This window comes from Stenotrophomonas sp. 1337 (assembly GCF_031455455.1).
Lineage (GTDB): Bacteria > Pseudomonadota > Gammaproteobacteria > Xanthomonadales > Xanthomonadaceae > Stenotrophomonas > Stenotrophomonas indicatrix.
This window is the reverse complement of record NZ_JAVDSR010000007.1, coordinates 172,298-220,443: the sequence shown is the minus strand read 5'-3', so window position 1 is coordinate 220,443 and position 48,146 is coordinate 172,298. Positions and strand designations below refer to the sequence as shown.

At 67.0% G+C, this 48,146-nt stretch carries 41 protein-coding genes and 1 riboswitch (1 of these 42 cut by a window edge); of the genes, 17 read left to right on the top strand and 24 right to left on the bottom strand.

The window, feature by feature from the left end:
• Window positions 1–196: 196 nt before the first annotated feature.
• The 3 genes from J2X70_RS12285 to J2X70_RS12275 all read right to left on the bottom strand — a co-directional run bounded on the left by J2X70_RS12285 (window position 197) and on the right by J2X70_RS12275 (window position 2,791).
• Window positions 197–1,357, bottom strand: coding sequence for an MFS transporter (locus J2X70_RS12285; RefSeq protein WP_223483374.1), 1,161 nt, complete (start codon window positions 1,355–1,357; stop codon window positions 197–199).
• A gap of 255 nt (window positions 1,358–1,612) precedes the next feature.
• Complete coding sequence (locus J2X70_RS12280) at window positions 1,613–2,362, bottom strand: TerC family protein (RefSeq protein ID WP_025877899.1); 750 nt, start codon at window positions 2,360–2,362, stop codon at window positions 1,613–1,615.
• Window positions 2,363–2,395: 33 nt separating this feature from the next.
• A complete protein-coding gene (locus J2X70_RS12275; protein WP_025877898.1) occupies window positions 2,396–2,791 on the bottom strand; it encodes a diacylglycerol kinase in 396 nt (131 codons plus the stop codon).
• A gap of 234 nt (window positions 2,792–3,025) precedes the next feature.
• Here J2X70_RS12275 and J2X70_RS12270 point away from each other — a divergent pair, with 234 nt between their 5' ends.
• Window positions 3,026–3,724, top strand: coding sequence for an SGNH/GDSL hydrolase family protein (locus J2X70_RS12270; RefSeq protein ID WP_223483375.1), 699 nt, complete (start codon window positions 3,026–3,028; stop codon window positions 3,722–3,724).
• Between the two features lie 151 nt (window positions 3,725–3,875).
• Here J2X70_RS12270 and J2X70_RS12265 read toward each other — a convergent pair whose 3' ends face one another.
• From J2X70_RS12265 to J2X70_RS12255, 3 genes are all read right to left on the bottom strand, one after another.
• A complete protein-coding gene (locus tag J2X70_RS12265) occupies window positions 3,876–5,147 on the bottom strand; it encodes a HAMP domain-containing sensor histidine kinase (protein WP_032974932.1) in 1,272 nt (423 codons plus the stop codon).
• 150 nt (window positions 5,148–5,297) lie between these two features.
• Complete coding sequence (locus J2X70_RS12260) at window positions 5,298–6,011, bottom strand: response regulator transcription factor (protein WP_002811889.1); 714 nt, start codon at window positions 6,009–6,011, stop codon at window positions 5,298–5,300.
• A 90-nt stretch (window positions 6,012–6,101) separates the two neighbouring features.
• Window positions 6,102–6,749 carry an arylesterase gene (locus J2X70_RS12255; RefSeq protein WP_025877872.1) on the bottom strand — a complete coding sequence of 216 codons (648 nt, stop codon included), beginning with the start codon at window positions 6,747–6,749 and terminating at the stop codon, window positions 6,102–6,104.
• 75 nt (window positions 6,750–6,824) lie between these two features.
• On the opposite strand from J2X70_RS12255, the gene J2X70_RS12250 reads away from it, so the two are divergent.
• Window positions 6,825–7,472, top strand: coding sequence for an ATP-binding cassette domain-containing protein (locus tag J2X70_RS12250; protein WP_059066070.1), 648 nt, complete (start codon window positions 6,825–6,827; stop codon window positions 7,470–7,472).
• Window positions 7,469–9,982 carry an FtsX-like permease family protein gene (locus J2X70_RS12245; protein ID WP_140227969.1) on the top strand — a complete coding sequence of 838 codons (2,514 nt, stop codon included), beginning with the start codon at window positions 7,469–7,471 and terminating at the stop codon, window positions 9,980–9,982. The genes J2X70_RS12250 and J2X70_RS12245 overlap by 4 nt, the downstream gene beginning before the upstream one ends.
• Window positions 9,983–10,437: 455 nt before the next feature.
• On the opposite strand, the gene J2X70_RS12240 is transcribed toward J2X70_RS12245, so the two are convergent.
• The 5 genes from J2X70_RS12240 to J2X70_RS12220 form a co-directional block, all read right to left on the bottom strand.
• A complete protein-coding gene (locus J2X70_RS12240; protein WP_309910542.1) occupies window positions 10,438–11,373 on the bottom strand; it encodes a DUF6607 family protein in 936 nt (311 codons plus the stop codon).
• Window positions 11,374–11,445: 72 nt separating this feature from the next.
• Entirely contained in the window at window positions 11,446–12,048 is a 603-nt protein-coding gene (locus J2X70_RS12235; protein ID WP_025877867.1) for a hypothetical protein, read from the bottom strand.
• 4 nt (window positions 12,049–12,052) lie between these two features.
• Window positions 12,053–14,239, bottom strand: a complete 2,187-nt coding sequence (locus J2X70_RS12230; protein WP_025877865.1) for a TonB-dependent hemoglobin/transferrin/lactoferrin family receptor — start codon at window positions 14,237–14,239, stop codon at window positions 12,053–12,055.
• 152 nt (window positions 14,240–14,391) lie between these two features.
• Window positions 14,392–14,586: a hemin uptake protein HemP gene (locus J2X70_RS12225; protein WP_005412278.1), complete on the bottom strand. Its 195-nt coding sequence runs from the start codon at window positions 14,584–14,586 to the stop codon at window positions 14,392–14,394.
• Window positions 14,587–14,783: 197 nt separating this feature from the next.
• Window positions 14,784–15,755 carry an aldo/keto reductase gene (locus J2X70_RS12220; protein ID WP_025877856.1) on the bottom strand — a complete coding sequence of 324 codons (972 nt, stop codon included), beginning with the start codon at window positions 15,753–15,755 and terminating at the stop codon, window positions 14,784–14,786.
• A 193-nt stretch (window positions 15,756–15,948) separates the two neighbouring features.
• On the opposite strand from J2X70_RS12220, the gene J2X70_RS12215 reads away from it, so the two are divergent.
• From J2X70_RS12215 to J2X70_RS12200, 4 genes are all read left to right on the top strand, one after another.
• Entirely contained in the window at window positions 15,949–17,247 is a 1,299-nt protein-coding gene (locus J2X70_RS12215) for a nucleoside transporter C-terminal domain-containing protein (protein WP_025877855.1), read from the top strand.
• Window positions 17,248–17,273: 26 nt separating this feature from the next.
• On the top strand, window positions 17,274–18,239 hold the full coding sequence (locus J2X70_RS12210; RefSeq protein WP_025877854.1) for a ribokinase: 966 nt from the start codon (window positions 17,274–17,276) through the stop codon (window positions 18,237–18,239).
• A 620-nt stretch (window positions 18,240–18,859) separates the two neighbouring features.
• On the top strand, window positions 18,860–19,855 hold the full coding sequence (gene dusB, locus J2X70_RS12205) for a tRNA dihydrouridine synthase DusB (protein WP_025877853.1): 996 nt from the start codon (window positions 18,860–18,862) through the stop codon (window positions 19,853–19,855).
• A 10-nt stretch (window positions 19,856–19,865) separates the two neighbouring features.
• On the top strand, window positions 19,866–20,693 hold the full coding sequence (locus tag J2X70_RS12200; RefSeq protein ID WP_032974924.1) for a class I SAM-dependent methyltransferase: 828 nt from the start codon (window positions 19,866–19,868) through the stop codon (window positions 20,691–20,693).
• A gap of 198 nt (window positions 20,694–20,891) precedes the next feature.
• Here the strand turns inward: J2X70_RS12200 and J2X70_RS12195 are convergent, their stop codons facing one another.
• From J2X70_RS12195 to J2X70_RS12185, 3 genes are all read right to left on the bottom strand, one after another.
• Window positions 20,892–21,950 (bottom strand): metal-dependent hydrolase, encoded by a 1,059-nt coding sequence (locus tag J2X70_RS12195; RefSeq protein ID WP_309910537.1) that lies wholly within the window; start codon window positions 21,948–21,950, stop codon window positions 20,892–20,894.
• A 117-nt stretch (window positions 21,951–22,067) separates the two neighbouring features.
• Window positions 22,068–22,868: a UDP-2,3-diacylglucosamine diphosphatase gene (locus tag J2X70_RS12190; protein WP_025877846.1), complete on the bottom strand. Its 801-nt coding sequence runs from the start codon at window positions 22,866–22,868 to the stop codon at window positions 22,068–22,070.
• The gene (locus J2X70_RS12185; RefSeq protein WP_309910535.1) at window positions 22,865–24,574 is read right to left on the bottom strand and encodes a GNAT family N-acyltransferase; all 1,710 of its coding nucleotides are present in this window, start codon (window positions 24,572–24,574) and stop codon (window positions 22,865–22,867) included. The genes J2X70_RS12190 and J2X70_RS12185 overlap by 4 nt, the downstream gene beginning before the upstream one ends.
• A 313-nt stretch (window positions 24,575–24,887) precedes the next feature.
• Between J2X70_RS12185 and metK the strand changes: the two genes are divergently transcribed.
• Together metK and J2X70_RS12175 are read left to right on the top strand one after the other, a co-directional pair.
• The gene (metK, locus tag J2X70_RS12180; RefSeq protein WP_025876533.1) at window positions 24,888–26,099 is read left to right on the top strand and encodes a methionine adenosyltransferase; all 1,212 of its coding nucleotides are present in this window, start codon (window positions 24,888–24,890) and stop codon (window positions 26,097–26,099) included.
• A gap of 191 nt (window positions 26,100–26,290) precedes the next feature.
• Window positions 26,291–26,797, top strand: a complete 507-nt coding sequence (locus tag J2X70_RS12175; protein WP_025876535.1) for an acyl-CoA thioesterase — start codon at window positions 26,291–26,293, stop codon at window positions 26,795–26,797.
• Window positions 26,798–26,943: 146 nt separating this feature from the next.
• Here the strand turns inward: J2X70_RS12175 and ppc are convergent, their stop codons facing one another.
• Both ppc and J2X70_RS12165 read right to left on the bottom strand, forming a co-directional pair.
• Window positions 26,944–29,655 (bottom strand): phosphoenolpyruvate carboxylase, encoded by a 2,712-nt coding sequence (gene ppc, locus J2X70_RS12170; protein WP_309910533.1) that lies wholly within the window; start codon window positions 29,653–29,655, stop codon window positions 26,944–26,946.
• Between the two features lie 172 nt (window positions 29,656–29,827).
• Entirely contained in the window at window positions 29,828–32,344 is a 2,517-nt protein-coding gene (locus tag J2X70_RS12165; protein WP_309910531.1) for a prolyl oligopeptidase family serine peptidase, read from the bottom strand.
• A gap of 123 nt (window positions 32,345–32,467) precedes the next feature.
• Window positions 32,468–32,549, top strand: a riboswitch (S-adenosyl-L-homocysteine riboswitch).
• A gap of 36 nt (window positions 32,550–32,585) precedes the next feature.
• Between J2X70_RS12165 and ahcY the strand changes: the two genes are divergently transcribed.
• The 3 genes from ahcY to J2X70_RS12150 all read left to right on the top strand — a co-directional run bounded on the left by ahcY (window position 32,586) and on the right by J2X70_RS12150 (window position 36,525).
• Window positions 32,586–34,031, top strand: a complete 1,446-nt coding sequence (gene ahcY, locus J2X70_RS12160; RefSeq protein ID WP_025876541.1) for an adenosylhomocysteinase — start codon at window positions 32,586–32,588, stop codon at window positions 34,029–34,031.
• A 302-nt stretch (window positions 34,032–34,333) separates the two neighbouring features.
• Window positions 34,334–35,119 carry a lysozyme inhibitor LprI family protein gene (locus J2X70_RS12155; RefSeq protein ID WP_154879391.1) on the top strand — a complete coding sequence of 262 codons (786 nt, stop codon included), beginning with the start codon at window positions 34,334–34,336 and terminating at the stop codon, window positions 35,117–35,119.
• A gap of 50 nt (window positions 35,120–35,169) precedes the next feature.
• Window positions 35,170–36,525 carry a peptidoglycan-binding domain-containing protein gene (locus J2X70_RS12150; RefSeq protein ID WP_241655223.1) on the top strand — a complete coding sequence of 452 codons (1,356 nt, stop codon included), beginning with the start codon at window positions 35,170–35,172 and terminating at the stop codon, window positions 36,523–36,525.
• Between the two features lie 71 nt (window positions 36,526–36,596).
• Here the strand turns inward: J2X70_RS12150 and J2X70_RS12145 are convergent, their stop codons facing one another.
• A complete protein-coding gene (locus tag J2X70_RS12145) occupies window positions 36,597–37,451 on the bottom strand; it encodes a hypothetical protein (RefSeq protein ID WP_309910526.1) in 855 nt (284 codons plus the stop codon).
• 92 nt (window positions 37,452–37,543) lie between these two features.
• Here J2X70_RS12145 and ybaK point away from each other — a divergent pair, with 92 nt between their 5' ends.
• Both ybaK and J2X70_RS12135 read left to right on the top strand, forming a co-directional pair.
• Entirely contained in the window at window positions 37,544–38,017 is a 474-nt protein-coding gene (ybaK, locus tag J2X70_RS12140; RefSeq protein WP_059066028.1) for a Cys-tRNA(Pro) deacylase, read from the top strand.
• Window positions 38,017–38,511, top strand: coding sequence for a hypothetical protein (locus J2X70_RS12135; protein WP_088101102.1), 495 nt, complete (start codon window positions 38,017–38,019; stop codon window positions 38,509–38,511). Before ybaK ends, J2X70_RS12135 begins: the two co-directional genes overlap by 1 nt.
• A 92-nt stretch (window positions 38,512–38,603) precedes the next feature.
• Here the strand turns inward: J2X70_RS12135 and J2X70_RS12130 are convergent, their stop codons facing one another.
• Together J2X70_RS12130 and J2X70_RS12125 are read right to left on the bottom strand one after the other, a co-directional pair.
• Complete coding sequence (locus tag J2X70_RS12130) at window positions 38,604–39,233, bottom strand: TonB family protein (protein WP_309910522.1); 630 nt, start codon at window positions 39,231–39,233, stop codon at window positions 38,604–38,606.
• A gap of 98 nt (window positions 39,234–39,331) precedes the next feature.
• A complete protein-coding gene (locus J2X70_RS12125) occupies window positions 39,332–39,889 on the bottom strand; it encodes a DUF3228 family protein (protein WP_025876554.1) in 558 nt (185 codons plus the stop codon).
• Between the two features lie 136 nt (window positions 39,890–40,025).
• Here J2X70_RS12125 and J2X70_RS12120 point away from each other — a divergent pair, with 136 nt between their 5' ends.
• A complete protein-coding gene (locus tag J2X70_RS12120) occupies window positions 40,026–41,549 on the top strand; it encodes an amidohydrolase family protein (RefSeq protein WP_309910520.1) in 1,524 nt (507 codons plus the stop codon).
• A gap of 9 nt (window positions 41,550–41,558) precedes the next feature.
• Here the strand turns inward: J2X70_RS12120 and J2X70_RS12115 are convergent, their stop codons facing one another.
• From J2X70_RS12115 to J2X70_RS12105, 3 genes are read right to left on the bottom strand one after another with little or no spacing between them, the layout of a single operon-like run.
• Complete coding sequence (locus J2X70_RS12115; protein ID WP_033830364.1) at window positions 41,559–42,290, bottom strand: LytTR family DNA-binding domain-containing protein; 732 nt, start codon at window positions 42,288–42,290, stop codon at window positions 41,559–41,561.
• Window positions 42,287–43,336, bottom strand: a complete 1,050-nt coding sequence (locus tag J2X70_RS12110; RefSeq protein WP_080150003.1) for a histidine kinase — start codon at window positions 43,334–43,336, stop codon at window positions 42,287–42,289. Before J2X70_RS12110 ends, J2X70_RS12115 begins: the two co-directional genes overlap by 4 nt.
• Before the next feature lie 37 nt (window positions 43,337–43,373).
• Entirely contained in the window at window positions 43,374–44,309 is a 936-nt protein-coding gene (locus J2X70_RS12105; protein WP_309910518.1) for an alpha/beta hydrolase, read from the bottom strand.
• A gap of 204 nt (window positions 44,310–44,513) precedes the next feature.
• Here J2X70_RS12105 and metF point away from each other — a divergent pair, with 204 nt between their 5' ends.
• Together metF and J2X70_RS12095 are read left to right on the top strand one after the other, a co-directional pair.
• Window positions 44,514–45,341, top strand: a complete 828-nt coding sequence (gene metF / locus J2X70_RS12100) for a methylenetetrahydrofolate reductase [NAD(P)H] (RefSeq protein ID WP_025876563.1) — start codon at window positions 44,514–44,516, stop codon at window positions 45,339–45,341.
• A 41-nt stretch (window positions 45,342–45,382) separates the two neighbouring features.
• On the top strand, window positions 45,383–45,961 hold the full coding sequence (locus tag J2X70_RS12095; protein WP_025876564.1) for a DUF4124 domain-containing protein: 579 nt from the start codon (window positions 45,383–45,385) through the stop codon (window positions 45,959–45,961).
• Window positions 45,962–46,113: 152 nt separating this feature from the next.
• Here J2X70_RS12095 and J2X70_RS12090 read toward each other — a convergent pair whose 3' ends face one another.
• Window positions 46,114–47,067, bottom strand: a complete 954-nt coding sequence (locus J2X70_RS12090) for a Nudix family hydrolase (protein ID WP_059066020.1) — start codon at window positions 47,065–47,067, stop codon at window positions 46,114–46,116.
• 96 nt (window positions 47,068–47,163) lie between these two features.
• Window positions 47,164–48,146: the 3' end of a preprotein translocase subunit SecA gene (gene secA, locus J2X70_RS12085; protein ID WP_025876568.1), read on the bottom strand. Its footprint extends 1,750 nt past the window's final position; only the last 983 of its 2,733 coding nucleotides appear in the window; its start codon lies beyond the right edge, outside the window; it ends in the stop codon at window positions 47,164–47,166.

Below are 48,146 nucleotides of genomic sequence, written 5' to 3'. Positions count from 1 at the left end.
GGTGGGTCAGCTTGCGGGGGCGTGAGCGCCATGGATGGCGCGACCGAGCTTACAGGGACGTACTTGCAGCGTCCCCCGCAAGCTGACCCACCCCGCCATCCCACGGAATGCCCGCCGTTGCTGTTGAGGTTGCCGGCCAGCGGCCGGCACTACCGCCTCTGCGGGTGCAGGGCGCAGCCCTGCCGGAACACATCCCTCAGCAAGCCTCAGCCACCGGCGCGCGTGCCCGCCCCAGCCACGCCAGCAGCAGCGCCGACGCTGCCAGCAGGCCACCGGCCACCGGAATCGCCGCGTACCCCAGCCCCAGGCTGATCACCGCACCACCCAGCGCCGCGCCCAGTGCATTGCCGAGGTTGAATGCACCGACGTTGATCGACGACGCCAGGCCCGGCGCCTCGCTGGCCGCCTGCATCACCCGGATCTGCAACGGCGGCACGATGGCGAAGGTCGCCGCACCGAACAGCAGTACACCCAGCGCCGCAGTCGCTTGGCTCATGAAAGCCAGCGGCAGCACGAACATCAGCACCGCAAGTACCGCCAGCAGGATCCGGGTGGCGCCGTCCAGCGACCAGTCGGCCAGGCGCCCGCCAATACCGTTGCCGAAGGTAAAGCCGATGCCGATCAATGCCAGCGACAGCGCGATGAAGGCATTCGACGCACCGGTCAGTTCAGTCAGCACCGGCGCCACGTAGGTGTAGAGGGTGAACATCGCACCTGCACCCAGCACCGTAGTGGCCATCGCCAGCAGCACCTGCGGCTGCATGATCGATTTCAGTTCACGCCGCACATCCGGGCGCGCGCCCGCGGCCGACGGCGGCAGTGCCATGGCCAACGCGGTGATCGCAACCACACCGAGTACGGCGGTGCCGGCAAAGGCCAGGCGCCAGCCCAGCTGCTGGCCGACCCAGGTCGCCAGCGGCACGCCACCGATGTTGGCGATGGTCAGGCCCATGAACATCGTCGCCACCGCCGCGGCCTGCTTCTCCTTCGGCACCAGGCTGGCGGCGACCACCGCGCCGATGCCGAAGAACGCACCGTGATTGAGGCTGGTCACCAGCCGTGACAGCAGCAGCAGGCCGTAGTTCGGGGCCAGCGCCGACAGCAGGTTGCCGATGACGAAGATCGACATCAGCAGCATGAGTGCGGTGCGCTTGCCGAAGCGTCCCATCAGCAGGGTCATCACCGGTGCGCCCAGCATCACGCCCACCGCATAGGCGGTGATCAGCATGCCGGCGGTGGGGATGCTGACCCCCACTCCGTTGGCGATGACCGGCAGCAGGCCCATCGGCGTGAACTCGGTGGTGCCAATGGCGAAGGCGCCGACGGCGAGGGCCAGCAATGCGGCTCTGGAATTCATGGGGGTTGCCTGCGTGGGGGCAGGCCCTGTGGAAAATGAGCGCGTAGCCTGCGCGCTTTGCCGGCCGGGAGTAAGCCACTACGCGGGAAAACAGTGTTGATCCCGATTCACAAGTGGAAGGTGCAAGCCGGCATTGCGGGAAGAAGCCACGCCGGGCATGGCCCACGCTTCGGTAGCGCCGGGCCATGCCCGGCGAGCGCAGCGGCGCCTGAAACGCAGAACCCCCGGCCGGGCCGGGGGTTCTGTCTCGCTTGCTTACCAGTCGCCGGCGCCCGGCACGTGGTGTTCGCGTGCGCGGCGGCGCATCAGCAGGTTCAGCCACTCCACCAGCACCGAGAAGCCCATCGCGGCGTAGATGTAGGGCTTGGGCACGTGCACGTCCAGGCCGTCCAGGATCAGCACCGCGCCGATCAGCAGGATGAAGGCCAGGGCCAGCATCTTCACGGTCGGGTTGGCATCGATGAAGCGGCCCAGCGGGTTGGCCGCCAGCAGCATCACCGCCACCGACAACAGGATCGCCGCCACCATCACCGGCACATGGTCGGCGATGCCGACGGCGGTGATCACCGAATCCAGCGAGAACACGATGTCGATGACCGCGATCTGCGCGATCACGTAGCCGAACACGGCCGAGGTCTTGGTGGTGGTCGGGTCCTCGTCCTCGCCACCGGTGATCATCTCCTTGATCTCCATCCAGCCCTTGATGATCAGGAACAGGCCACCGACGATCAGCACCAGGTCGCGGATGGAGATGCCCATGCCGGCCACGGTGAACAGGTTCGCCTGCATGTGCGCCAGGTACGCCAGCGAGACCAGCAGGCCGATACGGGTGATGCAGGCCACGGCGATGCCGAGGCGGCGCGCGAACGGGCGGCGCTCTTCGGGCAGCTTGCTGACGGCGATGGAGATGAACACCAGATTGTCGATGCCGAGCACGATTTCCAGCGCGCTCAAGGTGAACAGGGTCAACCAGACGTTCGGATCGGCGAGAAGCTCAAGGGACATGGGAAGTCTTCAACAAGGGGGGAGGAAGAAGGATCAGCCGACGCTGGCCGGGAACAACCGCGGCACCAGCACCAGGGCCCAGCACAGCAGCACGTTCATCATCAGCACGAACACCGCCGCCGAGCCCATGTCCTTGGCGCGGCCGGCCAGTTCGTGGATTTCCGCGCCATAGCGCTCGATCACCGCCTCGATGGCCGAATTGGCCAGCTCCATCGCCAGCACCAGCAGCATCGAGCCGATCATCAGCGCGCGCTCCACCGGGGTCTGGCCCAGCCAGATCGCCAGCGGGGTCAGCAGCACCAGCAGGTAGACCTCCAGCCGGAACGAGGACTCGTGCAGCCAGGCAGCACGCAGGCCCTGCCAGGACCAGCGGGCGGCCTGGAAGATGCGGCGCGGGCCGCGGGGCATGTGGCCGAACTGATCAGCCACGGGTGATGGATCCAGCAACAGGGGCGCGGCGCAGCGACCGCTCAGACGCACGGCAGGAAATCATGGGTGCACAGGGATAGGCAGACAGCCCCCATTTTGCCACAAGGGCGGCAATGGCACCCCGCACGCCCCGCCGCGAGGCCCTGCGAACGACCCCGCAAACGGCCCAGCGCGGCCAAGCGCGGGGCCAGCCCAGCTTCTATGATGGATACCCCTGCCCTGCCGGAGTGCCTGATGACCCGTCCCCGCACCTGCCTGATCCTGCTCGGCCTGCTGGCCGCGCCGCTGGCCCAGGCCCTGAGCCCGCCGGCGCCGCCACAGATCCCTGCGCAGGTCTCCAACGTGGCCTGGGAGGCCGACATCGCCGCCTTCGCCGCCGCCGACCGGACCAATCCGCCGCCGCGTGGTGGCATTGAGTTCATCGGCAGCTCGTCCTTCCGCATGTGGGACAGCCTGGCCCGGGATTTCCCGGGGCAACCGGTGTTCAACCGCGGCTTCGGAGGTTCGGAAGTACGCGACAGCACCTGGTACGCCGGCCAGGCCATCGTGCCGTACGCGCCGTGCAAGGTGTTCTTCTACGCCGGCGACAACGACCTCAACAGCGGCCGCAGCGCAACCCAGGTACGCGATGACGTGGTGGCCTTCGTGCAGCGCGTGCATCGCGACCTGCCGCAGACGAAGGTGGAATACGTCTCCATCAAGCCCAGCCCCTCGCGGGCGCACCTGCTGCCGGCGATCAACGACGCCAACGCGAAGATCAAGGCTGCGTTGGCGAAGCTGCCCAACACCGGCTACACCGACATCTACACACCGATGCTCGGGGCCGACGGCCAACCCGATGCGTCGTTGTTCCGCGAGGACATGCTGCACATGACCCCGGCCGGCTATGCGATCTGGACCAAGGCGCTGGCGCCGAAGGTCAACTGCAACTGATTGATCCCGAGATTGCCGGCCAGCGGTCGGCACTACCGCGACAACGCGCGGGCTCCGGTAGTTGCCAACCTTGGTTGGCATGAATGCGTCCACCTGCATCCCAGTGAAAGCGCCGACCAAGGTCGGCAACTACCGAGGTGGCAAGCGGCCCTCAGCGGAAAATCACCGTCGCCTCGGTGCCCTTGCCCAGCTCGCTGGCCAGGCTGACCTTCCAGCCGAAGCGGTCACACAGGCGGCGCACGATCGACAGCCCCAGGCCGGTGCCCTGCGGTCGGCTGGGATCGGCACGATAGAACGGCTCGAACGCACGCGACAGCGCGTCAGCGGACATGCCGATGCCGGTATCGCTCACCACCACCCGGTCGTTGTGCACATGCACGTCGATGCGGCCTTCATCGGTATAGCTGCAGGCGTTGCGCACCAGGTTGCTGACCACCACCTGCAGCACCCGCGGCGGTGCGTGCAGCTGCACGGCCGCGTCGCTGTGCAGGTGCACCGCCAGCGGCCGTCCCACCAGCAGCTCGTTGGCGTTGTCCACTTCGTAACGGACGATGTCGTTGACGTCGAACAGTTCCACCTGCGGCTCGACGTCGGCCTCACGGGCCAGGATCAGGAAGGCATCGATCACCGCTTCCATGTCCCGCCCGGCACGCTGGATGCGCTGCAGGCTCCGACGCAGGCGCGGCTCCAGGCTTTCATCGCCCAGCGCCATGTCGCTGGCCACGCGGATGACGGTCAGCGGCGTGCGCAGTTCATGGCTGGCATCACGGGTGAAGTTGCGCTCGCGCGCCACGTGCGCGGTGACCCGGTTGGCCAGCGAATGCAGCGCCGCCGCAAGTTGCCGGGTCTCGCCCTGCATGTCCGCCGGCAGCTTGTTCGGCTCCAGATCGGCCGCTTCCGGATGGCCCGGATCCCAGCGCGAGACACGGCGCGCCAGCCAGTTCACCGGCGATACCAGGCGTTTGGAGGCACGGTAGGTGATCCAGGAGGCGCCATATACCGCCAGCAGGGTCAGCAGCACCGGCACGATGCCGAACCAGAACGCCAGCATCTCCGCGCGCGAGCGCAGGAACACCAGGTACAGGCGCCCCTCTTCGCGGGCGTCGACCAGCACCAGCTGATCGTCGTCGGGCAGTTCGTGGAAACCCGGTTCCAACGTGCGCAGGTTGGCCGGCAGTGACAGGCTGGACTGCCCGCGTTCCAGCAGGTAGCCACGGATGTTCTGGGTATTGGGTGGCGGCTGCACGGGCGAGGCCTCGTGCAGTGTCCAGTAGTACGCCGCTTCTTCGCGCAGGGCAGCGCCCACCAGGCTGTGCTTGATCACCAGCGAAACCAGCCAGGCACCCAGCAGGATACCCAGGCTGGCCAGCACGGCTTGCAGGATGAAAGCGATACGGATCTTGCGCGGCAGGCCGTGCGGCATTGCGGTGTCCCGGTCAGAGCGCTGCGATTATAGGCAGCGCGCTGTGCCGTGATCGTGCATGGACGATGACGACCCGGTATCCGGAACGTGCACCCCTTCCCTGCCGACCACGGCCGTGCCGGTTCTGCTGCAACACCGGCACGACGTCGATCAGGCCATCGGCTGGGCGATATCGGCGATGCGATAGCCCGCGCTCTGCACGGTGTGCAGCAGCGGCCGATCGAACGGCTTGTCGATGATCTTGCGCAGGTTGTACAGATGGCTGCGCAACGTGTCCGAATCAGGCAGGCCGTTGCCCCAGATCTCGCGCTCGATTTCCTGGCGGGTGACCACACGCGGCGATTCACGCATCAGGATGGTCAGCAGGCGCAGGCCGATCGGCGACAGCTGCAGCTCGGTGCCAGCACGGGTGGCACGCATGCTGACCGGATCGAGCACCAGGTCGGCGACCTTGAGCACTTCCGAACCCACCTGGCGACGTTCGCGGCGGATCAGCGCGCGCAGGCGGGCTTCCAGTTCCTGGATCGCGAACGGCTTGGTCAGGTAATCGTCGGCACCAAAGCCAAGCCCGGTGAGCTTGTCATCCAGCGTGTCGCGCGCGGTCAGCATCAGCACCGGGGTCGACTTGCGCGCATCGTTGCGCAGCCGGCGGCACACTTCGATGCCATCCAGCCGCGGCAGCATGAGGTCCAGCACGACGACGTCGTAGCTGTTCTCGGCAGCCAGACGGTAGCCGTCCAGGCCATCCTGCGCATAGTCGACCTCGAAGCCACGGCCTTCCAGGTATTCACCGATCATCTCGGAGATATTGCGGTTGTCTTCGACCACCAGCACCAAGCCGGAAGTCTCCTTCGTCTGACGCATGAGAATCCCTCTTTCTTCAGCTTTGTGAAACATGCCCGATCGACGGTGCACGCGATGTGAAGTTGCGTCAATGAAAAGAAGATGGCGTGCTCACAGCAGCGGCTTCAGCAGCGGCCAGACGTTGTCCAGCACCTTCGGCTGCGCTTGGGCGGTGGGATGCAGGCCGTCGGCCTGCATCAAGCCGGGCTGCAGGGCCACGCCTTCCAGCAGGAACGGCAGCAACGGCACCTTGTACTGCGTGGCCAGTGCCCGGTACGCCGCAGCCAGGCGCTGGCGGTAGCCCGCCCCATAGTTGGGCGGCACGTCGATGCCCAGCAGCAGCACCTTGGCACCGGCCTTCTGGCTGGCCTGCACCATCTTCTCCAGGTTGCCCTGCACCTGCGCCGGGGTCAGCCCGCGCAGCGCATCGTTGCCACCGAGGGCGATCACCACCACCGTGGGCTTCTCCCGGCCAAGCAGGCCCGGCAGGCGGGTCAGCGCGCCAGCAGTGGTTTCCCCGCTCATGCTGGCGTTGACGATGCGCGGCGGGGTTTTCGACTGCTGCCTGACCCGCTGCTGCAGCAGGCTGACCCAGCCGGCATCGGCCGGGATATTGTGGGCGGCACTGAGGCTGTCACCGAGCACCAGCACGGTACCGCCGCCCGGACCTTTGGCACACGCCAGTACCGGCAACAGCAGCAACCCTAGCAGCAGCATCATCATTGCGCCGGCTTGCCGGCTCCATTCCGTCTTGTGCATTGGAGTCTCCTCATCGACAGCCTGTCCCCCCGCAGCGCGCCCGTCGCCATCGCCGTCGACCAGGTCGGCAAATCCGTGCATGGCCCGGAGGGTGAAGTCCACATACTGGACAACATCACCCTGACCGTCCATGAAGGCACCAGCGTGGCCATCGTCGGCGCCTCTGGTTCCGGCAAGACCACCCTGCTCGGCCTGCTGGCCGGGCTGGACCTGCCCAGCCGTGGCCGCATCGCGCTGGCGGGCCAGGATCTGACGGCACTGGACGAAGAAGCGCGTGCACAGCTGCGCGCGCGCGACGTCGGCTTCGTCTTCCAGAGCTTCCATCTGCTGCCGGCGCTGACGGCGGCCGAGAACATCGCGCTGCCGCTGGAACTGGCCGGGCGCGAGGACCGCACGCGGGTGGACGAGGTGCTGGCTGCGGTCGGACTCTCGCATCGTGCCCGCCACTACCCGCGGCAGTTGTCCGGCGGCGAGCAGCAGCGTGTCGCCCTTGCCCGGGCATTCGTCAGCCGCCCGCGCATCCTGTTCGCCGACGAACCCACCGGTTCACTGGACCAGGCCACCGGCCAGCACATCAGCGATCTGCTGTTCGAACTCAACGCCGGCAGCGGTACCACGCTGGTGCTGGTCACCCACGACCTGCGCCTGGCGCAGCGCTGCCAGTACATCCATCGCATCGACAACGGCCGCCTGCAGCCGGTGGAACATGGAGTGGACGCATGAACCTGCTGCGGCATGCGTGGCGCGCGCTGCGCCGCGAGGCCCTGGCAGGTGACCTGCTGACCGTGTTCGCCGCCCTGGTACTGGGCGTGGCGGTGATGACGGCGGTGGGCACGCTGGTGAACCGGGTCAACCTGGCATTGACCGGCAGCGCGGCGGAAATGCTCGGCGGCGACCTCGGCGTGGCCGGCCGCGATGACCCGCCCGCCGCGTTCGCTGAGGAGGCGCAGCGACGCGGCCTGGCGCATACGCGGCTGGCCAGCTTCGGCAGCGTGCTGTTCCAGGGCGATGCCAGCCAGATGGCCAGCATCAAGGCCGTGGAAGCGGGCTACCCCCTGCGCGGCGCGCTGCGCGTGCGTGCCACGCCCGGCGGCGCGCTGATCGCCGATGCCGGAATGCCGGCCAAGGGCCAGGCCTATGCCGACCCACGCCTGCTGCAGGCACTGGGCCTGAAGGCCGGCGACGATCTGGAATTCGGTGCGGGCACGCTGCGCATCGCTGGCATCATCGAATCGGAACCGGATGCCGGTGGCGACCTGCTGACGCTGTCGCCGACCCTGCTGGTCAACCGCGCCGATGTGGAAGGCACCGGCCTGCTCGGCCCCGGCAGCCGCATCAATTACCGGGTGATGTTCGCCGGCCCTGCCGCCGACATCGCGTCATTCCGGCAATGGCTGCTGCCGCAGGTAAAAGGCATGCGCCTGCTCAGCGTGAACGATACCCAGCGCGGTGTGCGCCAGGCCTTCGACCTGGCCGGTCGTTTCCTCGGCCTGAGCGCGCTGCTGGCGGTGCTGCTGGCCGGCGTTGCCACCGCACTGGCGGCCAACCGGTTCGCGCTGCGTCGCATCGACCAGGTGGCGATCCTGCGCTGCCTGGGTGCACGCCAGCGCGACATCCTGGCCGGCTTGGCCCTGCAGCTGCTGATGCTGGCGGTGCCGGCGTGTGCGATCGGCATCGGCCTGGGCATGGCGGCACAGGAAGGACTGGTGCAGGTACTGGGTAGCCTGGTGCCGCAACGCCTGCCGCTGCCCGAAGCCATGCCTGCGCTGACCGGCGCGGGAATCGGCCTGTTGCTGCTGTTCGGCTTCGGACTGCCACCGCTGCTGCGCCTGCGTGGCGTGCCGCCGATGCGCGTGCTCAACCGTTCGTTCGCAGCCTTGCCGCCGGCCTCGCTGCTGGCCTATGTGGCTGCGCTGGCGGCCAGCCTGGTACTGGCGGTGCAGGTCACCGGCGATCTGAAACTGGCGCTGTGGGTGCTGGGTGGCCTGGCCGGGCTGGCGGTGGCCGCGGGCGTGGTCGGGTTCCTGCTGCTGCAGCTGCTGCGTGGCCTGCAGCACCGCCTGCACGGCAACTGGCGGTTGGGCCTGGCAGCGCTGACGCGGCGGCGGATGCTGGCGGTGATGCAGCTGGTGGGCCTGTCACTGTCGCTGTGCGCCCTGCTGTTGCTGGCGGTGATCGGCCCCGGCCTGCTGCAGCAGTGGCGCGAGCGCCTGCCTGCGGACACGCCCAATTATTTCCTGATCAACATCCAGCCCGAGCAGCGCGACAGCGTGCTGGCGACCCTGCAGGGCCTGGGTGCGCACGATGCCAGCATCGAACCGATGGCCACCGGCCGCCTGATCGCGATCAACGGCAAACCGCCGCTGCGAGTGGATCGCACGCCGGCCGACGACAATCAGCCGCAGGGTGAAGGACAGCGCGACGACGATGACGAGAACCGGCCGCTGAACTTCAGTTGGCGCAGCACGTTCCCGCCGGCCAATACGCTGGTCAACGGCACGTTCTGGAAGCCGGACAGCACCGCCGCGGAGGCATCCGTGGAGATCGGCTGGGCCAAGCGCTACGGCGTGTATCCCGGTGACCGCATCACCATAGCGGTGGGCGAGCAGCAGCGCGAGTTCAGCGTCACCAGCGTGCGCAAGGCCGACTGGAATACCTTCCGGCCGAACTTCTTCGTGTTGTTGAACCCGAACGCGGTGGGCGATACACCGCACAACCTGCTGTCGGCATTCCATCTCCCGGCCGGCCGATCGGCGGGACTGGGTGCCCTGGTGCGTGCGCAGCCCAACCTCTCGCTGCTGGACGTGGATGCGGTGATCTCGCAGGTACGCGATGTGATGGAACGGGTGGCGCAGGCGGTGCAGCTGGTGATGGTGTTCAGTCTGCTGGCCGGCGTGCTGGTGCTGCTGGCGGCGCTGCAGGCAACGGCGGGCGAGCGACGCTATGACAGCGCGGTGCTGCGCACGCTGGGTGCGACGCGGCGCCAGCTGCGTGGCGCGGTGCTGGTGGAATTCGGTGCGCTGGGCGCGCTGGCGGCGCTGCTGGCGGTGGGCGCGGCAGCGGTGATCGGCGTAGCGGTGTCGCAGAAGGTGTTCGAACTGCCGCTGCTGCCGCCGTGGCCGGGCCTGCTGCTGGGTGGCCTGCTCGGCATCGCGCTGAGCCTGCTGGCCGGCTGGCTGGGGACCCGGCGGATCCTGCACACGCCACCGGCATTGGCGCTGCGCGAGGCCTGACGCTGTTCTGTGGCAAAGGCATCCACGCATGGCGTGGATCTACCAGCGAGCCCAGTAGATCCACGCCACACAAGCAGGTAGATCCACGCCACGCGTGGATGCAGTGCCGATGGACCCAGTAGATCCACGCCATGCGTGGATGCAGTGCCGATGGACCCAGTAGATCCACGCCATGCGTGGATGCAGTGCCGATGGTCCCAGTAGATCCACGCCATGCGTGGATGCAGTGCCGATGGTCCCAGTAGATCCACGCCACGCGTGGATGCATTGCCGATGATCCCGGTAGATCCATGCCGCGCAAGCAAGTAGATCCACGCCATGCGTGGATGCCGGGTGCAATCACCGCCGGAGAGCGTGCCGAGCAAGCTCGGCACCCACCAGAGCAGCGCACGTCCGGTAGATCCACGCCATGCGTGGATGCAGTGCCGGGCCAGGCCGGTACCGCAGCGCGCCGATCAACCTTCCTTCGGCGCCTTTTCCACGTACTTGGCAAAGACTTCGTCGATCTGCGCGTCCTTCACCTGCTTGCCGGCCTGCACGTCCTCGGCCTGGGTGAACAACGGGATGATCATCGCCATGCCGTCGAGCTTGGTCTTCAGGTGCACGCCCGGGGCCTGGGTCAGGTAGCCGTCCCAGCGCTGGCGCACCTTGCTCCAGTAGCCGGCGGTGGCCTTCCAGTAATCGCGCGCCGGGGTGAAGTCGACCTCGGTGGTCCTGATGTAGTCGTTGAAGCCGAATTCGCGGGCGATTTCCACCTGGCTGCCATCCGCGTTGCGCTGCACCTTGGTGTTGAACTGCTCGTGGGTCCAGCCGTTCGGGGTCAGGGTGTGGCGGTTGACCACCGCCAGCGCGTTGTAATCGCTGCGCTTGGTGTACTCGCGGCGTGGCAGCGGCCGCCAGCTGATGTCGCTGGTCCAGGTCGGCACGTTGTTGAAGTAGGTCCACGTGCCGGTGCCGCAGTAGCGCGGTGCATCGCTGACTTCGTACACGCACTGGGTCCAGGCGCCCTGGTTGGTTGCGGCCGCGATCGTGCGCACCTGCCAGGTCTGGTCGGCGCTGAACTCGAAGCGGTTCGGCGCTTCATACACCCAGTCCTGCCGCCAGTGCTTGGTCACGTGGCCGCTCTTCTCGTCCAGCAGCAGGTGCTGCAGCACGATGCGCTTCGGCGTGTCCTCGACCACGATCACCACTTCGTTGCCACCGCTGCGCATGGCCGGCGCGCGCTCGTAGCCCGGCTTCAGCAGCACGGTCTCATCGAAGGCGAAATCCACCGTGTACTCACCCTGCATGGCAAGGATGCTGTCATGGTCGCGGGCGATGTCGGAGGGCTGCGCGCTGGCGGCGCCACTAGCGGCGAGCAGCACCATCACGCTGGCTGTCTGGAACTTCATCGGGTCTTCCTTCGGGGTTGCAGGTTTCGTGGAAAGGCCATCCTGGCCGGCAGGCAATCCATCGCAATCAGGTCACAGCCGTACCAGCGGCAGGTCGCCGGGAGCGCGCGCGGCAGGGCGGCGTGCGGCGTCGGCGCAGCAGCAGTCGTCGATCGCCAGTTCGCCTTCGGCGCCTTCCATGCGTGCGATGCGGCGCGCGGTGGCGGCACCGAGCGACGACAGCGTGGACAGGCTGGCGGCCAGGGTCCGGCCCTCGTCGGCGGCGTGCAGGCGCAGCGTGCACAGACGCCAGCGTTGTCCGCCCAGGTGCCCGGCCAGGCGCCGCCACAGGCGCTCACCGACGCTGCCATCGCTATCGTGCGAAGGACCCGGCGGCAGCGTCGCCACCAGTCGGTCCCAGGCCAGGAAATCGCTGTCCGGCAACAGGTACAGGCGCCACACGCAACGGCCTCGTGCATCGAGGAAGCACAGGCTTTCGCGCAGGCCCTCGCTGTCCACGCCCTGGCAGGCATGCACCGATACCGCCTGGCGCCAACCGCCCAGCTCGTTGCCATCGGCGTGATACAGGCACAACACCGTGCCGAGCGCTGCCAGCTGTGCCGGCGCAGGCCAGGCCCGCGGCGACGAACGCGACAGGGAGGACGGCGGGCGGCGCGCGGACAGGGCTCGGCTCATGGGATCACCAGGACACGGCAAGGCTGGCCGACAGGGTGCGGCCGGGGCTGGTATAGCGGTCCAGAACGGTACTGGTGGCCGACAGGGTCGAGCCGACGTTGGACCAGTCGATGTAACGCTTGTCACCCAGGTTGAAGACACCGACGTTGAAGGTGGCGCCCGGGGCGAAGTTCCAGTGCGCCATCAGGTCGGCCACGCCATAGCCCGCCGGGCGATAGGTGGTGGTGCTGGCCAGCCGGTCCTTGCGCTTGACGAAGGTGCCTGCCAGTTCAACTCCCCAGGTATCGGTGTCGTACATCAGGCCGACGGTGCCGCGCAGCGGATCGACCGAATCCAGCGGCGTGTCTTCGGTCTTGTTGTCGCCGCGCGACCACGCCACCGCACTGCGCAGCGCCCAGCCCTGCAGTGCGGGACGGATCTGGCCGAAGTCGACGCCGGCCTTCAGTTCGGCGCCGTAGATGCGTGCGTCGGCGATGTTGCGCGACTGGAACACCATCAGGCCCTGCGGGTTGGTACCCACCAGCGTCTGCGACTCGATGAAGTCCTTGTAGTCGTTGTAGTAGCCGCTCACGCTCACGTACGCCGCCGGCGACAGGAAGCGCAGGCCCAGCTCAACGCCATCGCTGGTTTCCGGCTTCAGGTCCGGATTGGGAATGGCGGTATAGCCGAAAGCGAAATTGGTGAAGCCGAGGTTGACGTCGTTGTACGGCGGCGAGCGGAAACCACGCGAGTAACCGGCAAACAGCGACCACTCGTCGGTGAAGCGATAGACCAGGCCGAACTTCGGCGACACGCTGGTCTTCTTCAGCTCCGACACGGCCACGCCGGGGTTGTCCTCGGCGAAGATGCTGTCCACGTCCGGCTTCAGTTCGTAGCGGTCCACGCGCACGCCCGGCACCAGCGAGAGCCTGCCATCGGCCAGGCGCATTTCATCCTGCGCGTACAGGCCCAGCTCGGTGGTCTTGCTGATCGGGAAATCGCGCACGGGGAACGCGTCGGGCAGGATCGTCGTGCTGACCACGCCACGATTGCTGACCTGGTAGCCATCGCGCTTCTGGCGGATCTCGGTGCGGGCGCCATCGAAGCCATAGGTCAGCGCGTGTTCGACGCTGCCGGTGCTGAAGGCCTTGTTGAACACCGCCTGCAGGCCATATACGCGCTGGTCGAAACTGAACTCGCGATGGCGGCGGCTGCCGTTGGCGCGCGCCTCATCGGTGCGCTGCGTGGTTTCGCTGTCCTGCGTGTAGACCTGCCAGTGCAGGCTGTCGGCGAAGCCCTTGTCCAGCGCATCCATTTCGTGGGCGAAGGACACGCGGGTGCGGTTCTGCTTGTCGCGCGCCTTCATGCCGGTGGTGGTGGTGCGGTCGATCGAGGACAGCACGTCGGTATCGGTGTTGTCTTCGTTGCCTTCCACGGTCAGGCGGAAACGCTGGTCTTCGCTGGGCGCATAGACCAGCTTGGCCAGGCCGCTGCGACCATCGCGGTCCTGCGGGTTGGCCGCGGTGCGCGTGTTGTCGTTGCTGCGCACATCGCCCTTGTTGTCGGTTTCCTGGCCCTGGCGGTGGTTGATGTTGACCATGCCGCTCCAGTGCTCGCCACCGAAAGCGCTGGTGACGCCGCCGAGCAGGCCCTTCCACTCGCCGTCGTAGCCGAATTTCAGGCCGACGTAGCTGTCCTTGCCATCCTTGAGGTAATCAGCCGGATCCTTGGTGACGAAGGCAACCACGCCGCCAAGTGCGTCCGAGCCGTACAGCGAACTCGCCGGCCCGCGCACGATCTCCACGCGCTTGAGCGTGTCCAGGTCGGTGAAGTTGCGGTTGGCGTTGGAGAACGAACCGATGTTGAAGCTGGTCGGCATGGCGATGCCATCGGTCTGGATGCGCACGCGATTGCCATCCAGGCCACGGATGCGGATGCTGCCGAGGCCGAAACGGGTGGCACTGCGGCTGACCGACAGCCCCGGCTCGTAGCGGACCAGATCCTTGATGTCCTGCACCAGCTGCCGGTCCATCTGCTCGCGGTCGATCACATCGACGGTGGCGGCGACATCGCTGACCGCACGTTCGGTACGGGTGGCGGTGACCTGCACGCGATCGAATTCGCGCGCGTCGGGCGCAGCATCGGCAGCAGCGTGGGCGGACAGCGGCAGAGCCATCCACAGGGCAATGGAAAGGGCAGTCGGGCGGGTCATCGGCATCGTTCGGTCAGGCAGGGGAACCCCCGGCCACCGCCACGCCAGACAGGCATGAACGGTAGACCGAGGGGGAGAGAGCAGGAGCGGACGGGTCGCCCACCCTGCCGGCGCTGCCGACAGGAGGGAGGGAGGCAGGCGACCAGACCGCGTTACTTGGTCAGGATCAGCTTGTCGTTGCTGGTATGACGCAGACGGTAGAAACGGTCACCGTGCTGGATCAGGATTTCACGACGGCCCTTGAGCAGGGCTTCGCTGTCGATGACCTCTTCCGGCGGCACGACACGCACCGGGCGGTCGCGGAGGGTCAGCGTTTCGGGGCGCAGCAGTACAGGTTGAGCATTCATGAGCATCTGGACTCGTGCGAGGGACGAGTTAAATGATAATGATTCTCAGTTGACAATCAACAACCATTCTCAACTTCATTGATGGAATTAATGATCGAAATCTAAAATTCGATAGCTACCATCTATTGGAATGGGCCCGACTGGGCGCGGGAGGGCCGACCGAGCGTGGGTTCGACCCTGCCACCTGTCCCCGTTCCTCAGGCGAATACGGCTTCCACCTGCGCCCAGCCGGCGTCGTCCACCTGCGCCAGCACGTCCAGCGCCTGCAGGTTCTGCAGCAGCTGGCTGACCCGGCTGGCGCCGAGGATCACGCTGGAGACGTTGGGATTGCGCAGGCACCAGGCGATGGCCAGGCTGGCCGGGGCGTGACCCAGCTCGCGGGCCACCGCACTGAAGCGGCGCACCCGGGCCAAACGCTCATCGGCGTTGTCGCCCAGCACCAGGTCCTGCAGCCAGCCCATGCCTTCGCGGCCCAGGCGCGCATCGGCCGGCACGCCGTCGTCGTACTTGCCGCTCAGCAGGCCCGAGGCCAGCGGCGAGAAGATCGTGGTGCCCAGTCCGGCGGTGGCATACAGCGGCGCGTACTCCACTTCCACGCGCTGACGGTGCAGCAGGTTGTACTGCGGCTGCTCCATCGACGGCGCCTGCAGGTTGTGGCGCGCGGCGATGTCCACCGCCTCCTGGATCTGGTTGGCCGACCATTCCGACGTGCCCCAGTACAGCACCTTGCCCTGCCGGACCAGGGTGTCCATGGCATGCACCGTCTCAGCGATCGGCGCGTCCGGATCCGGACGATGACAGTAATAAAGGTCCAGGTAGTCCACCCGCAGGCGCTTGAGCGCAGCATGGCAGGCGTCGGTCACATGCTTGCGCGACAGGCCGCGCTGGGTGGGCCGGGGGTCCTTGGCACTGCCGAAGAACACCTTGCTGGACACACAGAAGCCATCGCGCGGCAGGCGCAGGTCGGCCATCACATCACCCATCACCTGCTCGGCGCGGCCGTTGGCGTAGCCCTCGGCGTTGTCGAAGAAGTTGATGCCATGGTCCCAGGCCGCCGCCACCAGGTTGCGCGCCTCGTCGCGCGGCACCTGGTCGCCGAAGGTCACCCAGGCGCCGAAGGACAGGGCGGACATCGGCAGGCCGGTGGAGCCAAGGCGACGGTAGAGCATGCGATTCTCCTGCTGCGGGCCCGCATACGGGCCGGGATCAAGCCACCATTCTACCTGTCCCGGCAGGCGCAACCCCTTGCTGTTGCTGGCCTGATCGGAGCCGATGGCCGCGCGCAGACGGCTTTTCCTTGCTCCGGCCCCTGCCCTGCACTAGGCTTCCCGTTTTTCGCGACGCCCCAGGGGAGTCACTCAGATGGTCGAAGGTTTGGGCAGGATCGGCTTCGGCCTGTTCGGTTTGGCGGTGCTGATCGGCATCACCTGGCTGTTTTCCAACAACAAGCGCGCGGTGGACTGGAAGCTGGTCGCCACCGGCATCACCCTGCAGATCGCCTTTGCGGCCCTGGTGATCCTGGTACCGGGCGGGCGCGACGTGTTCGATGCGCTGGGCCAGGGCTTCGTGAAAGTGCTGAGCTTCGTCAACGAAGGTTCGAAGTTCATCTTCGGCTCGTTGATGGACGTCAAGAACTACGGCTTCATCTTCGCCTTCCAGGTGCTGCCGACGATCATCTTCTTCTCGGCGCTGATGGGGGTCATGTACCACCTCAACGTCATGCAGGCGATCGTGCGGGTGATGGCCTGGTCGATCACCAAGGTGATGCGCGTGTCCGGTGCGGAAACCACCAGCGTCTGCGCCAGCGTGTTCATCGGCCAGACCGAGGCGCCGCTGACGGTGCGTCCGTACATCGCCAAGATGACCCAGTCCGAGCTGCTGACGATGATGATCGGCGGCATGGCCCATATCGCCGGCGGCGTGCTTGCCGCGTACGTGGGCATGCTGGGCGGTGGCGATCCGGTGCAGCAGGCGTTCTACGCCAAGCACCTGCTGGCGGCCAGCATCATGGCGGCACCGGCCACCCTGGTCGTGGCCAAGCTGCTGATTCCGGAAACCGGCACCCCGCTGACCCGCGGCACGGTCAAGATGGAAGTGGAGAAGACCTCCAGCAACATCATCGACGCCGCCGCCGCCGGCGCCGGTGACGGCCTGAAGCTGGCCCTGAACATCGGTGCGATGCTGCTGGCCTTCATCGCCCTGATCGCCCTGCTCAATGCGCCGCTGACCTGGATCGGTGAAGTGACCGGCCTGGCGGCTGCGATCGGCAAGCCGACCGACCTGTCGACCATCTTCGGTTACGTGCTGGCCCCGATCGCCTGGGTGATCGGCACGCCGTGGGCCGACGCCACCACCGTCGGTTCGCTGATCGGCCAGAAGGTCGTGATCAACGAGTTCGTCGCCTACACCGAACTGTCGAAGATCGTGAATGGCCAGGTGCCGGGCATGAGCCTGTCCGACGAAGGTCGCCTGATCGCCACCTACGCGCTGTGTGGCTTCGCCAATTTCAGTTCGATCGCGATCCAGATTGGCGGCATCGGCGGGTTGGCACCGGAACGCCGCCACGATCTGGCCAAGTTCGGCCTGCGCGCGGTGCTGGGCGGTACCATCGCCACCTTCATGACGGCTACCATCGCCGGCGTGCTGACGCATTTCAGCTGAACCCTAGTTTCGAGAACAGATTCCCTATGAGCAGCAGTGTCGTTGTCGTCGGTTCCTTCAATGTCGATCACGTGTGGCGGTGCGAGTCGCTGCCGGCACCGGGTGCGACCATTGCCGGCCGCTACAGCACCGGTCCCGGTGGCAAGGGCTTCAACCAGGCCGTTGCCGCCTGCCGTGCCGGCGCTGACACCAGCTTCCTGTGTGCGCTGGGCGACGACGCCGGTGGTGCCACCGCCCGTGACCTTGCCGCGCAGGATGGTTTCGCGCTGATCGCCGAAGCCAGCAGCGAGCCGACCGGCACCGCCGGTATCTACGTCGATGCCCGTGGCCGCAACACCATCGTCATCGGCCCGGGTGCCAACGCGGCGCTGAGCACCGACTTCGTACAGCAACAGCAGGCCCTGCTGACCGGCGCCAAAGTGGTGCTGGTGCAGCTGGAATCGCCGGTGCAGACCATCGAAGCGGCCCTGGCCGTGGCCCGTGAGGCCGGTGTCACCACCGTTCTCAACGCCGCCCCGGCCGACGCCCCGTCGAGCATCGGCCTGCTGAAGCTGGCCGATGTGATCACCCCGAACGAGACCGAGTTCGCCGCCCTGCTCGGCCGTCATGTCGGCGAGCGCGTGGATGCCAATGACGTCGCCGCGCTGGACGGTGCCAGCCTGCACGCGCTGTGCCGCAAGCTGGTCGGCAACGGCACGGTGGTGGTGACCCTGGGTTCGGTGGGCGTGTTCGTGTCGCATGCCGACGAGCACCTGCGTGGCGACACCCAGCCGTACTACCGCGTGGGTGCCGAACAGGTGCAGGCGATCGACACCACCGGTGCCGGCGATGCCTTCAACGGTGCGCTGGTGGCCTCGATGGCACAGGTGCCGGACGCTCCGTTCGCCCGCCACGTGCGCTTTGCCAACCAGTTCGCCGGTCGCTCGACCGAGAAGGAAGGCGCAGCGGCGGCGATGCCGCGCTTCACCCCGGCCGATGCCGAAGTGAAGTAACGCGACATCCCCGTGGGGATGATGATCGGGCCCGGGCATGCAGATGCCCGGGCCTTTTCACGTTCATGGGCAAGGCCCCATCCACGCATGGCGTGGATCTACCGGGTGCTGGGTGCGATGGCCCCATCCACGCATGGCGTGGATCTACTGGGCTGGGTGCGATGGCCCCATCCACGCATGGCGTGGATCTACCGGGTGCTGGGTGCGATGGCCCCATCCACGCATGGCGTGGATCTACCGGGTGCTGGGTGCGATGGCCCCATCCACGCATGGCGTGGATCTACCGGGTACTGGGTGCGATGGCCCCATTCACGCATGGCGTGGATCTACTGGGCTGGGTGCGATGGCCCCATCCACGCATGGCGTGGATCTACCGGGTGCTGGGTGCGACGGCCCCATCCACGCATGGCGTGGATCTACCGGGGCACAGTAGATCCACGCCATGCGTGGATGCGCCTTGCCGGCCCGCCCAGCCGCCCACCATGACCGGCCCGTGGGGGCGACGGAAGCGACCATCAAGCATCTGCTGATGCCCGTCCGGCATGAGGTCGGTCCGGATCGGCCTGAACCGGCGGGCCGCCAACCCAGCCGGGGCGCCTGCCGCGCCCTACAATGGGCGCATGCAGATCGGCCCGTACTCCATTGCCCCCAACGTCGTGCTGGCGCCCATGGCCGGCGTTACCGACAAACCCTTCCGCCTGCTGTGCAAACGGCTGGGCGCGGGCCTGGCCGCCTCGGAAATGACCATCAGCGACCCGCGCTTCTGGAACACGCGCAAGTCCATCCACCGCATGGACCATGCGGGTGAACCGGCGCCGATCAGCGTGCAGATCGCCGGCACCGAGCCGCAGCAGCTGGCCGAGGCCGCGCGTTACAACGTCGACCATGGCGCGCAGATCATCGACATCAACATGGGCTGCCCGGCCAAGAAGGTGTGCAACGCCTGGGCCGGTTCTGCGCTGATGCGCGACGAGCAGCTGGTCGCGCGCATCCTGGAAGCAGTGGTGAACGCGGTGGACGTGCCGGTGACGCTGAAGATCCGCACCGGCTGGGACTGCGACCATCGCAACGGCCCGCTCATCGCGCGTATCGCCGAAGACAGTGGCATCGCTGCGCTGGCGGTGCACGGCCGTACCCGCGACCAGCATTACACCGGCCAGGCCGAGTACGCCACGATCGGCGAGATCAAGGCCGCGCTGCGCATCCCGGTGATCGCCAACGGCGATATCGATTCGCCGCAGAAGGCCGCCTTCGTCCTGCAGCAGACCGGCGTGGATGCGGTGATGATCGGCCGCTCCGCACAGGGCCGGCCGTGGATCTTCCGCGAAGTGGCGCATTACCTGGCCACCGGCGAGGAGCTGCCGCCGCCGTCGCTGGCCGAAGTGCGCGACATCCTGCTCGGCCATCTGCACGCGCTGCACGATTTCTACGGCGAACCGCAGGGCGTGCGCATCGCGCGCAAGCACCTGGGCTGGTACGCCAAGGATCGGCCGGAGAATGCCGCGTTCCGCGCGGTGGTCAACCGCGCCGAAGATCCGGCCAGCCAGATCGCGCTGACCACCGACTATTTCGACCGCCTGATTGCCGGGGAACCGGCGATGTCTTCCGCTGCCTGAGCCCGCCCCCATGACCCCGCCGATTTCTTCCCCGACCTACCTGCATGGGTTCTCCGGCACGGAGCAGCAACGGCTGATGACCCAGGCGCGCCTGCTGGAAACGAGCATCTTCGGCCAGATCGATTACAGCGGCGCAAAGCGCCTGCTGGAAGTCGGCAGTGGCGTGGGCGCGCAGACCGAGATCCTGCTGCGCCGCTTCCCCGAGCTGCACGTGACCGGCGTGGACCTGAGCGAGGCCCAGCTGGAAACCGCGCGCGAAAACCTGGCGCGCACGCCGTGGTGCAACGACCGTTACACCCTGCAGCAGGCCGATGCCGGCGAACTGCCTTTCGAGGCGCGCAGCTTCGATGCGGCGTTCCTGTGCTGGGTGCTGGAACACGTGCCGTCGCCGGCGCGCGTGCTGAGTGAAGTACGCCGCGTGTTGGCCCCGGGCTCGCCGGTCTACATCACCGAGGTGATGAATGCTTCGTTCCTGCTTGATCCGTATTCGCCGCACATCTGGCGCTACTGGATGGCCTTCAACGATTTCCAGTACGACCACGGCGGTGATCCGTTCGTCGGCGCCAAGCTGGGCAACCTGCTGCTGGCCGGTGGCTTCCGCGATGTGCACACCGAGATCAAGACCATCCATCTGGACAACCGCGAACCGGCACGTCGCAAGACGATGATCGCTTTCTGGGAACAGCTGCTGCTGTCGGCGGCCGACCAGCTGCTGCAGGCCGGCACGGTGGACGAAGAGACGGTGGAGGGCATGCGCCGCGAGTTCCGGCTGGTGCAGAACGATCCGAACGCGGTGTTCTTCTATTCGTTCGTGCAGGGCCGCGCAACGGTGTATTGAGCGGGCGCGATACACGCCATCCACGCATGGCGTGGATCTACTGGGTGTCGATGCACTGCGCCATCCACGCATGGCGTGGATCTACTGGGTGTCGATGCACTGCGCCATCCACGCGTGGCGTGGATCTACTGGGTGCCGATGCACTGCGCCATCCACGCATGGCGTGGATCTACTGGGCTGATGGGCCGTGGCGTGGATCTACGGGTGCGCCGCGGCGCCGTCCGCCGCCTCCGGTTCGTGCCAGATGCGCTGCCACGTCGCCGACAACCGGCGGCCGGCATCGGCACGCGCGGCCGGGCTGCTGTAGTCCACCCGCAACTGCTCGGGCACGATCGCGCGCCACTGGCCATCAACCTGCTCGGCCACCGCGAAATTGAAGGTGTAGTCCGGCTCCAGGCCCATGCGCAGGTCGCTCAGCACCAGCCTGCCCTGCACCACCTGTGCGCGCATGAAGCCACGGTTGAACCACTGCAGGCGCCGTACTGCCGGAATTCCCGCCGCTTCGCGCAAGGCCTGCACGTTGGACGGATGCCCCTCGAAACGCATCGGCCCGTGGTCGGCCACCAGCGAGCGGTCACCAACCACGTAGCCATTCGGGGTCATCGCCACGACCCGCCACAACAGGGTATTGAACGGCATCGGCACCGAGAACCGCGGCGCGTCGCCCAGGCCCATCGCGGCCAGGCTCTGCTGCGCGGCGTGGTCGACCTGTGCCTTGGCGATCAGCCCCCAGCCCAGGTACGCACTGCTGAGCAGCAACGCAACGCCGAGCACCTTGCCCGCCCACGGTCGCGCGCGGCCGAACCAGGCCAGCACGCAGCCCAGCAGCAGCCACACCGTGTAGCCGGGATCGATGATGAAGACACTCGAGCCCATCGCGGGATGTGGCTGCAACGGCCACCACAGCTGCGTGCCGTAGACAGTGAACGCATCCAGCACCGGATGGGTGACCAGCGCCAGCTGGATCGCCCAGAACCAGCGCAGCGGTGATTGCGCCACCCGGCCGTTGCCGAAGCGCTTGAACAGCCACCAGATCAGCGCGGCCACCCACGGCAGCACCAGCAGCGAATGGCTGAAGCTGCGATGGTCGGTCATGTTCGCCACCGGGTCGGCGGCGGCAAAGCCCAGCCAGAGGGCATCCAGGTCCGGCAGGGTACCGAGCGCGGCACCGGCCAGCAGGGCGGCACGGCGGTGTCCAGGCGGGGCGATGGCGGCAGCGACGGCGCCGCCAAGAACGATCTGGGTCAATGAGTCCATCGGCCGATGCTAGCGGCTTGGCGATCTCCGTGCAGCGGCGGTTTCCTGCCCGGCGGCGCGTCAGTCAGCTGCCAGTGCGGCCGCAGCCGCGCGTGGGCCTGTCCCTGCAGCTGTGAATCACGCCGCCTGCGACAACCGTGCTCCCGGCAGCTCCACCAACGTCCGCCCGTTGTGGTCCAGCAGCCGCATGGCGCCGTCGTGGTCCTCGGCCAATGCCGTCAGGCTCTCCACCCAGTCGCCGTCATTGGCGTAGACCAGACCGTCGCGTTCGATCAGTGCGGCGCGGTGGATGTGCCCACAGATGATGCCGTCGAGGCCTCGCCGGCGAACATCGTCCAGGCCGGCCTGCACGAAGCGCTCGATGTAGCGTTCAGCGGCACCACTCTGCCGTTTCAGGAATTCGGACAGTGACCAGTAGCGCATCCCGAGTCGGCGCCGCACCGCATTCAACAGATGGTTGCCGGTGAGGATGCGGTAGTACAGCCAGTCACCAAACCGCTCCTGCAGGCCACCGAAGTGGGTGACACCGTCATAGTCGTCGCCATGCGCCACCAGCAGCCGGCGGCCATCGGCGGTGGTGTGGATCGCACGGCGGCGCACCTGCATCGCCGGCAGCATCAGGCCGCACACCTGGCGCAGCGAGGCGTCGTGGTTGCCGGGGATGTAGATGATCTCGGTACCGGCGCGTCGCAGCGCGTGCAGGGCCAGGATGACCTCGCTGTGCGACTGCCGCCAGTTGGCGCGTCGGTGTGCCATCCACCACAGGTCGATGATGTCGCCGACCAGATACAGGCGCTCGCAGCGCAGGGTGCCGAGGAAACGCGCCAGCTCGGTGGCGTGGCAATGCCGCGACCCGAGATGAACATCGGAGACGAACACGGCGCGACGATGCGGTGCCAGGTTCGCCAGCGTGCTCATGCCGGCATCCCCGCATCGCGCAGATAGCGTTTGCGCTTGTGTGGCCGGATCGCGTGCAGGTCGACTTCGATCAGGCCGTCGATCGAGTCGCTGAAATCCGGATCGACGCCAAACGCCAGGAACCGTGCACCGCCGGGTTCGCACAGGTCTGTGTACTGCCGGTACAAGGTGGGCACACCGGTACCGAGCGCGGCGAGATTGGCTTTGAGCACGTCGAAGGCAGCCGCCGCATCCATCTCACCAAAGCAAGGTGGCGCGGCGAAGTACTGGAACGGCCGGTTCGACTGCACCCGGCCATCGGCCACGCCGTAGTAACGCTGGTAATAGGCCACCAGCTGCTCGCGCGCATCGCGTGGCAGCGCGGCGCTGATGGACACCGCACCGAACAGGTAGCGGATGCCGGGCTGGCATTGCAGGTAAGCGCCGATGCCCTGCCACAGGTAATCCAGGCTGCGGCTGCCCCAGTAATCGGGCACCACGAAGCTGCGTCCCAATTCCAGGCCTTCGGCAATGCGGGGAATGGCGTCGTCGGAATAGCGGAACAGCGAAGCGCTGTAGAGCCCGGCCAAGCCCCGGCGCGCCAGCGCCTGCGCGCCCCGCATGATCCGGTAGGCACCGGCGATGCGCTGCGCGGTGCCGTCCCAGATCACGATGTGCTGGTAGTGCAGGTCGAAGTCGTCCAGGTCGCGACTGCGGCCCGTGCCCTCGCCCACCTGGCGGAAGGTCAGTTCGCGCAGCCGCCCCAGCTCGTGCAGCAGCGGCGAATCAGCGGCGCAGCTGGCCAGCAGGATCTGTTTGCCATCGGCGGTCTGCCCCAGCACGGTGGCGGCGGCAATCGCAGCGGCGACCTGTGCAGGCGGCACCGGCGCGGCAAGCGGCTCGGGCCCTGCCGGGCAGCCTTCGGCAAGCGCTGTGCTGCGCCCCAGCGCATATACCGCGCGGCGCACCGCCAGCAGCTGCGCGCCGGGATCACCCTGCCCCAGCTGCATCGGTTCGCCGATGCGCAGCCGCAGCGGCCGGCCGCGGCGGGCGAACATCTCCCGTGCCAGCAGTGCCGTACCAGCCGGCTTGAACAGGGTGGATGCGCCGTAGAACAGCGCCGAATTGCGCGCTTCCACCCGCACCGGCAGTACCGGTGCGGCGGCGGCGCGGGCAAAGCGGACAAACCCCCGCTGCCAGCGACCATCGCGGATGCCGAGCAGCGACAGCCGCGAGACCTCGCCGGCCGGGAACACGATCACGCACTGCTCGGCCGCCAGCGCCTGCTCCACCGCCTGCAGGCTGCTGCGCTGGACCTTGCCGCCGAGGATGCGTACCGGCAGCAGCAGGTCCTGCAGCGGCCCGATCGCGCCCAGCAGATCGTTGGCCACGATCCGCACGTCACGGCGGATGCGGCCAACCGCATCCAGCAACGCCAGCGCATCCAGCGCGCCGGAAGGGTGGTTGGCCACGATCAACAGGCGGCCGGTGGCGGGGATCCGCGCCAGCGCGGCGGGGTCCACGTGATAGCGACCCTCGATGAACTCCAGTCCGGCGGCGACGAAGTCGAAACCGCGCACGTTGGCATTGCGGCGCAGGAACGCCTCGATCCGGTCCAGCCGTGACCAGCGCCCGACGCTGCGCAGCAGGGGCCGGGCCAGTTGGCCCCGACGGCCATGGAACCAGTCGGGATAGCGTTGCTGCAGACGCTGTTCGAGTTCCTGCATGGCGTGTCCCCTCCTGCCCGGCGGCCGGGTTGGCCGAGAGCCTGCGCCCGGCAGGCGGCAGCCAGATGGCGGTTTGGCGGCAGAATGATGACGGCGCAGGCGCTGGCACATCCGGTCCCGGCGGGGGCGGCAATGGTCACGCCAGTGGAACACTGCCGGTGCACGATGCCCCCACAGTGCTCGCCAAGGCCTGCTCTGCCGGGCACAACACCTTAACCACCGGCAACCCATACAGGTTCACAATGCACAGGCGGCGCACCCCGTGTATCATTCGCGCCCATCTTTCCATCCGAATCAAAGGATATTAAGCCTGATGTCCAGCTACCTCTTCACCTCCGAGTCGGTCTCTGAAGGCCATCCGGACAAGGTTGCCGACCAGATCTCCGATGCGGTGCTGGACGCGATCCTGACCCAGGACCAGCGCGCCCGCGTGGCCTGCGAGACCATGGTCAAGACCGGCGTTGCCATCGTTGCCGGCGAAATCACCACCAGCGCCTGGATCGACCTGGAAGCGCTGACCCGCAAGGTCATCGTGGACATCGGCTATGACAGCTCCGACGTCGGCTTCGACGGCGCCACCTGCGGCGTGCTGAACCTGATCGGCAAGCAGTCCCCGCACATCGCCCAGGGCGTTGACCGCAAGAAGCCGGAAGAAATGGGCGCTGGCGACCAGGGCCTGATGTTCGGCTATGCCACCAACGAAACCGACAGCTACATGCCGGCGGCGATCCACCTGTCGCACCGCCTGGTCGAGCAGCAGGCCAAGATCCGCAAGAAGCGCAACTCGCCGCTGTCCTGGCTGCGTCCGGACGCCAAGAGCCAGGTCACCCTGCGCTATGAAAACGGCGTGGTTTCGGCCATCGACGCGGTGGTCCTGTCGACCCAGCACGCCCCGGGCATCAAGCAGAAGGACCTCATCGAGGCCGTCCGCGAAGAGATCATCAAGCCGGTGCTGCCGGCCAAGTGGCTGCACAAGGGCACCAAGTTCCACATCAACCCGACCGGCAAGTTCGAGATCGGCGGCCCGGTGGGCGACTGCGGCCTGACCGGCCGCAAGATCATCGTCGACACCTACGGCGGCTGGGCTCGTCACGGTGGTGGCGCGTTCTCCGGCAAGGACCCGTCCAAGGTCGATCGTTCGGCCGCCTACGCTGCCCGCTACGTCGCCAAGAACGTGGTTGCCGCCGGCTTGGCCGACCGTTGCGAAGTGCAGGTCTCCTACGCCATCGGCGTGGCTGAGCCGACCTCGATCTCGGTCACCACCTTCGGCACCGGCAAGATCAGCGACGACAAGATCGAGAAGCTGATCCGCAAGCACTTCGACCTGCGCCCGTACGGCATCATCAAGATGCTGGACCTGATCCACCCGATGTACCAGCAGACCGCGGCCTATGGCCACTTCGGCCGCAAGCCGAAGGAGTTCAGCTACATCAACGGCGAGGGCGAGACCGTCAACGCCACGGCCTTCTCCTGGGAGAAGACCGATCGCGCCGCCGCCCTGCGCGCCGATGCGAAGCTGAAGTAAGAAACACGAAGGGCCGCTGTAGAGCCGACTGTCAGTCGGCTGACCTTCAAGAAGGGCCGCGCAAGCGGCCCTTCTGCTTTCGGTAGTGCCGGCCGCTGGCCGGCAACCATGCATCGGTTTGCGGACATCATGAGGGTGCCGGCCGCTGGCCGGCAGATGGTAGCGACGGTGGTTGCCGATACAATCGCCCCATGTCGACCGAACTCAAATCCCACCAGCTGTCCATGACCGTGCTGATGTCGCCGGAAATGGCCAATTTCTCCGGCAAGGTCCACGGTGGCGCGATCCTGCGCCTGCTCGACCAGGTCGCCTATGCCTGCGCCAGCCGCTATGCCGGCCGCTACGTGGTCACCCTGTCGGTGGACCAGGTGGTGTTCCGCCAGCCGATCGCGGTGGGCGAACTGGTCACCTTCCTGGCCTCGGTGAACTACACCGGTACCTCGTCGATGGAAATCGGCGTCAAGGTGGTGGCCGAGGACATCCTCAAGCGCAGCGTGCGCCACGCCAACAGCTGCTTCTTCACCATGGTGGCGGTGGACGAGGACGGCCGGCCGACGCCGGTTCCATCGCTGCAGCCGGCCAGTTCGGATGAAAAGCGCCGGCAGGCCGCAGCGCTGATCCGCCGCCAGCTTCGGCAGGAAATGGAGCAGCGGCATCTGGAACTGCTGGCGTCCAATCCGCCGTCACCGGAAGAATGAAAGCGGGCCGACCGGGCTCGGCACCTGGCAAACCGGTAGTGCCGGCCGCTGGCCGGCAACTGCAGTAGCCTGCCTGCTGCGAGGTTGCCGGCCAGCGGCCGGCACTACCATTGCGAATTCGCCGGGCCATGCCCGGCGGATGCGCATCACCCCGTGTTCTGCACGCCCTGCGAGACACCATTCACGCAGGCCACCAGCGCACGCAGCAGGTCGTCGTCCTCGCGTCCGCTTTCGCGCCAGCGCTGCAGCAGGTCCACCTGCAGCACGCTGATCGGGTCCACATAGGGATTGCGCAGGCGGATCGACAGCGCCAGCCGCGCGTCGTGGTCCAGCAGGGTCTGCTGCTCCATCAGCGCCAGCAGCCAGTGCCGGGTCAGCTCCAGTTCGCGCTCGACCTGCGGGAAGAACGCATCGTGCAGCTCGCCGGACAGGCGCGAGAACTGTTCGGCGATGGTGATATCCCCCTTGGACAGCACCATCGCGATGTCATCCAGGAACGTACGGAAGAACGGCCAGTCCCGCGCCATTTCACGCAACGTGGCTTCATGGCCGGCGTCGGCGGCCGCCTGCAGGCCGCTGCCGACCCCATACCAGCCCGGAATCACCGCGCGCGCCTGGCTCCAGGCGAACACCCACGGAATCGCGCGCAGGTTGGTCAATGCCGCATCCTGGCCGAGCCGGCGCGACGGCCGCGATCCCAGCGTCATCCGTTCAATCACATCGATCGGCGTGGCGGTACGGAAGTAATCCATGAAACGCGTTTGGCCAACGAACGCCCGATAGACCTCGCTGCTGGAACCGGCGACCACGTCCATCACCGGCCGCCAATCATCCTCACGCGGTTCGGCGGCACGCGGGCGCAGGCTGGCGCGCAGCACCGCACCGGTGGCCTGCTCCAGCGAACGCAATGCCAGCGCGCGGATGCCGTACTTGCGGTGGATCACCTCGCCCTGCTCGGTCACCCGCAGGCGACCATCGATGCTGCCGCGTGGCGAGGCATCGACCGCGTGCGTGGTCTTGCCACCACCGCGGCTGATCGAGCCACCGCGGCCATGGAAGAAGGTCAGGCGCAGGCCCGCTTCGGCGGCCACCTCCAGCAGCTCCACCTGTGCGCGCTGCAGGCCCCAGCGTGATGCGGCAATGCCACCATCCTTGCTGCTGTCCGAATAGCCGAGCATCACCATCTGCACGTCCTCGCGTGCACGCAGATGCGCGCGGTACACCGGATCGGCCAGCAGATCGCGCAGCGTCGCGGTGCCGCGCTTGAGGTCGTCCACGGTTTCGAACAGCGGCGCGATATCCAGCGGCACGTGGCCGGCGTCATCGACCAGGCCGCCACGACGCGCCAGCGCCAGCACCGCCAGCACATCGCCACGGTCGTGCGCCATCGAGATGATGTAGCTGCCCAGCGCGTCGCCACCATGCCGCGCACGGGCATCGGCCAAGGCCGCGAACACTGCATCCAAGCGCTGGTTGCCCTCATCATCGCCAACAGGCAATGGTGTTTCACCACTGGCATGCGGTGCCAGCAGGCGTGCGCGACCCGCTGTATCCAATGCGTCCGATGCCGCATCGCCCCCCAGCACTGCCGCCAGCGCGCGCGCATGCACGCTCGATTCCTGGCGCACATCCAGCCGCGCCAGATGGAAACCGAAGGTCTTCACCCGCCACAACAGGCGCTGCACCGCGAAGCCGCCGGCATGCTCGCCCCGGTTCGCGCGCAGGCTGTCGAGGATCAGCTGCAGGTCATCGATCAGCTCGTCCGGGCCGGCATAGGCGCCGTCTGCATCATCCAGCGTGGCCTGCAGGCGTGCGCGCATGCGGTCATTGAGCAACCGATATGGCATGTCGGCATGGCGTGGCCGCGACTGCACCTGCGGCAGCAACTGCTGGTAATGCGCTACGCGCGCCTGCAGTGCATCGCTCACCCCCACCCGTTCGGTGGATTGGCTGAGCAGGCTGGCCAGCTGCAGCAGTTCCTTCTGATAGCGGCCCAGCACGGCAACGCGCTGTGCATCCAGCGTATTGCGGATGGTGTGCGCATCCACATTGGGGTTGCCGTCCATGTCGCCGCCCACCCACGTGCCGAAACGCAGCAGGCGCGGCAGCGGCAGTTCCGCGCCATAGGTATCGCGCAGTGCCTGTTGCAGCGATTCGTACAGCACCGGGATCACCCGGTACAGCACCTGCACCAGATAGAAGCCGACGTGCTCGCGTTCGTCGTCCACGGTCGGGCGCACCGGCGAGGAATCGGTGGTCTGCCACGAGGCGGTCAACGCCATGCGGAAGCGCGCGGCGTCTGCGGCCGCCTCACCCGGCGTGCGCTGGCCGTCGAGATTGTCGACCAGGCTGGCCACCATCAGCTGCTCTTTCTCCAGCAGCGCGCGGCGCACCGCTTCGGTCGGGTGTGCGGTGAACACCGGCTCGATATCGATGCGTGGCAACCACTGCGCCAGTTCGTCCAGGCCAACGCCCTGCGCCTTCAGGTGCTGCAGGGCATCCTGCAGGCCATCGGGTTGCGGTGCGGCGGCAACGGCGCGCTGGTAGTCGCGGCGGCGGCGGATGCGATGCACGCGCTCGGCGATGTTGACCACCTGGAAGTAGGTGCTGAACGCGCGCACCATGGTCTCGGCCTGTTGCGGTTCACGCCCGGCCAGGCCGTCGGCCAGCACGGACAGCGGCGCCTGGTTCTCGCGGCGGGCAATGGCACGCGTGCGCACGTCCTCGACGTCATCGAGAAAGGCGGCCGATACCTGCTCGACCAGCAGGTCACCGACCAGTGCACCCAGACGGCGCACGTCGTCACGCAAGGGAAGATCAGGGGAAGCGAATTCGATACTGCTGCGGTACTCGTTCATCGGCGACGCACAGGCCTCGGTCAACGGATCCAGACCCCAAGCCTAAACCAGAACGCGTGCCGTGCTGCGATGCAAAAATGGTTTCATCTGGTAGTGCCGGCCGCTGGCCGGCAACCTCACGTTGCGCAGGTCCATGAGGTTGCCGGCCAGCGGCCGGCACTACCAGCACTGGTCAGCGCGTCTTCTTGGCCTTGCCCTGCTGCACCGGGCCGAGGTTCTGCTCCAGCCAGCGCTCGCTTTCAGCCAGCATCGTCATGATCGATTCGCGTGCGCGGTAGGCATGCGACTCGTTCGGCAGCATCACCAGGCGGGCGGTGCCGCCCAGCCCCTTCACTGCGGCAAACATGCGTTCGCTCTGCATCGGGAAGGTGCCCGAGTTGTTGTCGTCCACGCCGTGGATGAAGAGGATCGGATCCTTGATCCTGTCGGCGTAATTGAACGGCGCCATCTTCTGGTACACGTCCTGCGCCTGCCAGTAGTTGCGCTCTTCGGCCTGGAAACCAAACGGGGTGAGCGTGCGGTTGTAGGCGCCGCTGCGCGCGATACCGGCCTTGAACAGGCGGGTGTGCGCGAGCAGGTTGGCGGTCATGAACGCACCGTAGGAGTGGCCACCGATGGCGATGTGCTCGCGGTCGGTCACGCCACGCCGCACCACCTCGTCCACTGCGGCCTGCGCATTGGCCACCAGCTGTTCGATGTAGGTGTCGTTGGGTTCCTTGTCGCCTTCGCCGATGATCGGCATCGACGGGCTGGCCAGCACCACATAGCCCTTGGCCAGGAACGCCTGCGGGCCCCAGTAGCTGATGGCGTTGAAGCGGTACGGCGAATCGGTCACCTGGCTGGCGGCCGCCGCGCTCTTGAACTCACCCGGGTAGGCCCACATCAGCAGCGGCCGCGGACCATCGCGCTTGGGGTCATAGCCCGGCGGCAGCAGCAGGGTCGCGGTCAGGTCCACGCCGTCCTTGCGCTTGTAGCGGATCTGCTCCTTCTGCACGCCCTTCAGCTGCGGCAGCGGATGGGCGAAATGGGTCAGCGCACGCGGTGCGGCGTTGGTGTCGGCCAGCGACTGCACGTAGAAGTTGGTCGGCTCGTCCGGGCTCTCGCGGCTGATCAGCAGCGAACTGGCCTGCGCATCCAGCAGCGTTACCGGCGCAGCGTAGGTCGGTGCCTGCGAATGGAACAGGCGGGTTGCCTTGCCGCTGGCCACGTCGAAGCGATCAACGAACGGACGGTCGCCTTCCGGCGATGCACCGGCACCGGCCAGGTACAGGCTGCCGCCATCAGCGGTGGTCTGCAGCAGCGAGCGGCCGCGGTCATCACTGGCCATCAGCGGGCGGCCCGGATCGGCGTAGCGGTCCTGCGCGTCGCGATCCCACAGCAGCCTGGCATCGACGCTGGCGTTGTCCGGTGCGATCAGCCAGGTCTTGCTGCGGCGGGTCTTCCACCACGATTCGTTGAGCAGGGCCAGGTCGCCACGGCCCCAGCTGATGCCGGCATAGCGGCTGCCGAGCTGGGCCAGGGTCACCGGCGGCGTGTCGAACGGTGCGGCCTGCATGAACACCGCATCGCGCACCTTGGCTTCCCGGTTCGGGTCGCCACCATCCTGCGCTTCGGCCCAGACCAGGGTGGCATCGGCATCGCCGCGCCAGCTGATGTCACGCACGCCGGTCACTTCGGCATCGTTGCCGGTCGGCAGGCCTTCCACCAGCGGCCGTACGGCCACGGTATGCACCAGCTTGCCGGTGCTGCGGTCGAGTACTTCGATACGGCGCGGGAAGCTGCTCAGCGGCACCACGTAGGAGTACGGACGCTGCACCGGCTGGCTGAGCACGAAGCGGCCGTCGGGCGACACCGCAAAACCCATGAAGATGCCGGCCGCACCGATGGCACGGCTCTGCCCGTCCAAGCCCACTTCCATCGGTTGGGTGGTGGCGTAGTAATCGAACTGGCGCGCGTCGGCCTCGTTCTTCAGCAGGTCCTGGTAGGTGCGGATGGACACCACGCCACCGCCCTGGCTGGTCTGCTGCACGGCCGGGCCGGTCGGGATGCCATCTGCAGCCGGGGCGGCGCCAAGGTTGCCCGGGCGGGTGAACACCACCAGGCCACGGCTGTCCGGCAACCACTGGTAGCCAGTGCCCAGAACGGTGTTCAGGCCGGCGACCAGGCGACGGGCGCTGCCGCCAGCCACGTCCACCAGCCACAGCTCATTGGCCCCGGTAGCGGCATCGACCTGGTTGAAGGCCAGCCACTTCTGGTCCGGCGACCACGTCAGGCTGGCGATCGACAGCGAGGCCGGCAACCCGCTGATCTGCCGCTCCTTGCCGTCGGCCACATTCATCAGCCACAGCTTCTGGCCGAAGCTGAAGCGGCTGTCGGAGAAGGTTTTCGGATTGATGCGCAGGCCGGCCAGCTTCAGCTCCGGCTGCGCCACCACCTGGATCGACGGCAGCGACGGCATCTGCATCAGCGCGGCGACATCCCGGCGCGGCGACAGGAACAGCGACGGCGCCCGCGGCGCGTCGACCACGGCCTGCAGTGCGGCCGAGGGCAGCTCGTAACCGGCCACGCCCTGTGCCTGCGCTGCGGCCGCCTGCGGTGCCGCAGCCCAGGCCTGCGGGAGCACCGCCAGCAGGGCCATCGACAGGACCAGGCCAGTCAAGCGCCGGTTGCGGCGTGCGTGCGTGCTCATCATTGTTCCACCTGTTCGCTGCATGAAGCCCTCGACCTTAACAGGCCATGCACCTCCGCCCATCTGCCGATGGTTGGGTCATCGCCGTGTCACAGCGCAGGCGCGATATAATGGGCATCCTCCCCTGCCGAGGGGCGCTGCGACCGGATCCCTGAGACCGGCCAGGCTCGGCCAGGTGGCTTTGCAACAACGGCGCCCGGCCAGATGCGAGCATCCGCTCGCCCACAACCGGAGCTACTGCATGAATGCTGTTGCCAAGACCTTCTCCACTGAAGGCGACTACAAGATCCGCGACATCACCCTGGCCGACTGGGGCCGCAAGGAACTGGACATCGCCGAGCACGAGATGCCGGGCCTGATGTCCATCCGCCGCAAGTACCAGGCCGAGCTGCCGCTGAAGGGCGTGCGCGTGACCGGCTCGCTGCACATGACCATCCAGACCGCGGTGCTGATCGAGACCCTGAAGGACATCGGCGCCGACGTGCGCTGGGCCTCGTGCAACATCTTCTCGACCCAGGACCACGCCGCTGCGGCGATCGCCGCCACCGGCACCCCCGTGTTCGCCTGGAAGGGCGAGTCGCTGGAAGAGTACTGGGACTGCACCCTGGACGCGCTGACCTTCACCCTGCCCGACGGCACCCTGACCGGCCCGGAGCTGGTGGTCGACGACGGCGGTGACGTGACCCTGCTGATCCACAAGGGCTACGAGCTGGAAAACGGCAGCACCTGGGTCGACGAAAAGGCTGCTTCGCACGAAGAGCAGGTCATCAAGAACCTGCTCAAGCGCGTGGCCAAGGAGCGCCCGGGTTACTGGGGCCGCGTGGTCAAGGACTGGAAGGGCGTTTCGGAAGAAACCACCACCGGCGTGCACCGCCTGTACCAGCTGGCCCAGGCCGGTACCCTGCTGATCCCGGCAATCAACGTCAACGACTCGGTCACCAAGAGCAAGTTCGACAACCTGTACGGCTGCCGCGAGTCGCTGGCCGATGGCCTCAAGCGCGCGATGGACGTGATGCTGGCCGGCAAGGTCGCCGTGGTCTGCGGCTACGGTGACGTCGGCAAGGGCTGCGCCGCGTCGCTGCGTGCCTACGGCGCGCGCGTGGTGGTCACCGAGATCGATCCGATCTGCGCCCTGCAGGCGGCGATGGAAGGCTTCGAGGTCAACACCATCGAATCCACCCTGGGCCGTGCCGACCTGTACGTCACCACCACCGGCAACAAGGACATCATCCGCATCGAGCACCTGAGCGCGATGAAGGACCAGGCCATCGTCTGCAACATCGGCCACTTCGACAACGAGATCCAGGTCGATGCGCTGGTCGCCTTCCCGGGCGTGAAGCACGTCAACATCAAGCCGCAGGTGGACAAGTACATCTTCCCCAACGGCAATGCGATCTTCCTGCTGGCCGAAGGCCGCCTGGTCAACCTGGGCTGCGCCACCGGCCACCCGAGCTTCGTGATGTCCAACTCGTTCGCCAACCAGACCCTGGCCCAGATCGACCTGTGGGCCAACAAGGGCACCTACGAGAACAAGGTATACCTGCTGCCGAAGAAGCTGGACGAAGAAGTGGCCCGCCTGCACCTGGAAAAGATCGGCGTGAAGCTGACCACCCTGAGCCAGGAACAGGCCGACTACATCGGCGTGCCGGTGGAAGGTCCGTTCAAGCCGGATCATTACCGCTACTGATGCCGTGCGCGGGGTCGGATCCCTTTCCGCAGGACAGGGCGCTGACCCCAGCAACGGATGCACACGGACGGGCGCCTTCGGGCGCCCGTTCTGCATCCGGGCACCCGCCGCCGCGTTCCGCGCGCCCTGTCACAGAGCCCTAAGCAGTCGCTTGCTACGCTCTGTTCCCGCCAACGGCCCCGGCGCGGGATGTTGCAATGCCCAGCCCGCCGCGCGGCCGCCACGGCACCCCCGTTCCATGGTTCGCCCCATGCCTGCCGCCCGCAGGCCATGCGCCAGGACGCAGACATCAAAGGATAGACATGCAGCGCAGCAGTGAACGTATGACCCGGGCCATCAAGCCCCTCATGACCCTGTGCTGGGTGGCCCTGCTGGCCGCCTGCACCCCGCCCTCCGGTGAAGCCCAGGCCACGACGCCTGCAGCCGCCACCGAACAGGCCAACACCGACGGCAAGGCGGCCAGTGCCCCGGCAGCGGCCGCCGGCAGCACCGCCTGCACCAATCCGGCATCGCCGGTGCAGACCCTGATCTGCAACGACCCCGCCCTGTTGAAGCAGGAAGGCGAGCTGGCCAAGGCCGAAGCCGCCGCAAGCCAAACCCTCGATGCCGCCGGCAAGGCCAAGCTGCAGGCCGAGCAGCAGCGCTGGATCCAGCACACGCGCGACCTGTGCAGCGACGCGCACTGCCTGCAACAGGTATCTGCCGACCGCCTCAAGGTACTGTCGGCCACACGCGACGGTCTGGTCGACCAGGACGCCTGCGAAGTGCCCGACGGCCAGCAGCAGTGCGTGGACATGCTGGTGCTGCGCGACCCCAACAGCCAGCTGGCGACCTTCAACACGCTGCTGGGTGAAAACGGCCAAAAAGGCAGCCTGCTGGGCTGCACGGCGGCAACCAACATCGGCGCCGGCCACAACGCCCTGCTGGCGGCCAACTGCACCCTGGAAACAGCCACCGGCAAGCGCAACGTGCAACTGTGCAGCAACCAGATGGTCGGCCAGTTCGCCATCGAACCGGCACCGGCTGCCTACGGCACCGAGGCCACCCGCCAGCTGCTCGGCTTCACCCAGCAGCACTGCGCCGGCTGACATCAGCCGGGCGGGCACGGCTCCCTTTTCCTCATTGAAGGACGATGACCATGGCAACGGATTCCACTCTCACCCGCGAACAGCTGTCCACGCTGTTCCTCAACACCGAACTGGGCGGCAACACCCGCCACCTGGACCATTTCTCATACGCCCAGGAGGGCACCAGCGCCTACTCGTTCGGCCTGGTGCAGTTCGACGTCGGCGGCAACCCCCAGGCCAGGCGCTTCCTGCGCGACAACGGCTTCACCAACGGTGACATCGAACTGCTGTCCCAGCACGGGGGGCTGAGCACACAGCAGCTGGCCGCGCTCGACGCCAAGCTGCAGGCCATTCCGCAGGCCAACATCGACCAGCTCACCAACGCCAAGCTGGACAGCGCCATCGAGCGCGTCGACGAGGCCATCGCCAAGGTGCGTGCGACCAACCCGGCCGCCGCCGATGCCATCGTGGCAAACCCGGAACTGCAGCTGGCCATGGCCGACTATGACAACCAGTTCGGCAGCATGGGCCCGCAGTTCATCAGCTATCTGGCCGGCAACGCGGAGAAGCTGCAGGGCGGTACCGTCCAGGCCGGCGATCCACCAAGCCGGGCCGACGTGCAGACCTTCGTCGATGCGACCAAATTCGGCATCCAGTCGCCTGCGGCCGTGACCAGCCGCGATCAACGCTTCGACACGGCCATGACCCAGCTGGGCATCACCCCAACCCATGCCCCCTCGCACGGCTCGCCCAGCACACCCGGTGCGTCGGCTGGCAGTGGCGTGCTGGTGAACGGCGCAAAGGGCGATGAGGTGCAGGCCATGCAGCAGAAGCTGGCCGACCTCGGCTACACGGGCAAGGACGGTGCACCGCTGGTGGCCGACGGTCACTTTGGCCCGGGCACCCTGCAGGCGGTCCAGCAGTTCCAGCGCGATCATCAGCTGACGGTGGACGGCAAAGCCGGCAGCGGCACCTTGGGTGCGCTGGAGGCGGCAAGCCAGCAGCATCAGCAGGCCGAATCAGCAGCACCGAGCATGGCCACGCCCGGGCACGCCGACAATCCGCGCTACCAGCAGGTCGTGGAAAAGCTGGAAGCATTGGAACAGCAGCGCAGCCAAGGTGGACTATCGCCGCTGTTCCATGACCGCGGCCAGCTGGAGAATGCCGCTGGACAGGTCGCCTACGAGTCCAAGCTTGTCGGCATGTCACAGGTGGACACCGTGGTGGCGCGCCCCGACGGCCAGGGTGTATTCGCGGTGCAGGGCCAGCTGGGCGATCCTGCCGCGCATCGCACCTACATCGACCTTGCGCAGGCGGTCAGCCAGGATCTGCCATCCAGCACTCGCCAGAGCGAAGCGTTGAACGCCGAACAGACACAACGACAGGCGCAGGAACAGGCACAGGCACAGCAGCCGCTGTCGCGCTGATCTGCGATGGATCGGATCCACGCACAGCGTGGATCCTGTCATCCGGTTCGGTATCCACGCGCGGCGTGGCTCTACTGCATGCGCTGGCGGTCGTCGCCGAGGGCGAGGCGGCACTGTTCGCGGAACGCAAGCTGCCACGCGGGCAGATCAAAGCGCTCGCGCTCCTTGAATGACACCGTCTCGGCAGCCAGCACGTAACAGCGGTTGTGCGACAACCGTAGTGCCGCCTCCCTATCGCCGATCTGCCAACACCGATCGATGCAGGCCTGCATCAACGCATAGTCCGGGTTGTCCCTGGCACCGCCAAAGGCGAAGCCCATCTGCTGCGCCATCGCCACCACCGGATCCTCACCAGCATGCGCCGATTTCAGGATGCGCAGCACGCCTGCTTCGGGCAGGCCAAAGGCCCAGTTGGCCAGCACGGCCGAGCGCGCCGCGCGCACCGCCAGCTCGGCATTGCGCAACCGCATGTGCTGGCCAGCGAGCATGGCCCAGCCCTTCTGCAGGTCTGGAAAAGCCGCGGTTGCGGCGTCGAGCAGTGGGATCGCAGCGGCGGGCTCGCCCGCTGCTACATGTCCCTGCGCCGACTCGACAAGCCGGAAAGGCGAGTCTGCGTCGTCCACATCATGCGCGCGCGGATCCCACTCGTCGTCATCCCACGCATCCTCGTCCAGCGCGCGATTGATGCCCAACCAGTGCACGAACACGTCCAGCGAAGAATGGCTGTAGACCATCCTGCCCTCGTCATGGAACATCTCGCAGACCAGCGGCAATGCGCCTTCGCGCCCCAATGGCCAGTACAGCCCGAAGCAATCGCCGTTGCCCAACGCGCCTTCGGCGATCGGCAGAAAACCCTGCGGTGGGTACGGGCCCGCTGCCACTTCGGTGTCAAAGGTCAGGTCGTGGAGGTGAGCGGGTGCGCGCATGCTGGAGCCTGGGAAAGCCGACGTGCAGTATCGCAGGGTGCGGCAATAGCCTCGGTCAAGGCAATGCCCGCGCGCGGCGCTACGATATGCCCATGACCCCGGCCATCAACCTGCTCAAGCGCGAGAAGATCGCCCATACCGTGCACAGCTACGTGCACGATGCCCATGCCGAATCCTACGGCGGCGAAGCCGTCGAAAAGCTGGGCCTGGATCCGGCACAGGTATTCAAGACCCTGCTGGCCAGCACCGAAACGCACGAACTGCTCGTCGCCATCGTGCCGGTGGCCGGCCAGCTTGATCTGAAAGCACTGGCCGAGGCGGCCGGCTGCAAAAAGTGCGAGATGGCCGCCGTCGATGCCGCGCAGCGCGCAACCGGCTATCTGGTCGGCGGCATCAGCCCGCTTGGGCAGAAGAAGCGCCTGCGCAGTTTTCTCGACGCCAGCGCGCAGGCACTGCCCACCCTGCACGTCAGCGCGGGACGGCGTGGCCTGGAAGTGGAGCTGGCACCGGCCGACCTGCTGCACCTGACCGGCGGCCTCTACGCCGCGATCGGCAGGCCCCGTTGATGCGCTGGCCCTGGTCCACATCGCCGCCACCGCGGCTGGACGACCCGCAGGCCGATGTACTGCTGCAGGACCTGCTGTCGCGCGATGCCAGTCGTATCCATGCCGCCAGCAGCCGCCTGGCACGGTTGTTCAGCGCTACGACGCTGGATGCGCTGGCGCCGCAGACCGAGGGGATCGAGCAGGCCTGCCAGGGCGTGCAGCTTGGCGGTGCGCTGGTCAGCAACGATGTGCACCTGCAAGCGGCACTGCGCCGCCTGCGTTATTGGCGCGAGCGCAAAGGCTGCCTGTGCGCGCTGTATCCGGATTACCTGTTCTTCGACCCACGCCGGCTCATCGAGCAGGGGCATGTGCGGCTGCTGGAACAGGGCGTGGCCGAGGATGGCTGGGGCGACCGCCATCGGGTGGCCTGCACCTGCTGCGGCCAGCGCTGGGATGCCACCGACCGCGAGTACCACTACCCGTGGTGGGAGTGGACCTTGCTCGCCCTTGATTGAAGCCACGCGTGGCGTGGCTCTACTGCGAAGGCGGATCCACGCCAAGCCTGGTTGTGCCGGCTCCCGCTACGAAAGCCAGGAGAGCACGTCCTTCATTCGTTGAGAGCAAAGGTCACTGGCACGTCCATCACACTCATGGCGGGCAACGCGGGCTGTTGCGCGTCGCGTTGCATGGCCCACGAGCGGAGCCCCTTGGCCGCTGCCGCGTCCAGCACCGCGTGACCACTGGACACGCGTACCACTGCCGCGACAATCCTGCCGTCCCCGTTCACCAGCGCCTTCAGCTGCACTTTGCCCTGCAACCCGTCACGTACAGCCGCAGAGGGGTACTCGGGGAATTCACGCCTCCAGTTGCCGCTGGCCGCAGGGAACAGTGTCGCCTTGGACGACAGCGGGCAGCGCGCAGGGAATCGCAGCACCAGTGACAGCGGCTGCGCGGACGGCTGCGGTTCCGCAGCGGCCTTGCATACCGCCATCGACACCGCTTCCAGCATGCGTTGCTGGCGCACCAGCGCTTCCGCATCCGCAGCCACGACGTGCAGCGTGCAGCGCCCTCGCTGGGCACGCGCCTCCATGCTGCTGACGCCCACATCCTGGATCGATGCCGCGTTGCTCAATCCACCGCATGCGGCATTGGCATCGTAACGCTGGGCTGAACTCTCGGCTGAACCGAGCAAGGCGCCCAGCGCCACCGCCAACGGCATCCACGTTCTGATCGTCATCGTTGCTTCCTGCTGTGATGGAAACAGCATCGTATCCCGCGGTGGCCGCAGCGGATTTCACATCGCAGTGCGCTGACGCGCATCGCGATGCTGTGTTCTCACGGCCGCCAGTTGGCGTTGTTCTCCCAGAACGCCACCGCGCGCTGATAGGCTTCGCGGTCCAGCGGCACGCCCGAACCACCCTCCTCCACGCCCAGCGCATTGCGCATCATGGTGATCGGCGCCATCGGCACTTCTTCCGGCTCGGCGGTATAGATGCAGCCGACGATGCCCCAGTCCGCATCGATGGGTGAACCCTCCTTGGCCAGCTGCTCGGCGCTGTACAGGATCACCACCAGGTAATTGGCCCGTGGCGATTCCACGCCCTCGAACCAGCGCACCAGCACCGGCAGTTCCTCACGGTTGCGCGCCTCGTAGCCGCTGCGCAGCAGGTGCCGGTTGGCATCGGTGACCGGCACGGTCAGGCAGCGCGTGCTGGTCCAGTTCTCATAGACGAACAGCTTGCAGAACGGTGCATAGCCATCGAGCACCTTCAGCGGCGGGTGCGCGTTGAGATGCGCCTGGAACTGCTCGGCGCTGCAGTCCTGGATGGTGTTGCCGCGCGGTACGCGCGGGAACAGGCGGGGGCGGGCGAAATCGGTGAGGACGATGGACATGGCGCGGCGTGATCGAAGAATCCGCTGCACAGGGTAACCGCCACCGGCGGTGCAAGGGGAGCAGGCCGAGAGTCACTGGCATCCGAACCGGACTTGCCCCACCCTGCCTTCGACCCACCGTAGGGATTGCAGGCTCATGGATGCAGCACGCGCGTTGTCCCCTTCCCCTCGATCACACCAACGGCCTCTGCTGAAGGCAGTAGCGGCTGTGCTTCTCGCTCCGCCCCTGCTGTTCGCTGCCGCCCTGATCTGGCCGTTGCCAGCGCCGCCGCCACCCGATGTCGGCAACAGCCGGGTGATCATCAATGCGCGGGTGGTGGACGTGCAGAACGGCGTTGCCAGCGCGCCCACCACTGTAACGGTGCGCAACGGCACCATCATCGCCATCGGCAATGGCCCCCACGACGCCACCTTGCACGTATTCGACGCCGGTGGCCGCTGGCTGCTGCCTGGCTTCTGGGACATGCATACCCACGCACTGCAGCTGTCTCCGCAACTGCAGTTCCCGTTGATGCTGGCCAACGGCATCACCGGCACCCGCGACATGATGGACTGCCCGCAGCCGACCGATCCACTGATCGCCTGCGTCGCTGACAAGCGTCGCTGGAACGCACAGGCCATCGCTGGCACGTTGACCGCGCCGCGATTCGTGCAGGTGGCAAGCTTCTACTTCGAAGACCCTGCGCTGGCACCACAGGACGCCGTCCGTCGCGCGCGTGAGTACGCCGAGCGCGGCGTGGATGCACTGAAGGTCTACAACCGGCTGCGCCCGGATACCTACCAACGGCTGGCTGCCGAGGCGCGCCAACTGCATCGTCCGCTGGTGGGCCACCTGCCCAGGGCGGTGGCGCTGGAAGAGGCACTGCAGGCCGGACAGCACAGCTTTGAACACGCGCATCTGTTCGTTCGCCACTGCTCCGGCTCCGCAGCTGCATGGCGCAGCGGGACGCTGGACGGTGAAGACCCGACAGCCTTGGCCGAGCACTTGGTGGACAGCTATGCGCCTGCAAGGTGCAAGGCCGCCTTCGCGCTGATGCAGGCCAGCGGCAGCGCCTTCGTGCCCACTCATGTCACCCGCGAGGAGGATGCCCGCGCGCGCGAGCCGGGCTTCATCGATGATCCGCGACTGGCGTACCTCGATCCGCTTTCGCGCTGGGCCTGGCGCGACGACCTGCAGGCCACGGTCACCCGCCATCCAGGCCAACGTGGCGAGCGCGCACTGCACGCCTATTTCAATCATGGCCTGGCACTGACCGGCGCTGCGCACCGCGCCGGTGTTCCGGTGCTGGTGGGCACCGACACCGGGCTTGGCGGCTTCCGCTATCACGATGAACTGCAACTGCTGCACCAGGCCGGACTCAGCCAGGCCGACGTGCTGCGCGCAGCCACGTTGCACGCCGCACAGCACCTTCGCCTGCAGGCCCGGCATGGCAGTGTCGAGGTCGGCAAAGCGGCCGACCTGGTGCTGCTGGACGGCAATCCTCTGCTGGACATCGGCAACAGCCGGCGCGTGCATGCGGTGCTGCTGGCCGGCCACCTCTACGACCGTCCAAGGCTGGATGCACTGCTGGCCTACTCCCGCGCGCAGGCACGCTCACCTGCGGTGATGGCGCGGCTGCTGTGGGGATTCGTGACCAGCCCGGTCAGCGCGGAACTGTAGGATCGGCGGCTACAGCGCCATCCGCTCGCGCAGCTCCCGTGCCTGCCGCCGCGATACCTCCACTTCACTGCCATCATCCAGTGCCAGATCGTAGCCATCGCCAATGCTCGGCGTGACCGCACGGATGCGCCGCAGGTTGACCAGCGTGTTGCGGTTGGCACGAAAGAAAAGGTCCGATGGCAAGCGTGCTTCCAACGCGCTCAGGCTGCGGGCCAGCAATGCGTTCTGGTCGCGGAACCACAGCCGCGTGTAGTTGCCGTCCACCACCAGCCGACGGATCTCGGCAATGGACACGAACCAGCAGCGCTCGCCTTCGCGCACGAACACCTGGTCCTGCGCACCCAGCGTGCCGTGCACTGTGGGAGGTTCGGTATCCAACGCCGCATGATGACGCGCACGCTCCAGCGCTTCCAGCAGTCGCGGCGCTTCCACCGGCTTCACCAGGTAATCCAGTGCATTGGCCCGGAACGCGCGTACTGCGTAGGTGTCGTAGGCAGTGACGAACACCACCGAGGGCACCCTTTCCAACCCGTCCAGTACATCGAAGCCGGTACCGGAGGGCATCTGCACATCCAGCAGCACCAGGTCCGGCGCCAGCGCGGCGATCGCCTCGCGCGCAGCAGGCACATCGTCGGCCTCGCCCACGCACTGCACCCACGGCAGCGCCGACAGCAGCGTCCGCAGCTCCTGTCGCGCCAGCCGTGCATCATCGACAATCAGCACACGCAGCACGGCCGTCATTGCGGAATCTCCAGCAGCGCCTGCATGCGGTCGCCGACCGGCTGCAGGGTGAAACGGCCGCGCGTGCCAAGCTGCGCACGCAGGTAGGCCAGTCCCACACCATGCCCGTGCGCGGGTTCGCTGCCAGTGCAAAGGGGGTTGTCCACCTGGAGGCGCAGCAGGTCATCTTCCAGCGACGCGCGGATATGTACCTCGCCGCCGCCCGCGCGGCTGGCAATGCCATGCTTTATCGCGTTCTCCACCAACAGCTGCAGTGCCATCGCAGGCAGCTGTGCCTGCACAGCCTCTGCGGCGATCTCCCGCCGCACCTGCAGACGCTGTTCGAAGTGGATCGCCTCGATGGCCAGATAGTCGTCGACCACTTCCAGTTCCTCGGCCAGGGTCACCTGCTCACTGCGATTGTGGGCCAACGCGTGGCGCAGCGTGCGCGACAGGCGGGTGACCATGTCGCGGGCACGCTCGGGCTCTTCCAGAATCAGCGCTCGCAGGTTGTTCAATGCGTTGAACATGAAATGCGGATTCAGCCGCGCACGCAACGCATCGCGCTCCAGGGCGCTGCGCTCCGCCTCCACGCGCAATCGCGCCAGCTCGCTGTGGCGCGCGCGGCGCAAGCCATGCAGGCCCGCCCACAGTCCCGTCCACATCAAAAGGAACAGGGCGGTGTTCATCCAGTACAGCACGACCGACGACAGCTGGTAGTCGGCACGCCCACCGGGCAACTGCACCCAGCCCATGGCCAGCGCCGGCAACAACAACGCCGCCGTCAGCGCCTGTGCAATGCTGGCACCGACCACCACGCCAGTTGCCAGTTTCAACACCAGGCTGCCCAGACTGCCATCCCACCAGCGCTGCCGCAGTGCGACCGAACGCAGCGCGCCGCTGCACAACCACAGGGAAACGGCAATGCTGAGGGAGATCAACACCACGCCGCTGAACAGCGTACCGCCGCCGATACGCACCCCCAGCCACAGGCTGTACGTCGCATAGCCTGACCACGCCAGCGCGTTGAGGATCCAGAAGCGGCGGGAAGGCGTGGTAGCGTCCATGAGCAGCCTTGGCGGTGGCGGAAAGGGCATACGGCGGTCAGGGATGTGCGGCGAGGAAGCGGCGCACCTGCGCCTGCAGCCAACGCGGATCATCCCACATCAGGAAGTGGTAACCCTGTGCGCTCATCTCGATCTGCACACCCGGCAGCTTCGCGTACTGCGCCTGGAACTGCGCACGGGTACTGGCTTCCGTACCCCCCATCGACTGATAAGCGGCCCAGCTGCCCAGCACCAGGACCGGCGTGTGGATGCCGTCGATGTCATCACGCAGATCGCGCACCAGCATGGAGTACATCGCATCGGCCATGCTCGTGCGATCACTGTCGCGCCCCCAACGCTGCAGCTCCGGCAGATGCTGGGTGCTGCGGGTCAGGGCTTTGGCGGTCGCATCGTTGCGTGCATTCAAGCTGGCCTCATCGGCCGCCAGCAAACCTTCACGCAGCTGCCCGGCCATCATCCCTACGTTCTGCGCGGTGGCCTGCGGGTTCATCACCGCCGCATAGAACGGCAGCGAATCAACGATCACCAGCGGACCGATGCTATCGGGCGCCTTCAGTGCCAGTTGCATCGCCAGCACACCCCCCAGGCTGTGACCGATCACGGCAACCTTCGACAGGTGCCGCGCCTGCAGATAGCCCAGTAGTTCGTCGCGCATCGCCGGCAGAAAATCGGCCGGGCGCGGATCGACAGGCGCCGCACCGGCAAACCCCGGCAGTTGCACCAGATGGCACTGCACGTCCTTCAGGGCCAGGCAGGTCTCACGCCAGACCTCCGCACTGCTGTTAAGCCCGGGAATCATCAGCAAGGGACGGCCCTTGCCGAGCACCTCGACCTGCACTGCGCCTGCAACGGCGGCTTTATCGACGGCTGTGGCATGGGCTGGGCCTGAGCCAAGCACGGCCATCGCCATGCCGATCATCGCCAGCCTGGCCAAGGCCTTCATCGCGTACCAGAGTGCCTGGAAGATCTTCATCGTCTGCTCCTTCATCGCGTGGGTGGTGCCGGGATTGGGACCAGCGTGGCTTCGCTCCCGTTGCCCCGGTTGCGATTACGGAGCAACGGCCCGTCAGCGGGGCGAACGGTCGCCCGCACGGGACGACGTGACCCGACACATCCATCGCACATCCATCTCGATGGAGAGATATACTGCTTCGCACCCGATGCCGCCGCCCGTGCCATGACCGCCATCAGCTTCGAGTTCTATCCGCCCAAGACCGACGAACAGCGCACCCAGCTGGACCGTGCCGCGGCCAGGCTGAAGGCCTATGTCCCCGAGTACGTGTCCTGCACCTTCGGCGCCGGTGGCTCGACCCTCAGCTACACCTCCGAGACCGTGCGCCATCTCAACCAGCACCACGGCTTCGACGCGGCACCGCACCTGTCCTGCGTCGGCGGTACCCGCCAGGAAATCCGCGAACTGCTCAAGCTCTACCGCGCCATCGGCTGCCGGCGCCTGGTGGCACTACGCGGCGACCTGCCCTCGGGCATGGGCTTTCCTGGCGACATGCGCTATGCCTCCGAACTGATCGCCTTCATCCGTGCCGAACACGGTGATGCCTTCCGCATCGAAGTGGGCGCGTATCCGGAAACGCATCCGCAAGCGCAGGACGCCCTGCTCGACCTGAAGCACTTCAAGGCCAAGGTCGACGCCGGTGCCGATGCCGCCATCACCCAGTACTTCTTCAATCCCGACGCCTACTTCCACTTCGTCGACGAAGTGCAGCGGCTCGGCGTGCAGGTGCCGATCACCCCGGGCATCATGCCGATCTCCAACTTCAGCCAGCTGCGCCGTTTCTCCGAACAGTGCGGTGCGGAAATCCCGCGCTGGATCAGCCGCAAGATGCAGGCCTACGGTGACGACGCCGAATCGGTGCGCGCCTTCGGCGCCGAAGTGGTGGCCAAGCTGTGCCAGCGCCTGGTCGAAGGTGGCGCACCGGGCCTGCACTTCTACACCTTGAACCTGGCCAAGCCGACGGTCTCGGTACTGAAGCTGCTGCAAGGCTGAAAAGTACGCTGCGTTATCGCAATCGGCGCTACGCTGCGTCGATGAAGCTCGTCCTGTCCCTGTTGCTGGTCCTGCTGCTGCCCGGTGTCTGCGCCGGTGTGCAGGCGCAGACCACGCGCTTGAACCGCTGCACCGATCCGCAGGGGCAAAGTGTCTATACCGACCGCCCCTGCGACAGCCTGGGCGCGCAGTCCCGGCGGCCACCGCCGGCGCCTTCCGGCAACACCCTGCAACGCGACAGCCTCGGCAGCAGCTGTCCGCGCCGGCTGAGCGAACTGGTGCAGGCTTTGCATACGGCGGTCAGCATCGGTGATGTGAACCGGCTTTCTTCGCTGTACCTGTGGGGCGCGGTGTCCGATGCCGGCGCGCAGCGGATTCTTGGCCAGCTGGAATCGGTGGTGCGACGGCCGCTGGTGGACGTGGTGCCGGTGTATCCGCGGCAGGATCTGGATGAGGGTCAGGGCATCGCCTCGCAGGATTCGGAAACGGTGCCGATGCCGGCTGCACGGCGACATCCGATCGGGTTGCGGTTGGAGCAGACCCTGCCGGGCAGCGCCACGCGCGCGGCGACCGTGCTTGGGCTGCGGCGGCAGTATGGGTGTTTCTGGATTACGTTGTGAGCGGGTGCTGCTGAACCGCCATCCACGCATGGCGTGGATCTACTGCTTGCGGTGAGGGGTCGGATCCCCTTCCAGCGGAAAGGGCTCCGACCCCGGATTCAAGCGAGGAGGTCAGAGCCCCGCGTCGCGGGGATCCGACCCTGTGTATCGCGCTACACCGGCCACAGGCCGCGGATGGCGGCGATACCCTGCCCGCCATGCCGGCGTGCCTCGGCCACATGCTGCGGTGTCATGCCGCCGAGCGCATAGATCGGCAGCGAGACCTGGGCGCGCAGCGCGGCGAAGGCCTCCCACCCCAATGGCACTGCATCGGGATGGCTCGCAGTGGCCTGCACCGGCCCCAGCACGGCGAAGTCGCAGCCCAGCCGCTGTGCGGCCAGCAGCTGCTCAAGCCCGTGGCAGGAGGCGGCCACCAGCTGCCCGGACGGCAGCGGCCGTTCCTGCAGCGACTGCAGCTGCTCGCTGCCCAGGTGCACGCCAACGCCGAGGGTGCGCGCCAGTTCGATATCGCGGTTGAGCAGCCACTGCACACCGCGCCGATGCGCGCGCACGGCCTGCTCGATCACGCCCTGACGCTGCGGATGCTCGGCGGGCAGGCGCAGCTGGATGCGTTGCTGCCCGGAAGCCACCGCCTGCTGCAGCTGGCCGTGCCAACGCTGCAGGCCGCCCTCATCGATGTCCGGCGCAGGGGTGATCAGGTAGCAGTCCGGCTGGCGCAGTGCGGCCACCACCGGCAGGTCGGCCGGCGGCATTGAATAACGGGCCAGCTTGTCCGGCGTCACCCAGGTGATGGCCTGGCCCTCGCGTCCACGCGGGGCGCCCTTCCAGCTGCGCACGTGGCGCACTTCCAGGGTCAGGTCCTTGTCCGGGTAGCGCTGCGGCACGTCCATGATCCACTCGCCCACCTCGGCCTCGATGCCCAGCTCCTCGTGCAGCTCGCGCACCAGCGCCTGTTCGGAGGTCTCACCGGGCTCGCGCTTGCCGCCCGGGAATTCCCAGAGGCCGGCCATGTCGCGGCTTTCGGTACGGCGGTTGAGCAGGATGCGGCCGCGGGCGTCGGTGATGACGGCGGCTACGACGTGGATCGATCGTTTCGGGGAAGGCATGGCCGAAGCATGCCGAAAAGCGGGGCACCGGCGCAATCGCCGGGCGCTTCAAGGCCCAGAACAGGAAAGCCCCGCTTTCGCGGGGCTCTCCGGGGGTCAGCTCAGCTGGCCGTGGCAGTGTTTGTACTTCTTGCCGCTGCCGCACGGGCACGGATCGTTGCGACCGATCTTGGGCTCGTCACGCTGCAGCTGCGCCACGCCCTGCTGGGCGGCCTCCACCTGCGCCGCCTCTTCGTCGGCGCCGTAGCCGCCAGCGTCCTGGTGCTGGAACTGCGACTGGCTCAGGCGGGCTTCCACCTGCTGGCGCTCGGCCGCTTCCAGTGCCTGCACTTCCTCGTCGCTGCGGATGCGCACGCGGGCCAGCAGGGTCACTACTTCGCGCTTGACGTTCTCCAGCATGTCCGAGAACAGCTCGAAGGCTTCCTTCTTGTATTCCTGCTTCGGCTGCTTCTGCGCATAACCGCGCAGGTAGATGCCCTGGCGCAGGTAATCCATGCGCGCCAGGTGCTCCTTCCAGCTCTGGTCGAGCACGGTCAGCATCACGTGCTTCTCCAGCGCGCGCATGGTCTCTTCGCCCACGCCCGCTTCCTTCTCGGCGAAGTGCTGGTTGATGCGCTCCTGCACCTTGGCGGTGATGCCTTCGGCGTCCAGTTCCTCGTGCGACTTGACCAGATCGGTCAGCGACATGTCCACACCGAAGTCCGACTGCAGGGTGGCTTCCAGGCCACGCAGGTCCCACTGCTCGTCCACCGAGTTCGGCGGCACGAAGCGGGCAACGATGTCGAAGATCACGTCGTCGCGGATGCCATCGACGTTGTCCTTCACCGACTCGGCGTCCAGCAGTTCGTCGCGCTGGGCGTAGATCACCTTGCGCTGGTCGTTGTTGACGTCGTCGAAATCCAGCAGATTCTTGCGGATGTCGAAGTTGTGGGCCTCGACCTTGCGCTGCGCCTTTTCAATCTGGCGGCTGACCAGGCGGTCTTCGATGACGTCGTCTTCCTTCATGCCCATCATGCGCATGGCCTTCTGCACCCAGTCGGAGGCGAAGATGCGCATCAGGTTGTCTTCCAGCGACAGGT

Excerpts from the sequence above, each read along its gene's own strand:
- metF (WP_025876563.1), top strand. The coding sequence starts at position 44,514 with ATGACCGCCATCAGCTTCGAGTTCTATCCGCCCAAGACCGACGAACAG.
- J2X70_RS12210 (WP_025877854.1), top strand. The coding sequence starts at position 17,274 with ATGAGCAGCAGTGTCGTTGTCGTCGGTTCCTTCAATGTCGATCACGTG.
- J2X70_RS12150 (WP_241655223.1), top strand. The coding sequence starts at position 35,170 with ATGGCAACGGATTCCACTCTCACCCGCGAACAGCTGTCCACGCTGTTC.
- J2X70_RS12175 (WP_025876535.1), top strand. The coding sequence starts at position 26,291 with ATGTCGACCGAACTCAAATCCCACCAGCTGTCCATGACCGTGCTGATG.
- ahcY (WP_025876541.1), top strand. The coding sequence starts at position 32,586 with ATGAATGCTGTTGCCAAGACCTTCTCCACTGAAGGCGACTACAAGATC.
- J2X70_RS12270 (WP_223483375.1), top strand. The coding sequence starts at position 3,026 with ATGACCCGTCCCCGCACCTGCCTGATCCTGCTCGGCCTGCTGGCCGCG.
- J2X70_RS12165 (WP_309910531.1), bottom strand. The coding sequence starts at position 32,344 with ATGAGCACGCACGCACGCCGCAACCGGCGCTTGACTGGCCTGGTCCTG.
- J2X70_RS12145 (WP_309910526.1), bottom strand. The coding sequence starts at position 37,451 with ATGCGCGCACCCGCTCACCTCCACGACCTGACCTTTGACACCGAAGTG.
- J2X70_RS12195 (WP_309910537.1), bottom strand. The coding sequence starts at position 21,950 with ATGGACTCATTGACCCAGATCGTTCTTGGCGGCGCCGTCGCTGCCGCC.
- J2X70_RS12235 (WP_025877867.1), bottom strand. The coding sequence starts at position 12,048 with ATGAGCCGAGCCCTGTCCGCGCGCCGCCCGCCGTCCTCCCTGTCGCGT.
- J2X70_RS12265 (WP_032974932.1), bottom strand. The coding sequence starts at position 5,147 with ATGCCGCACGGCCTGCCGCGCAAGATCCGTATCGCTTTCATCCTGCAA.
- J2X70_RS12190 (WP_025877846.1), bottom strand. The coding sequence starts at position 22,868 with ATGAGCACGCTGGCGAACCTGGCACCGCATCGTCGCGCCGTGTTCGTC.
- J2X70_RS12220 (WP_025877856.1), bottom strand. The coding sequence starts at position 15,755 with ATGCTCTACCGTCGCCTTGGCTCCACCGGCCTGCCGATGTCCGCCCTG.
- J2X70_RS12115 (WP_033830364.1), bottom strand. The coding sequence starts at position 42,290 with ATGACGGCCGTGCTGCGTGTGCTGATTGTCGATGATGCACGGCTGGCG.
- J2X70_RS12255 (WP_025877872.1), bottom strand. The coding sequence starts at position 6,749 with ATGCACAAGACGGAATGGAGCCGGCAAGCCGGCGCAATGATGATGCTG.
- dusB (WP_025877853.1), top strand. The coding sequence starts at position 18,860 with ATGCAGATCGGCCCGTACTCCATTGCCCCCAACGTCGTGCTGGCGCCC.
- metK (WP_025876533.1), top strand. The coding sequence starts at position 24,888 with ATGTCCAGCTACCTCTTCACCTCCGAGTCGGTCTCTGAAGGCCATCCG.
- J2X70_RS12125 (WP_025876554.1), bottom strand. The coding sequence starts at position 39,889 with ATGTCCATCGTCCTCACCGATTTCGCCCGCCCCCGCCTGTTCCCGCGC.
- J2X70_RS12090 (WP_059066020.1), bottom strand. The coding sequence starts at position 47,067 with ATGCCTTCCCCGAAACGATCGATCCACGTCGTAGCCGCCGTCATCACC.
- J2X70_RS12185 (WP_309910535.1), bottom strand. The coding sequence starts at position 24,574 with ATGCAGGAACTCGAACAGCGTCTGCAGCAACGCTATCCCGACTGGTTC.
- J2X70_RS12215 (WP_025877855.1), top strand. The coding sequence starts at position 15,949 with ATGGTCGAAGGTTTGGGCAGGATCGGCTTCGGCCTGTTCGGTTTGGCG.
- J2X70_RS12155 (WP_154879391.1), top strand. The coding sequence starts at position 34,334 with ATGCAGCGCAGCAGTGAACGTATGACCCGGGCCATCAAGCCCCTCATG.
- J2X70_RS12095 (WP_025876564.1), top strand. The coding sequence starts at position 45,383 with ATGAAGCTCGTCCTGTCCCTGTTGCTGGTCCTGCTGCTGCCCGGTGTC.
- J2X70_RS12225 (WP_005412278.1), bottom strand. The coding sequence starts at position 14,586 with ATGAATGCTCAACCTGTACTGCTGCGCCCCGAAACGCTGACCCTCCGC.
- ybaK (WP_059066028.1), top strand. The coding sequence starts at position 37,544 with ATGACCCCGGCCATCAACCTGCTCAAGCGCGAGAAGATCGCCCATACC.
- J2X70_RS12260 (WP_002811889.1), bottom strand. The coding sequence starts at position 6,011 with ATGCGTCAGACGAAGGAGACTTCCGGCTTGGTGCTGGTGGTCGAAGAC.
- J2X70_RS12200 (WP_032974924.1), top strand. The coding sequence starts at position 19,866 with ATGACCCCGCCGATTTCTTCCCCGACCTACCTGCATGGGTTCTCCGGC.
- J2X70_RS12280 (WP_025877899.1), bottom strand. The coding sequence starts at position 2,362 with ATGTCCCTTGAGCTTCTCGCCGATCCGAACGTCTGGTTGACCCTGTTC.
- J2X70_RS12120 (WP_309910520.1), top strand. The coding sequence starts at position 40,026 with ATGGATGCAGCACGCGCGTTGTCCCCTTCCCCTCGATCACACCAACGG.
- J2X70_RS12230 (WP_025877865.1), bottom strand. The coding sequence starts at position 14,239 with ATGACCCGCCCGACTGCCCTTTCCATTGCCCTGTGGATGGCTCTGCCG.
- J2X70_RS12245 (WP_140227969.1), top strand. The coding sequence starts at position 7,469 with ATGAACCTGCTGCGGCATGCGTGGCGCGCGCTGCGCCGCGAGGCCCTG.
- J2X70_RS12240 (WP_309910542.1), bottom strand. The coding sequence starts at position 11,373 with ATGAAGTTCCAGACAGCCAGCGTGATGGTGCTGCTCGCCGCTAGTGGC.
- J2X70_RS12285 (WP_223483374.1), bottom strand. The coding sequence starts at position 1,357 with ATGAATTCCAGAGCCGCATTGCTGGCCCTCGCCGTCGGCGCCTTCGCC.
- J2X70_RS12105 (WP_309910518.1), bottom strand. The coding sequence starts at position 44,309 with ATGAAGATCTTCCAGGCACTCTGGTACGCGATGAAGGCCTTGGCCAGG.
- J2X70_RS12130 (WP_309910522.1), bottom strand. The coding sequence starts at position 39,233 with ATGACGATCAGAACGTGGATGCCGTTGGCGGTGGCGCTGGGCGCCTTG.
- J2X70_RS12110 (WP_080150003.1), bottom strand. The coding sequence starts at position 43,336 with ATGGACGCTACCACGCCTTCCCGCCGCTTCTGGATCCTCAACGCGCTG.
- J2X70_RS12135 (WP_088101102.1), top strand. The coding sequence starts at position 38,017 with ATGCGCTGGCCCTGGTCCACATCGCCGCCACCGCGGCTGGACGACCCG.
- ppc (WP_309910533.1), bottom strand. The coding sequence starts at position 29,655 with ATGAACGAGTACCGCAGCAGTATCGAATTCGCTTCCCCTGATCTTCCC.